Origin of the sequence: Pantoea sp. Seng (assembly GCF_009829935.1) — a bacterium.
In the GTDB taxonomy this organism is placed as follows: domain Bacteria; phylum Pseudomonadota; class Gammaproteobacteria; order Enterobacterales; family Enterobacteriaceae; genus Pantoea; species Pantoea communis.
Genome location: NZ_SZZV01000007.1, coordinates 57,672 through 114,118 on the forward strand (window position 1 = coordinate 57,672; position 56,447 = coordinate 114,118).

Genomic DNA, 56,447 nt, shown 5'->3' on the forward strand with positions numbered 1-56,447 from the left:
AACATGCCGCGCACCTTAGCCGAACACAAGGCGCTGTTTGATGCCATCCGACATCAGGATGGTGATGCGGCGGAGCAGGCGGCAAAAGCGATGATCGCCAGCTCCACCGCCCGACTCAAGGAGATTATGTGACCAGCTATATCGCGATTGATTGGGGTTCAACCAATCTGCGTGCCTGGCATTATCAGCAGGGTAACTGCGTTGATGAGCGCCGGTCAGAAGCGGGCGTCACGCGTCTTGGCGGACGCACGCCTGCAGAGGTCTTTGCCAGTGTGACAGACGGCTGGCCAGTGAATGATGTGCCGGTGGTGATGGCGGGCATGGTCGGTAGCAATGCAGGCTGGCTTACGGTGCCTTATCTGGCCTGTCCTGTGGCACTGGATCAACTCAGCAGCCGCTTGACCCGCGTTGAAGATAAAGCGTGGATCGTGCCGGGATTGAGCGTCGAACGTGCTGACAACTACAACGTGATGCGCGGTGAAGAGACACAGTTGCTAGGTGCCTCCGCGCTGCAACCCGCTATGCAGTATGTGATGCCTGGCACGCATGCCAAATGGGTGCAGGTGGAGCAGCAGCGTGTGCAGGATTTCCGCACGGTGATGACGGGCGAACTGCATCATCTGCTGCTGAAACAGTCGCTAATCGGTGCGGGTTTACCCGAACAGGAAGAGAATGCCGCCGCTTTCCGTGAGGGCTTAGCGGTCGGCAGCCACGACGCATCGATCCTTTCCCGGCTGTTCGAAGTGCGTGCTTCTCATGTATTGGGCGCACGCGATCGCCGCCATATCAGCGATTTCCTATCCGGCCTGCTGATTGGTCATGAAGTGGCGCTGATGACGCAACACGCGGATCGCCGCCAACCGATCATCATTATTGCCGGGAACGCGCTGGCGCAGCGTTATCAGCAGGCGCTGCAATTTATCGGCATGGATTCAGTCACCCTGGAAGGCGACCGCGCGTTCCAGCATGGAATAAGGAGTATTGCAGATGACCTGGCACACTAAATTGCCATTGATCGCCATCCTGCGTGGCATCACGCCAGACGAGGCCGAAGCGCACGTGGGTGCCCTAATCGAAGCGGGTTTCGATGCCATTGAAATCCCGCTGAATTCCCCGAAATGGGCCAAAAGCATCGGCGCGATGGTGCAGACTTTCGGCGATAAAGCGCTGATCGGTGCGGGCACCGTGTTGCATCCGGCGCAGGTCGATGAACTGGCCACGCTTAACAGCAAGCTGGTGGTGACGCCGAATACCGATGCGGCAGTCATCCGTCAGGCCGTGGCGAAAGGGATGATTGTTGCAGCGGGTTGCGCCACCGCCACCGAAGCCTTTACCGCACTGCAAGCGGGCGCCCAGGCGCTGAAAATCTTCCCATCGTCGGCGTTTGGTCCGGGCTACATCAAGGCCTTGAAAGCGGTGCTGCCGCCGGAAGTGCCGGTGTTTGCGGTGGGCGGCGTGACGCCAGAAAACCTGCATGAATTTTTGGCCGCGGGCTGCATTGGCGCAGGTTTGGGCAGCGATCTCTATCGCGCTGGCCAGCCGCTGTCGCGCACTGTGGAGAAAGCTCGCGCATTTATTGCTGCTTATAAGGATGCTGTACGATGAAAATTACCAAACTGACCACTTATCGCCTGCCGCCGCGCTGGATGTTCCTGAAAATCGAAACCGACGAAGGCATCGTTGGCTGGGGCGAACCGGTGATTGAAGGGCGCGCGCGTAGCGTCGAAGCGGCTGTGCATGAGCTGTCGGAATATCTGATTGGTCAGGACCCGGCACGCATCAACGATTTGTGGCAGGTGATGTATCGCGGTGGATTCTATCGCGGTGGTCCGATTTTGATGAGTGCCATCGCCGGTATCGATCAGGCATTGTGGGATATCAAAGGTAAAGCGCTGGGTGTGCCGGTGTATCAACTGCTTGGCGGTCTGGTGCGTGACAGCATCAAGGCTTACAGCTGGGTGGGGGGCGATCGTCCGGAAGAAGTGGTCGACGGCATCAAGAAACTGCGCAAGATTGGCTTCGACACCTTCAAGCTGAATGGATGCGAAGAGATGGGCATTATCGACAACTCGCGCAAAGTGGATGCAGCGGTGAATACCGTGGCACAGATTCGCGAAGCCTTTGGCAAAGAGATTGAGTTCGGCCTCGATTTCCATGGCCGCGTCAGTGCGCCAATGGCGAAAGTGCTGATCAAAGAGCTGGAGCCTTATCGTCCGCTGTTCATTGAAGAGCCGGTGCTGGCGGAACAGGCGGAATATTATCCGCGTCTGGCGGCGCAAACCCATATTCCGATTGCCGCAGGCGAACGTATGTTCTCGCGCTTCGAGTTCAAACGCGTGCTGGAAGCGGGTGGCCTGGCGATTCTGCAACCGGATCTGTCGCATGCGGGCGGTATCACCGAGTGCTACAAAATTGCCGCGATGGCAGAGTCTTACGATGTAGCGCTGGCACCACACTGTCCGCTCGGCCCAATCGCGCTGGCTGCCTGCCTGCATGTCGATTTCGTTTCACGCAACGCGGTGTTCCAGGAGCAGAGCATGGGCATTCACTATAATCAGGGTGCTGAACTGCTGGATTACGTCATCAATAAAGATGATTTCAAAATGGATGATGGTCACTTCTATCCACTGAATAAACCGGGTCTCGGCGTGGAAATTAACGAAGAGCTGGTGATTGAAAGAAGTAAGAATGCACCAGACTGGCGTAATCCATTATGGCGTTTCCCAGACGGAACGGTCGCTGAGTGGTAATACCCGTCATACTTTAAGTTGCAGATGCGTTGGCTGTGCTCATTCATCCCAATAACTGAATTGAGTTAGCTTCAGGGATTCATCTCATTGCTGCCCTACTGCACTTCGAATGATTTAGGGTAAACGAATTTATAAAACATTTTAGATAAAGATATGCCGGTGAAATAAGGCATAGGGCCTCGCTCAGCCTTTTTCCCGGCAAATGACATTTACCGCCTGTGCGGTTTTACCTTCACTATCCTTACCCTGCATTTGTAGCGGCGGGCATCTTCGCGCCTCAACTACAAATATGATTACGGAGACACACCATGGATCTCTCTGCTGTTCAGGCCAAACCCACCCGGCGTCGTTATATTACGCTGCTGATGATCTTTATTACGGTGGTGATTTGCTATGTCGACCGCGCTAATTTAGCGGTGGCCTCTGCGCATATTCAGGAAGAGTTCGGCATCAGTAAAGCGGAGATGGGATATGTCTTCTCTGCCTTTGCCTGGTTATATACGCTATGCCAGATTCCCGGCGGCTGGTTCCTCGATCGCGTCGGTTCCCGCCTGACCTATTTTATTGCCATCTTCGGCTGGTCGGTCGCCACGTTATTCCAGGGTTTTGCCAGCGGATTATTATCGCTGATTGGCTTGCGTGCCATCACCGGCATCTTTGAAGCACCCGCGTTCCCGACCAACAATCGTCTGGTCACCAGCTGGTTCCCGGAGCAGGAGCGTGCCTCTGCCGTGGGCTTTTATACCTCGGGTCAGTTTGTCGGTCTCGCTTTTCTCACACCGTTGCTGATCTGGATTCAGGAACTGTTGAGCTGGCACTGGGTGTTCATCATCACAGGCGGCATCGGCATCATCTGGTCGCTGGTGTGGATCAAGTTCTATCAAGCCCCAAGCCAGAGCAAAGGTATCAACCAGGCGGAACTGGACTATATCCGTGAAGGGGGGGCGATGGTGGACGGCGATGCTCCCGCGGCGAAAAAAACGCGCATCAAACTCACCGCCGCCGACTGGAAACTGGTGTTCCATCGCAAGCTGTGCGGCGTGTACCTTGGCCAGTTCGCTGTTACCTCTACGCTGTGGTTCTTCCTGACCTGGTTCCCGAACTATCTAACGCAGGAAAAACACATCTCCGCGCTGACAGCAGGCTTTATGACCACCGTGCCGTTCCTCGCCGCCTTCTTTGGTGTGATTCTTTCTGGCATCGTGGCCGATCGTCTGGTGCGCAGCGGGCGTTCCCTTGGTTTTGCGCGTAAGACGCCGATTATCTGTGGATTGCTGATCTCTACCTGCATCATGGGTGCCAACTACACCAACGATCCGGTGTGGATTATGACGCTGATGGCCATCGCGTTCTTCGGCAACGGCTTCGCCTCTATTACCTGGTCGCTGGTGTCGTCGCTGGCGCCGGTTCGCCTGATCGGTTTAACCGGTGGAATGTTTAACTTTATCGGTGGATTGGGCGGCATCACGGTACCGCTGGTGGTGGGCTATCTGGCACAGGATTACGGCTTTGCCCCGGCGCTGGTGTATATCTCCGCCGTGGCATTGGTTGGTGCGCTCTCCTATATCCTGCTGGTGGGGGATGTGAAGCGGGTTGGGTGATCGATAACGTGCGATAAATGGCACCGCTACAACGCCCTGCGATGCGTAGCGGCGCCATTCATTGCGTGTCTGTTCACGATTTATCACGCAATCTGTCAGCCATTCATTGCGCGATCTGTTCATGATTTATCGCGCAATCTATCACTCATTCCTGACGTGATCGATTCGTATTGAATTGCGCCAACTGTTCGCAAATTATTGCGCTGTGACTGCTGCACCTCACCCCATAATCGCGTACTTTGTTCGGCAACTGTTGGATGTAAGGTTGCCTCATGTCAGAAAAACAACTCACCTTTGCACAGCGTCATCATCAGCTCACCAATATCAACGTCTGGACCGCAGACAGCCAGTGGCTGGCGTTTGATGTTCGTCCGTCGGGCGCGTCCTTTACCAGCCTGACCATCGAACGCGTCAACGTCGCGAGCGGTGCGGTCGAGGTGCTGTATCAGGCACGCGACGGTGCGCATGTCGGCGTGGTGACCGTCAGCCCGGATCTGCCGCCGCGCTATGTGTGCATTCATGGCCCTGAGCATCCCGATGCACACTGGCATTATGATTTCCATCATCGTCGCGGCGTCATTATGCAGCAGGGCAATGCGGAAAATCTCGATGCCTGTGACATTACCGCACCTTATACGCCCGGCGCATTGCGCGGCGGCTCGCATGTGCATGTATTCAGTCCAGACGGATCGCGCCTCAGCTATACCTATAACGACCATGTGATGCATGAAAAAGATGCGCGTGAGGATCTGCGTAATGTCGGTGTAGCCGTACCGCTGCATCCGGTGTGTCCACCGAAACAGCATCCCCGTGAATACGATGGCAGCCATTACTGCGTGCTGGTGAGCCAAACCACGCGCGATCCCCAGCCGGGCAGCGATCAGATTGACCGCGCTTATGAAGAGGGCTGGATTGGCGAGCGCGGATATCAAAAACCAGATGGCAGCTGGCAGCGTTGGGCGCTGGCGTTTATCGGTGATACGCGTGCTGCCAACGGCGATAAAGTGCCGGAAGTGTTTGTGGTGGATTTGCCCGAGGCGCTGAGTGATTACGCCAAACCCGGTGCATCACCGTTACAGGGCACGGCGGATAAACTGCCTGCACCGCCTGCCGGTGTGCAGCAGCGCCGCATCACGCACAGTAAAGGGTTAGCATTGCAGCCACGTCACTGGCTGCGCGCGTCACCGGACGGCAGCACCATCGCCTTCCTGATGGCGGATGAGCAGGGCGTTGTACAGCTGTGGCGTGTGTCGCCTAACGGTGGTTCACCGCGTCAAATCACGCGGCTCAGCAGCACTATTCAGTCGGCATTCAGCTGGCAGCCGTCAGGCGAGGCGATCGCCTTTATTTGCGATAACAGCGTGATGCGCTGTGATGTGGCGACCGGGCACTGCACGCGCTTAACCAAACGCAGCGAGCAGCCGCCTTCCGGTGATGCGGTAGTGTGGTCACCGGACGGCAAACAGATCGCTTATATGCGGGAAATTGAGGGCTGGCGCCAGCTGTTTTGCGTCAGTGCGACGTCGATGGCATAGCGGCGGCAGTCGCCAGGCTGGCGTCAGTGCCAGCCAATTTTTCGCTTTGCAGCACACGGTCATGCGCCGAATCTTTGTCAGTGCGGAAGTAATCCCACGGCAACAGAATCGTATCCAGTACGGCGGAGAAGGGCAGATCGATCACCGCCAGCGGCTTTATCGCCCAGCTGGTATTGTCATCGGCAATCATATCTGCGCTGGCGCGAGTGCCGGGATAATAACCCTGGCTGGCGCCAGTGTGAGACATGACGCTGGAGCAACCCGAAGTAGTCAAAACGCCGCAGACCAGCAGGCCGGTGAGCGGAAAGCTTTTCATCATTTTCATTTCATCATCCCTACAGCCATCACTTCTGGCTGGAGTGTGTCTCCTGCTGCAGCAAAGCTCTGTGGCGATGTCATGCAATGCAGGCGAAGAATTTCTGAGTGTATGCTATTTCGTCAAAATTGCTGTAAAAAAATACGCATTGCCCTTGAAAGCGATCAAAGCGCACCCATTTTTACTTCACGGTCGCGTTGCTGTTGCCGACAGGGACAGCAGCGGGCCGCACAACCTGTCCATGGTGGAAGGTTGCCAAAACTTGCTGATTTTCAGGAGTCTTTTTATGCGTAACTTTGATCTCACTCCGCTTTATCGTTCTGCTATTGGTTTCGACCGTCTGTTTAGTCTGCTTGAGTCCAATCAGAACCAGGCCAATGGTGGCTATCCTCCGTACAACGTTGAGCTGGTGGATGAAAACCACTATCGCATCACCATTGCCGTTGCGGGCTTTGCCCAGAGCGAGTTAGATATTACCTCACACGACAATGTGCTGATTATTCGCGGTGCGCACCCCGAAGAGCAACCGGAGCGCAAATACCTGTATCAGGGTATCGCCGAACGTAACTTTGAGCGCAAATTCCAGCTGGCCGATCACATCGTGGTGCGCGATGCGCGTCTCGAACTGGGCCTGCTGAGCATCGATCTGGAACGCATTGTTCCTGAAGAAGCGAAACCGCGCCGCATTGAAATCCTGAATTAAGGATATTGTGTTGAGAAGAAAACGCCGCAGAAATGCGGCGTTTTTGTTTCTGCGGATCAGGTGCGCACCCATAATCGCTGACTCACCATCCCGCCGAACACGTTCACCAGCAGGCCGAGAATAATCACTGACGCACCGAGAATTTCCTGCGCTGACAGGGTTTCGTCGAGTACCAGCGCAGCGCTAAGAATGCCCACCACGGGCACCAGCAGTGACAGCGGCGCCACGCGCCAGGTCTCATAGCGTCCGAGCAAATTGCCCCAGATCGCGTAGCCGACAATAGTGGCTATAAACGCGAGGTAAATCAGCGCCAGCACCGTCTGCAACGAGATATTCAGCAGGCTGGTGACGATTGCTGCTTCGCCATCAAACCACCATGAGCAGGCGAAAAACGGCACTACCGGCACCAGTGCACTCCACACCACCAGCGACATCACCGGCACCTTACGATTACGCAAAATGATCTTGTTGGTGATATTGCCCAGTCCCCATGACAGCGCCGCCGCCAGCGTCAGCATCATGGTGGTGAGCGTAATCCCAGCGGTGGTTTGGCCCTGCATGCCCGCCGTTGCCAGCATAAACATGCCAAGTGTCGCCACCAAAATTCCGGCGATGTGGTTCCAGCGCAGTTTTTCCGCCAGCAATAAAGCCCCCAGCAGCAGCGTAAAGAATGCCTGCGCCTGTAACACCAGTGAGGCCAGTCCTGCTGGCATGCCGAGTTTGATCGCCAGAAACAGGAAAGCGAACTGACCAAAGCTGATAGTCATGCCGTACACGATCAGCCAGCGCAAAGGGATCTGCGGCCGTTTCACAAAGAAGATAGCCGGGAACGCCACCAGTGCAAAACGCAATCCCGCCAGCAGAAACGGCGGCATATCGTGCATACCCAGTTTGATCACCACAAAATTCACGCCCCACGCCACCACTACGCACAGGGCTAACATCATATCTTTTACTGACATACTCGTTCCTTACTACAGCCGTTTCAGGCAGTCGCCGTCATCGGAGTGGCAATGTCTGCACAACAGTCATCGCCGATAACACGAAAAAAATCATCCACATTCAGCGCCATGGAACGCTCCAGCGCGCCGGCGTTAAACCACAGCGTGCCGACATCACGCAGGCGCGCATCGACGCGCAGCGCCAGTCGGTCATCAAAACTAAAGGGCGGCACCGCGCCCATCACACACTGCGTCAGTTCCTGTGCTTTCTCTGGCGCGGCAAAGCTCGACTTCTTGCCACCAATGGCGCGTGCGGCACTTTTGAAGTTGATCTTGCAGTCGCCCGGCACTATCGCCAGCAGGTAACGCGCATCGGCACCGTCAGGCATCGTCACTTCCAGCACCATCGCTTTGGCCGCCTGATTGAGATCGTTGCCGCGAATGCCGCTGATCACATCGGTCTGACCGATGGCCTCATGCTCCACCACGCGATAGTCTGCGTGGTGTTGATCCAGCAGGGCGGTGATTTTTTCATAGGTATTCATCTTCATCTCCTCGTCGAAGGCCCGGTATTAACTCCAGGCAATGGCGTGCTTCATTTTTTTGTCGGTCAGGCCAAAGAAAAAGCCCATGGTGATGCGCGTGTCGCCTTCCACGCGATCAATCTCGTGATAAAAAGCCGGATTAAACAGGTAGATGTCGCCGCTGCGTGGGGAGAACTCACACGCCTCGCTTTGCTCAATCACGCCAGTCTGATAGCCGAGTTCACCTGGCGTTTTGAAGCGCTCATCCACCGGATGCCACTTCTTGTTGAATATCCGCAGTTCCCCGCCCGCGTGACACTCCTGCAAACAGACCACACAGCTCAGTTGATGCAGGATGTGGGTGACGGCCAAACCACTGCCCGCGGCATCGCGTACGATGTTGTCGTTATGCAGTGGATTGGCGACGCCATTGGCATGAAAGCGCACAATCGAACCCGCGTAATCGCCCAACTCCGGCTCGCGGGCAGTGTGCAGACTCTCCAGACGCAATGAGTGCTTCACCCAGTTGTAAACCTGATCGCGCAGGCAGTGCAGTGACGCTGGCAGTGCTGGCTGGATGTCGCGCAGCTCGGTGAAGTAATTTTCGGGTGCGCAAGTGTGTTTAGCCAGATAGGGGCCGAGCGTGGTCAGTGCGCCATTTGGATAGCGCGAGACGCGCACCTGATCGCGGCACTGTTGCAGATCGTCCACCACCGCTTCGCGCACTTCAGGCGTCAGGAAATTGCGCAGCACCAACAGCGGTACGCGCGCGGTCACGATGTCATCCAGCCAGGTGCTTTCGACGAACATTTTTGGATGGATAACGCGTATCTGATTGAAAATGGCCATGCTGATCACTCCCCAAGTGGAAATTCATGAAGTTCATGGTTGTTCATGCGACGCCAGTCAGACGCCGTGCCCAGTGCAGCAATAGGTTCAGAAGAGATAAAAGTGGTGCTGTTATTTTGATAATGATGCAACGTGAAATAGTCAGGATAAGGGGTGTCATCGGGATGCCACTGCCACGCCCAGGCTTTATCCCGGGTGACAAAAATCGCATTAGCCGCACTGCCACCCGGTGACACGCGCGCCATCTTGCTGCGCAGGTAGTCACGGGTAAAATCGGCAGGCGTCACCTGATCGACGATATATTCAAGGTATTCGGCGGAGTCAAAGCGCGATTCCGCCATGCCCAGTTGCGCATAGACCGTGGGTAAAAAGCCGTTGTGCATCATGTACCACTGTGTCGCGCCGCTGGTGCGCCACAGCGGATGGGAAAACTCGATGCCGTGATTTTTGCTCAGCGTGGCGTGGCGGACATGTACCGCCAGAAAACGACTGTGACGCAATGCATCAACATCAATACCGGGCAGCGCATCAGCAAAGGTGCCAGTGCCATGCAGGGTGCGAATCTTTCCCTGATCCAGCCACAAACAGCCCCAGCCATTAGGGTGCTGTTTGATCGGGCCGTCATGCGTGGCGGTTTCGCCACAGCTCATGGCGCGTGCGGCGTCCAGTACCGCTGCCGCATCAAACTGACCGCTTGCCAGAATCATTCTGCACATAGAAGATCTCTCCGGGGGGCTAAGGACGGAACGTCGAGAATCTGCTGGAACACCGCTAACACATCGTCACGGCTGTCTGCGGCAAGACGGAAGGTGGCGAGGATACCAGCATGACGGGTGAGGTCGGCGTAGAGCGAGGATCGCGGCGAGACGGCCAGCGCGGGCAGATTGAGCGGTGGCAATAGTTGACCGCGCTGATGTTGGGCGATCCAGCGTTCCGCTGCGTCATATTGCAGGCGCTGACGCAGGCGCAGGCGACCAATGGCCTGGGCTTGCTTAGGGAAGTGCAGCACCGGCAAACCCCGTCCGGCTTCAATCTGAAACGCTACCTCCGCCCAGTTAATGCCGGTGACTTCCTCGACCAGATTCACCACGCCCATGCCCGATAAGCGGAAGCCCATTTCGAGGAAGTGCGGTTCACCGTTCACCATAATAAAATCGATGTGGAAGGCGCCCTGGCGATAGCCAAAGGTCTCACAGCAAAAGCTCATCAAACTGGCAAAGGCCGCAGGCAGCTGTTGTGCAGCCATCGCCACATGGCCGGATTCGTAAAAGCTGATACAGCCTTCTGCATCGATGTGGTGCTCGATCACCTTTTGACAGCAGGTCAGCGCCACCGCGTGTCCGTTATCCACCACACCTTGTAGTGAATACTCGTCGCCCGGCAGCCAGCTTTCGACAATAAAGCCGCTAAAGCCGCGCCCGCCGTAGTTCATGGTCTCCACCAGCTTGCCGATCACCGCATCGAGCTGGCTGGCCTCTTCCACCAGCCAGATCCCTAATCCGCCGCCGCCATCCACCGGTTTGATCACGCAGGGATACAGCAGTGCATCACGCGCGTCACGAATGCTCAGCGGTGAGGCAAAGAAGCGAAACTCCGGCTGTGGAAAGCGTGGCCAGGCTTTACGCAAGGCCATGCGCTGTGCGTACTTATCCGGCGGAATAAAGCAAGGTCCGGCATCCGGCCCGGCCAGCAGTTCGCGTACGCGACCGGCGCTGGCGTTGTAGGCTTCAAAGCCTGCCAGCACTACCTGAGGATGTTCCAGTAAGCCCGCGCGCAGACAGGCCTGTAACACATCCCACGGATTTTCCGGGCGATCGAGACGCACAATCAGATCGAACGGCAGCTGAATGCTCAAGCTTTGATAGTCGACAAAGTCGCCCATCTCCGCCAGCACGGTAAAATAGCCTTCGCGTTTTGCCACTGCGCAGTACGGATTTTGCCCGTCACGCGTGGCGCCAATCTGCAGGAAAATCTTTCTCATCGCGTCGCCTTACCGGGTTAACGCCCGGAGATCACTTCAGTGACGATGTCTTGCAAGGCACCGTTGTTGACCTGAATCACTGCTTTGTGGGGATCGAAACGCAGCACGCGTGAGAGCGCATCGCCGCGCGTGCCATCCAGCAGCGTATTGACCTGTGCACTGCGCCAGCACTGGCGCATCTGTGCAATCGTCAGGCCGGAGAGCTGCTCCAGCTGCTGTGCCAGCAGCAAATCATCGCTATCGCCGCATAGCAGTGCCCGCACCGCCTGTTCATCAGGCGCCTGATCGAGCTGTTGTAGCCAGACATTGAGCTGTTGGCCTTGCGCGATAAACGGCGAATAGATCATGCACACCAGCTGGGTTTCGTTGAGGCCAAACGCCTGTTCGGCAAACTGCGCTGCACGCTGGCGAGCGCGTTCAATCGCCGCATCGTCCTGATAACGCGCCGCCATTTCCGCAATCAGTTGCGGCGGGAAATCTTTCTTCTCCATCAGGCCGAGCGCAAAGCGCACATATTCGCGAATGCCTTCGGCGTAGCTACGCTGCATCAGCGTCTCCGCTCGCAGACCGCGAATATGTGCCATTAACGTCGGGTTGCCGCAGTCCGATTCAGAGAAGCTGAACATCAGCTCATCAAAGCGGAAGTGCATGAACTCGGTGAGTAGCGACCAGTGCGCACCCGCTTCATAGGCGGTGTCCTGATAGATGTTGAAGAACAGCGGATCGCGTGCCAGCTGCCAGGTGATGCGATGGGCCGGGGTAACCTGCTCGGCGCCGTAAATGTCGGCGAAATAGCGTTCTGCCACGCCATCCAGGGTTTGCAGGAAGCCGCTAAAGCCGCGTGATTTGTCGGCAACGGGCGCATCAAACAGGCGTGAAAGATGACGAGCCCAGGCGAGGTAAGCGGTCTGCTCCTGCGGCGAATCACCGGTGATGATCACATCCACGCCGCCCTCGTAGTGCGCGGCAAGGCCAAACGAGTTCACCATGCTGAGGTTGCAGGCGTTACAGAAAGTGGAGCGCGCATCGGCACGAAAGCGATGGCCATTCATCAGCACATCGTTGCGATTCTGCTGGCGCACGCTGTCGGGCATCGGCAGATGACGTTCAAAGTGGCGGATTTGCAAGCCATCAGTCACCAGGCATTCGATAAAGTCATCACCCGGAATGTGCAATGCACGATATACGCGGTCGATATTTTCCATCACGCTGTCGTTCATCGCCGCATGACGATTGGTGCTGATGCGCAGCTGGAAGGTGCTGCCCTGCTGCTGCCAAATCAGCCCCTGAATGTAGCGCACATACGCCACCATGTAGCTGCTGTCTTTCCCGCCGCCATAGGCGAGTAGCACGCGATTGTTAGCGGGATTGTCGCTATCGGGTAGGGCGGCAAGTAAGCGTTGAGAACAGCGTTGAGCAGAATCGATAATCGCGGGCGTGAGATAACCTTCAATTTCTCTCATCATGGTGGACAGATTATTCATTTTTCACTTCATCCTTTGGCTAATAAAATCGCCGTTACCGTGCTGGCGGTAACGGGCAGGAAAAGGGGCCACGAAGTTGCAACGGAATGAATGTCTGAGGCTGAATTAACAGATGCAGCCTAAAGTACTTTGAATGTAATCTGATGGATACGCACAGATCAGCACGATATAGGGTGGAACAGATGGCGGATGGAACGGGTGAACAGGAGAGCCAGAGTAGTCGTTACCGTCAGATTGCAGAGCAGATAAAACAAGCCATTCACAGCGGATCGCTGCCGCCTGATAGCCGTTTACCGTCGGTGCGCACGCTGGCGACGCAGTACAGCGTCAGCATGACCACTGCGCTGAAAACATTACGCACGCTGGAGGATGAGCACTATGCCGTTGCGCGTCCTAAGTCCGGCTTTTTTGTGGCGCCCCGTCAGGTTCCCAGGGGGTTACCCGCTGCCATCCACAGCGAACAGCCGCGTGAAGTCGCCCCGCTGGATGAACAAACCGAGCTGCATCTGGCCATGCTGGGCTCCGATTGTCGTGTGCGGCTGGATCTGGCCAATGGCGATATCTCGCTCTATCCGGTCAAGAAAATTGGATTGCTGATGCGCCAGATGGGCTACAGCAAACAGGCACTGCTCGGCAACACGGTGAAGGGCACCGGCTATGCGCCGCTGAAAGCCGAGATTGCACGCCGCGCGGTGGATTATGGCTGCAATATCAGCGCTGATGACATCCTGATCACCAACGGTTGTATCGAAGCTATCTCACTGGCTTTGCGCGCCACCACCCGCCCCGGCGATATCGTGGCAGTGGAATCGCCGTGCTACTTCGTGCTGTTGCAGATGCTGCATAATCTCAATCTGCGCGTGATTGAAGTGGAAGCCGGGCCGGAAGGTTATGTTAACGTCAGTAAACTTACCGCGCTGTTTCAGCGTAAAGCGGTGCAGGCCTATCTCACCATCAACAACATCAATAATCCGCTGGGGAAAAGCATTCCCAACGAGCAGAAAGCCTATATTGCGCGTCAGGCCGATGAGAATGATGTGGTGATTATTGAGGATGATATTTTCGGTGATACGGCGTTTGGCAATCGCCGTCCGTTCCCGATGCGCGCCTTTAGCCCGAATGCCATTCTTTGCAGCGGCTTCTCGAAAACGGTGGCGCCCGGTATCCGCATTGGCTGGGTGCACAGCAGTAATTACATGCGCAAAATCGCCTCGCTGAAATACACCACCAGCATGGGCACCTCGGTGTTGTCACAGGCAGCGATTGCTGAACTGCTGCGCAGCGGCGGCTACGATGCGCATCTGCGCAAATTGCGTCGTGAGTTGAAGAATCAAATCCACCATATGCGCCAGGCGGTGTTGCGTTATTTCCCTGCGGGCACGCGTGTATCGGATCCTGAAGGCGGCTATGTGTTGTGGGTGGAAATGCCCATTCAGTCGTTAAACGTGCGCGCGCTGTTTCTTAAAGCGCGTAACGCGGGCATCGGTATCGCGCCGGGACATATCTTCGCCACCGATCACCGTTACGATCACTGTTTCCGACTGAACGCCGGTTTTGGCTGGAATGCGGAAGTGGAGGAGGCAATCAAGCAGCTGGCGCAATGGTGCCAGCTATCGCTGGTGGCGGATAAATAGAGATTATTTGGAAGTAGTTCACAAATTTAAATAAACATTGGCTGCTGTGTTTATTATTCACTACCAGTTAATGGAATCACTAATTTATTCTTGTCTGGCTTGGTTTATCATTAAATATATGAAATAGATGACAAGGATAAGTAATGAAAATTTTTGGAAAGGATATCCCTACACGTGGATTCATTATTTTCGCATTGTGGATTTGGACTTTCTTTACCCTATCGCATGAATCCTTACCCTATGTCCCGGTGAATAATCCTGGATGGGTTGGCGTAGTAGCATGGTTATTTATGCTGATCGGAGCCTATGCTTTTTATTCAAGCCTGTTCCGATTTTACGACTGGTACAATAATAAATAATGCATCAACGCCTCCCGATTAATTTCGAGAGGCGTTTTAAAAGATTGGTTTAGCCAATCTTCTCCAGCTCTTCCGCCAGAATCTGCACCGCGCGTTCAATCTTCTCCGCATCCGGTACATAGTTCATGCGCATACATTGATGTGTATGCGGCCATTCCTGTTCCAGACCAGGGAAGAAGAAGTGGCCCGGCACCATCAGCACGCCGCGCGCTTTCAGGCGCTGATACAAGGCTTCGGTGCTGATCGGCAGATCGCGGAACCACAGCCAGAGGAAAATTGCCCCTTCGGGTTTGTGGATCAGGCAGCGATCTTCCGGCAGATAGCGGCGCAGAATGGCAATCGTCTCGCTCACCTTGTCCTGATAGAACGGCTTGATCACCTCTTCCGACAGACGCAGCAAATCGCCACGCACGATCATCTCAGTGGCAATCGCCGGGCCGATACTGCCTGGCGCTAAGCTGATAATCCCATTCATGTTACCAATCGCGCTAATCGTGCTCTCATCGGCGACGATAATGCCGCAACGTGCACCCGGCAGGCCGAGTTTCGACAGGCTCATGCACAGAATGGTATTTGGGTTCCACAGCGGACGGGCTTCGCTGAAGATAATGCCGGGGAAGGGCACACCGTAGGCGTTATCGATCAGTAATGGCACGCCGTGCTGCTGTGCCAGCGCATCCAGCTGCATCAGCTCGTCATCGGTGATCACGTTACCGGTCGGGTTGGTTGGGCGCGACACGCAGATCAGGCCCACGTCCTCATTCAGCGGCAGGTGGTCGAAATCGACGTGATACTTGAACTGACCTTCTGGCAGCAGCTCAATGTTCGGCCTGGCGGAAACAAACAGATCTTCTTCCAGTCCGGCATCGGCGTAACCGAGATACTCCGGTGCCAGCGGGAACAGCACGCGTTTTTTACTGCCGTCGGCGCGACGACCCGCGAACAGGTTAAACAGATAGAAGAACGCGCTCTGGCTGCCGTTGGTCAGCGCAATATTTTGTGCGGTAATCGGCCAGCCCAGCTCTTCACGCAGCATGTTCGCCAGCGCATCCAGCAGCAGCGTTTTACCACGCGGACCGTCGTAATTGCACAGCGCTTCGCTCAGTTTTCCGTCCTGATGCATCTGCAGCAGCAGCTGGTTGAAGTAGTCATTAATGGCCGGGATCTGCGCCGGGTTGCCGCCGCCAAGCATAATGGTGCCGGGCGTGCGCAGGCCTTCACCCATGTCTTCCATCAGACGTGAGATGCCGGAATGTTGAGTAAATTTGTCGCCGAACTGAGAAAAGGACATAGGAAGTTAAAACATTGTAATCGGGAATGGGCAACCACCTTAGCGCCCGCCACGGGCAGGCGCAATGGCTAAAGCAGCAAGCTTAGGCCTGGATTTGCGGGTTAACGCAGTTTTTCTCGACTTTGCCGCTCAGCGCAGCAATCAGGTTATCCACCGCATCACGTGCCATACCGTAACGCGTTTCATGGGTGGCTGAGCCGATGTGCGGCAGCGCTACCACGTTCGGCAACTTAAGGATCTCCGCATCGGCAGGCACCGGCTCCACTTCAAACACATCCAGACCGGCTGCGTGAATCGTGCCGTCCTTCAATGCCGCCGTCAGCGCTTGCTCATCAACCACCGGGCCGCGACCTGCATTTATCAGGATGGCGCTGGGTTTCATCATCTTGAGCTGTGCAGCGCCAATCATATGGTGCGTCTGCTCGGTCAGCGGCAGGCTGATGCAAACAAAATCACTCTCTTTCAGCAGCGTTTCAAGATCACAGGCACGTGCACCGAAGCGGGTTTCCGCCTCTTCATGCTGACGGCGTGCGTTGTAGAGAATGTTCATGCCAAAGCCGAAGTGCGCACGCTGCGCCAGCGCCAGGCCGATACGGCCCATGCCAAGAATCCCCAAGGTTTTGTGATGCACGTCGATGCCGAAATGTTCTGGTCCGATGCTTTTCTTCCATTCACCGGCCTTAACCCATTGATCCAACTCGGTGACGCGACGGGCGGTGCTCAGCACCAGCGCCATCATGGTATCGGCCACGGTTTCGGTCAAAACGGTTGGCGTGTGCATCAGCAGTACATTGCGCTGATTTAAGGCTTCGACATCAAAGTTGTCGTAACCCACAGACACGGTAGAACAAGCGCGTAAGGCGGGCATCTTCGCCAGCAGATCACCATTTACTTTACCGCCTGAGCCGAGCAAACCCTCGGCTTGCGCAAACTGTGCGGCATGCTGTTGCACGGTTTCGGGGGAGACGTCATGCACTTCGGTGACGGTAAAATGGGCATCCAGTTTAGCGCGCAGATCGTCTGGCAGGCTCTTATAAAGAATCACAGCAGGTTTCATCATTTGCTCCCTGTAGAACGTGTGACGGGCGACCTGAGCCGCCCGGAAAAGTCATTTCTTACGCTTTCAGGCGTGCTTCGCCCCATGAATCGGTGCTGTCTTGTTCTCCGCGGGCTTGACGATTAACGTCAGCCACACCGAGACCAGCAGCGCGGCACCCATAAAGATATAAGAGGCAGCAGGACTGCCGGTTGCGCCATTAAGATAGCCTACAATCCACGATCCGATGAAGGAGCCGAGTGCGCCCATGCTGTTAATCAGCGCCATGGCACCGCCAGCAACGTTGCGTGGCAGCATCTCAGTAATCAGGGCAAAGAACGGGCCGTAAGGGGCATACATCGCGCCTCCGGCAATCACCAGCAGCGCATACGACAGCCAGAAGTGGCTGGAACCGACCAGATAGGAGCCAAGGAACGCCAGCGCCCCAATCAGCAGCAGCGGCCAGACAAACAGCTTACGGTTTTGCTTTTTGTCAGACGCCCATGACACCACGACCATCGCAATGGTCGCCACCAGATAAGGCACTGCTGAAAGCCAACCCGCCTCGACCATACCCATCTGTGTGCCGTTACGCAGAATCGAAGGCAGCCACAGTACGAAACCGTACACGCCAATGCTCCAGGCAAAATATTGCATGCACAGAATGATCACATTGCGATTTCGGAAGGCTTCGCCATAGTTACGCACCGCTTTGATGCCTTCCTGCTCTTTCTGCAACTGCGCCTGCAGTGCTGATTTCTCTTCGTCGCTCATCCATTTGGCTTGTGCTGGCTTGTCCTGCACCAGGAACCACCAGGCCACGGCCCAGATCACCGCCGGGATGCCTTCGAAGATAAACATTTCACGCCAGCCGAAAGCATTAATCAGATAGCCGGACACCACCGACATCCACAGCACCGTGACCGGATTGCCGAGGATCAGGAAAGTATTGGCGCGCGAACGTTCCGACTTAGTGAACCAGTTACTGATGTAAATCAGCATCGCCGGCATCACCGCCGCTTCCACCACGCCAAGCACGAAACGAATCGCTGCCAGCATCGGAATGTTGCTTACCACGCCGGTTAATGAGGCACAGCCGCCCCACAGAATCAGGCACCAGAAAATCAGCTTCTTCACGCTGCGGCGTTCGGCATACACCGCGCCGGGGATCTGGAAGAAGAAATAGCCAAGGAAGAACAGGGCACCCAACAGCGATGACATGCCTTTGGTGATGCCGAGATCGTCATTAATCCCTGCGGCAGAGGCGAAGCTAAAGTTCGCCCGGTCCAGATACGCCAGACTGTAGGTGATAAACACGATGGGCATGATAAACCACCAGCGTTTTGGCGCGATTGTCTGCGATTTCATGGGTGACTCCTCTGTTTTGAGGCGGGCACATTCAATGGATGCGCCTCGAAATAATCGGGTTGTGTAGAGACAGACTGTTTCACCAGGTACGCCTGAATGCATACCCTTCATGCCGGGCCACCGATTAAGGCAACCCCTTAATTAAAAATCGCCCAGCGCCGCGCGCGTCGGCAGACCTTCACTGTCGCCCGCGACCTGAATCGCCAGCGAACCAATTTTGTTACCGCGCAGAATCGCCTGTGGCAGCGATTTGCCTTCGAGCAATGCGCTGATCAGGCCCACGGCAAAACCATCGCCCGCGCCGACGGTATCCACCACGTTATCGACGAGAATCGGTGCAACATTGCCCTTTTCACCGTCGGCAGTTTTATACCAGGCACCGTCGCAGCCGGTTTTGATCACCACAGCCCGTACACCTTTATCCAGATAGAAATCGGCGATGGCTTCTGGCTGACGATAGCCGGTCAGAATGAACCCTTCTTTCTCACCCGGCAGCACCCAGTCTGCGTACTCTGCCAGCAGATTCAGCTGCTTACGCATTTCCTCCTCGCTGCGCCATAACACCGGGCGCAAATTCGGATCGAAGGAGATGGTTTTGCCGCGCGAACGCATCTCTTTGGCCGCATGTTTGGTCAACTCAAGCGAGCTGTCAGAGATCGCCGCCGCCACACCGCTCAGGTGCAGGTGACGCGCGCCGCCAAAATAATCCGCATTAAAATCGTCAGGTGACAGATGGCTGGCGGCGGAGCCGGCGCGGAAATATTCCACTTCAGGATCGGAACCGTCATCGACGCGCGACTTGAGCTGGAAACCGGTGCGATAGCGGGTATCGGTGGTCACACAGTGATGATCGACCTTCTCTTTCGCCAGCTGTTGCAGCGTAAAACGGCCGAAACTGTCATCGCCGACGCGGCTAACCCAGCCGACCTGTAAACCAAGGCGCGCCAGGCCGATGGCTACATTCAGTTCGGCACCGGCAATACGTTTGACGAAGCCCTCTGCGGCGGCGAGATCCCCGCTTTGCTGGGCGATAAACATCGCCATCGCTTCGCCAATCGTGACCACATCCAGCTGCTTCATCATCGACTCCTTACAGCGCACGCAGCAATTCAACGTAATGGCGTGTCACGGCCAGCAGATCTTCGCCTTCGAGCGGGAACTCGATGCCGCGCGGCGCATCAGCAGGCAGTGCGTTAAGCAATGTGCGCCAGCTGCCGTCGGTTTCGTCCAGCGCCACCGCACGGAAACTCTCGCCATGTGGCACCGCAGCTTTCACGTGAATGTAGCTGACGTAACGGCTGAGCTGCGCCGCTGCCTGCAAGGCGTCTTCGCCGGTCCACTGCCAGTTGCCCATGTCGAAGGTCATATCCAGCGGCAGGGCGGCATCGCAGGCACGATGGAAGAAGGTCTGCATCGGGGCCAGTTTGCTGTCTGGCGTTTGATCGTTTTCCACCACCACGGTTACTGGCGATGCTGCCAGTACCTCAACCAGCGCAGCGTCGGAGAGATCGACAAAATGGCCGAGGGCGATTTTCAAACGCTTAGCGCCAATCTGTTCGGCTTCCAGCAGGAATTGTCCCAGACGAGGGTTGAGCGAGCCATCTTCCAGCCACAACGCTTCCGGCACCGAGTAGCTGGCACTCAGCTGCTGTTGAGCAATTGCCTCGTTGAGCGAATGCAGTCTCAGTGGATCGTCTTCGCTGAATAGCTCACGACGGATTTCTACGCCATCCGCGCCAGCGGCTTTGATCAGCGGCAGCAGGGCGGTTTGACCACCTAACTCAGCGACTTTGTGCGTGCCGTAGGCGGCGGTGACCACGATGATTTCCGGATGTGCCATGTTGTCTCTCCATTGAACTCGGAAGGATGCGGTCTGAGCCGCCCTTTGTTTTAAATCGATGTCTTAAAAAAAACCTAAATGGAACCGGTTCCAAATGAAAGGAAGAGAGTGTGGAATTATGATCCTGCTCACGAAGTGAGCCAGAGAAAAGGGGATTAGCGCAGCGGCTGGCTGGAGCCGCGCACAATGAGCTCACCGGGGAAAACCTGCTCATTGATCGGCTGCTCATTACCGTCAATGCGTGAGATCACCTGTTCCAGCGCCGCATAGCCAATTTGCCAGGTGGGCTGTTTCAGGGTGGTGATGCCCACGCCCGCCAATGCAGCCCACTCCAGCTCATCAAAACCAAGCAGGCCAATGGTTTCACCCCAGCGCTGTTCGAGACGCTGCAATGCGCGCGCCACCTGTAAGGTCAGCGCACCGTTAGCGGCCATCACCGCGCAGCGTTTGTCACTGTGGCGTTGCTGGAATGTCTGCAGCACCTGCTCCAGCTGTTCTGGCTGATGCAGGGGGACTTCGGCGTTTTCCGCCATCACGCCGGCGTGGGCTTTACAGGTGTCATAGAACGCGCCGAGTCGTTCACGGCGGGTGTTAACGCTACCCAAGGGTTCGCTGAGGAACAGCAGGGCATCGTAACCGTTGTCCAGCAGATGCTGGGTGGCAATTTGCGCGGCTTCGGGGTTATTCAGGCCAACCACATCACAGGCGAAGTCAGGAATTTTACGGTCAATCAGCACCATCGGCAGCATCGACTGCTGCAGGCGCTTCAGCACCTCTTCGTGCATCCCGACCGCGTTCACCACGATGCCCTCAACCTGATAGCTGCTCAGCAGTTGCAGATAATACTGCTCGCGATCGACTTCGTTGTTGGTGTTACACATCAGCAGCGTAAAGCCCTGCGCACGGCAGGCCGCTTCGATACCGCTCAGCACATCCACGGAATAGGGATTGGTAATATCCGCGATAATCAGGCCAATCAGCCGCGTGCGGCCACGCTTCAGGCCGCGTGCCATCTGGCTGGGACGATAATCGAGGTCGGCAATCGCCTGTTCAATACGGGCTTTGAGATCGGGCGAGAGCAGATTCACTTCGCCATTAAGATAGCGGGAAACGCTGGTTTTACCGGTTTTTGCCGTGCGGGCAACGTCACTGATTGTGGCTCGTGGCGGCCTGGTCTTCATCGCGTACACCTGAATAATAAAATCAGGCGAAGACTATCACAGCGCGGCGCGCACGCAATCATTGTGCATCAGAAGTGAGGCGCAACATCGGTTGCCACAGCGTCTGGAGCTCCTCAAGCGGTGCACCTTCCAGCAGTTGCAGCACCATTTCGGCCACGCGTTCGCCAATGCGCTGCTGCGATAGCTGCAAAATCGCGTTCACCGGATGATCGATAATGGAGTCATGCGGCAAGCCATCGTAGACATAGAGGGGGATCGCCCGCGCGCCGCTTAAACGGTCGGCCTGCTGCAACGCGATGGCCGCGCCTTCACCCAGCGGCGCACAATCCGTGATGATGGCTTGAGGCGCGATATCCTGCGCCAGCCAGCGCTGTGTTTGCTGGTAACCGGCACGACGTGTTACCGGCAGCGCGGCCAGCATCGTTGGCGCGATAGGTGGTTGATGCTGTGTGAGGGCATCGATAAAGCCGTGGCGACGATCGAGGATATACGTGCAGGGCTCGTTGCCGCCAAGATAGGCAAGCCTTGTCAGCCCTTGTTGCAGGCAGTGTTCAGCGGCCAGCAAGGTGCCTGCATGATTATCGTAATCAAACCAGGCATAAGGTTGCGGCAGCTGGCTGCGGCCCAGCGTGAGAAAGCGATAGCCTTTCTGCTGCAAACGCTGCAGACGGATATCATGCGGTTGGGTATGGGTGAGAATCAACGCATCCAGCGCGCCACTGCGCAGCAAGCGCATCAGCGTGCGGTGCTTATCCTGTGGTTTATCCGGCAGGATCATCAGATCAATGTCATGCTGAGCAAGGCGTTGATCCAGCGTCAACAGCATTTCACTGTAATAGCTGTCATTCAAAGAGGCGGTGCTGACCGGGAAAACCAGCCCGACGGCATTGGCGCGCCCGGTCTTCAGACGGCGCGCGGCATCATTCGGACGATAGCCGCGTGAAGTGGCTTCTTCTTCAATACGTTTACGCGTGGCGGCCGCAACATCGTCATAGCCATTTAGCGCACGACTCACGGTGGTAACAGAGAGGCCGAGGGCAGCGGCAATGGCTTTGAGCGACATGATGACGTTTTCCACCGATCAAATTTTGATCACGCTAGCATAAAGTATTTCACGGCTCTATTGGTTGACGATTATAGAGCGTTATCTGATACAAAAAGCGTCAATTGCGGTGTAAAAACGTGCGGAAAAGCCGATCTGCAGAAACAGATCGGCGAGCGGGATTAACCCAGTGGACTCAGCGTGATCTCGACGCGGCGGTTTTGTGCTTTACCCGCTTCGGTGCTGTTGCTGGCCACCGGATTATCCGGGCCCATGCCCTGCGTGCGCAGACGGTTCTGGGCTACGCCTTGCAGAATCAGGCCGCTGGCCACGCTATCCGCACGCTGTTGCGACAGGCGCATATTCAGCGCGCGCGTACCGGTGCTGTCGGTGAAGCCCACCACATTGACGGCGGTTTTAGGATACTCTTTCAGCACCATCGCGACACCTGTTAAGGTGTTAGCACCTGCGGGTTTCAGGTTGCTGCTGTTAGAGTCAAAGGTGACGTTATTCGGCATATTCAGCACGATGTTATCGCCCTGACGCGTCACGCTGACGCCAGTACCGCGCATTTTGTCGCGCAGCTTCGCTTCCTGCACATCCATGTAATAGCCGACGCCACCGCCCAGCGCCGCACCGGATGCGGCACCAATCAGCGCGCCTTTGCCGCGATCTTTCTTCGACGATGACAACACGCCAACGCCTGCACCCAGCACGGCACCTAAGCCCGCGCCGATGCCGGATTTCCCGGCCTGCGATTCGCCGGTATAAGGATTGGTGGTACAACCGGACAGCACAACGCTGCCGCTGAGTAACAAGGCCAGCGTCAAACTACGCTTTTTCATTGAAAATCCCTCACAAAGTCACACGGGGAAAATGCCCCAAAACGGCACTATTATGCCGTTCAATAATGGGGAAATGCGTGAGGGTCAGTCTTAAAGTGTAAAGTTTTGCGTTAAAGATTATCGGGATGGCAGAAACAGCTGGTTTGATGATCGTTAATCAGCCCACACGCCTGTAAAAATGAATGGCAGGTTGTGGGACCGACGAATTTAAAACCACGCTTCTTTAACGCCTTAGAGAGCGCAATGGCAGGCTCGGAGGTGGTGGGCGCCAGCTTGTAATCGGCGAAACGGTGCAAAATCGGCTGATTATCGACGAATGACCAGACAAAGCGTGAAAAGTCTTCGCCTTCCGCTTCCAGCGCCAGCATGGCTTTGGCGTTATTGATGATCGCCTCCAGCTTGCCGCGATGACGAATTAATCCGCTGTCTTGCAGCAAGCGCAGCATGTCTGCCTCATCCATCAACGCCACGGCCTGAGGATCAAATTCGTGGAACGCGCGACGATAGTTCTCACGTTTCTTGAGCACGGTGATCCACGACAAACCCGCCTGTTGTCCCTCAAGGCAGATCATTTCAAATAAGGCCCGCTTATCAGTTTGCGGCACACCCCACTCATTATCGTGGTACGCCAGATAGAGTGGATCCTGTGTTACCCAGCCACAACGTTGCATATTACTCTCCCTAAGCATGAGGAAAATACAGTTAATCCCTTGACGTATTACAGAATCGATTAATAGTTAATCAATGGGTGCCGATAATCAATAAACCTGAATCTTAACGCCCGTTTCCTTTCTGGCTCGGCAGGAGTCTTTCATGTTGCAGAAAAGTGAGTGGACAGGCCAGCACAATCTCATGCTGGCTTTTGGCAGTGTGTGGCTGTTATTTGCGGCGCTGCCGGCTTACGCCTGGGATGAATCGGGCGCGGATTATGTGCCCGATTACAATGCGATACTTGCTGAAAAGATTTCCAGTCATCACCTGATGTTGACAGAAAACCGTGATGTCAGTCTGATGGATGCCGCGCTTAATTCACCGGATGAGAGCGCGATGGTGCTGCACAGTGAAAAAGCCAGCGTGGGGAATGCCCCCTTTGCTAACCGCTATTCGGCAGGCTGGCAGATGCCGATGAGTGCGACGCTGCGCACCGGTCCGGTGGCGCAATTTGCGATGGATGATTCCCGTTTGAGCTGCCCGAAGTGTGAATTTGTCGATGGAAACCATGCCGGGCATATTGCCTCACTGGGCTGGCGTCTTGATTCCACTCTTGACTGGATTTTACCCTGGGCACAGGTTAGCTACAGCCATCAATTGAGTGATGAAAATGCGTCATCGCTGCGCGATCGCCCCGAGGAGATCGGCCATGAAAGCAACTGGGTGGATGTCAGCGTGGGGGCCAATGTGCCGTTTGGGCAAAATATGGCGGCTTTCGCCTCCTTCTCGCAAACCGGGGCGGTGGTCAGCGGTGAGCAGTTTATTTACAGCCTTGGCGTCAGCGCCAGCTTCTAAATCCTGCGCGATCCATCGCGTTAAAACAGGTACACTGACCACTTAGCGCTAAACCTATCGGCGCTCCGGGTTGGTCAACGTCAGGTTTCTTCATGTCAGTTAAAATCTTATCTTCAACGCTGGTGGGGCTGGATGGCTTTTGCCAGGATCCGCTTGCCGTGTTGCAGCAGGCCGATAACGGCGTGCTGGCGGTGCTGCACAACAATGCGCCCGCTTTTTATGCGCTGACACCGCAGCGTCTGGCACAGTTGCTGGCGCTGGAAGCCGCAGCGCAGCAGCCAAATGATGTCACGCTGGATGACAGCCTGTTCCATACCGATGCGGCACCGATTGCCACACCGGTAGGCAAGTTTGCCATGTACGCGGGCTGGCAGCCGGATCACGATTTTCAGCGGCAGGCCGCCATCTGGGGTGTGGCGCTGAGTGAACCGGTCACTGCAGCCGAACTGGCTACCTTTGTGGCTTACTGGCAGGCCGAAGGCCGACTGTTCCATCATGTGCAGTGGCAGCAGAAACTGGCGCGCAGCGTACAAATGAACCGCGCTGCTAATGGCGGTCAGCCCAAGCGCGATGTCACCCAGATCAGCAATACTCAATATGATATTCCCGATGGATTCCGAGGTGAGTGATGAAAACGCCGAACGATCTTTTCAGTCGCCTGAAAAAATTTATGCCTGCGGATGTGCAGCCGAAATTTAAAAACGGTGAAGAGCTGCTGGCGTGGAATCAGGAGCAGGGCCGTCTGCGCTCTGAAGCCATCGTGCGCGAAAACCGCGCCATGAAAATGCAGCGTATCATGGGGCGTTCCGGTATCCGTGAGCTGCACATGAACTGCTCGTTTGATAACTATCGTGTCGAGAATGATGGTCAGCGCAAAGCACTCGCGCTGGCGCGGGAGTATGCCGCTGGGTTCGACAACAGCATCGCCAGCTTCGTGTTTTCTGGCCGCCCTGGCACCGGAAAAAACCATCTGGCCGCCGCCATCGGTAACGACCTCATTCTGCGTGGCAAAAGCGTATTGATTGTCACCGTGGCCGATTTGATGTCGAGCATGAAAGGCACCTTCAGCGGTGGCAGCGACATCACCGAAGAGCGCTTGCTGCAGGATCTTAGCCATGTGGATCTGCTGGTGATCGATGAGATCGGCATGCAGAGCGAATCCCGCTACGAAAAAGTGATCATCAATCAGATTGTCGATCGTCGCTCATCGTCAAAACGCCCAACCGGCATGTTGTCGAATCTGGACCCGGCGGGAATGAACGGCTTATTAGGTGAGCGCGTGATGGATCGTATGCGTCTCGGCACCAGTTTGTGGGTGCGTTTCGATTGGGAAAGCTATCGCAGCCGTGTACGCGGTGATGAGTATTGAGTCAGGTGGGCGCGCGATGAAAGTAGCCGGTAAAGGCCCCGCATTACTTCGATTAAACAACCTTAAGCGCGTGATGACGCAACTGCGTAGCACACGTATTACTTCCCGCCAGGATATCGCGCTGGCGCTGCAGCTGAGTAAAAACACCGTATCCCTGATTGTGGATGATTTGCTGGCGCAGGGCCTGATTCACGAACTCGGCCCGGTGAGCGTGGCAGCGGCTGGACGCCCAAAAATCGAAATTTCGCTACGCGCGGAAAAGCTAAAAAGCGCCGGCATCATGGTGGAGCGCAACGCCATTCACTGGCGCGTCTGTGATTATTTCTCGCAGGTGATTGCGGAACAGACCTGGCAAACGGCGACCGCCGATCCTGAGCAGCTGCTGCGTGAGCTGGAGGAAGTGTGCCAGACCTTGCACGCCGCGCATCCTGAACTGCTGGGCATCGCCGTAGGCTTTCCCGGCATTATCGATCCACAGCGCGGCAGGGTGCACTTTTCCGCCCATCTTGGCTGGCAGGATGTCGATGTTTTGACGCCGCTGGTCAGCGCCTGCCGTTTGCCGCTGCGCATTATGCATAACGTCAAAGCCGCTGCGCTGCTCTCGGTGGAGCAACTCGATCTGGATAGAGCACAAAGCCATTTTTATCTGCGTATCGGTGAAGGGGTTGGCGGTGCGCTGGTGGAACAGGGCGAAGTGTTTGTCGGCAGCAGCTGGACCGCCGGGGAGATTGGTCATTTGCAGGTGCAACCGAAAGGGTTGCGTTGTAGCTGTGGACGTTCAGGCTGCCTGGAAACGCTGATCAGTCAGCCCGCGATTCAACAACAGTTGGGGCAGCGTAAAGCAGGACTGCGCTGGCAGAATGCCGCCAGTGAACCGCAGATCGTGAGTGAAGTGATGGCGTTAACCGGTCAACATTTGGGCCACGCCCTGAGCCATGTGATGCAGCTGGTGAACCCGGCGAGCATCATTATTGATGGGCCGTGGAATACGCATCCTGCCTTTATCCAGGCGGTTGAAGAAACGGCGCAGGCCAGCACGCTGGCCTTCACCTTCTCCCACACGCAGCTGCATTTCCTGCCGCAGCGTATTGATCCTGCCAACGGTTTGGCGCTGGCGGTGATTGAGCAATATGAGCGCGCCATCTCTTAGGCGCGCTTCATCACATTAATGCCGTGGAATATCAAATGACTCGCTGGATTTGGTCGTTGAGGTGCTCTGTGGCAAATCAGCCTCAACGTTAAACTTCTCCAGCACCAACCCATGAATTTTCTCCAGCGACACGCCCGCGGTCTCTGGCAGGTAGCGGAAGGTAAAGAAGTACATTCCCAGAGAGAAAATCGCGAACAGCAGCAGAGGGAAACCACCGTGGAACAGATCCAGCAGCATCGGGCTGCTGTTCATGATCGGGAAAGTACTGCTGATCACAAAGTTCGCCAGCGACATGGCACAGATGGAAATCCCGACGCAGATCGAACGAATTTCGGTAGGGAAGATTTCGCCCAGCACGGTCCAGACAATCTGGCCCCAGGTCATGCCAAAGAAAATCATATAGGCAAACAGACCCACCACCGCCAGCATACCCGGCAGGTGATAATAGAACGCGATGAACGAGTAAGCGAGGCAGATGCAGGAGGTGATGGCCCCCAGCAGCAGCAGCTTACGGCGGCCAATTTTATCAATCACCATCATGCCCGCCAGCACGCCAATAAACTGACAAATCGACAGCCAGAAGGTCTGCAGCAACGCCGAATCGGTGCTGCCCGCCACGTTCTTCAGCAGCGTCGGACCGAAGTACTGAATGACGTTAATGCCGCTGATCTGGTTACCGACCGCCAGACCGATACCGATGATCAGCAACGGAATGGTGGTTTTATCCAGGCGCAGGCGCGATTTATGTTGGTGTGCGGTTTTGTCTGAGAATGAGTGTTTGATTTCATTGAACACGCTCTCGGCATGCTCGCGGTTGGAAATTTTGGTCAGCGTATCCAGCGCTTCATCGTATTTGCCCTTGAGCACATTCCAGCGCGGAGATTCCGGGATAAAGGCGATGAAGAAGATGAACAGTGCACAAGGCACCAGTGCAGTAGCCAGAATATAACGCCAGCCCATGTTAATCATCACCTCGGGCAGCGTCGATTTGGTGATGAAGTAGTTGGTCAGTAACACCACCGATTGTCCACCGACACAGCATACCGCATAGAGTGCAGTGGTACGGCCGCGAAACTTCGAGGGCGACAGTTCCGCGAGGTAAATCGGCGAAATCACCGAGGCGAGGCCAATCGCCAGCCCACCAATGATGCGGAACAGCACAAACACCGTGAAGTTGTGGGCGATGGCGGTGCCGATCACCGAAACGGTGAACAGCAACGCGGTAATGGCGAGCGATTTTTTGCGTCCGAGTTTGTCGCTCAGTCGCGGGGCAATAAAGCAGCCCACTAAGCTACCCAGCAGAATGTTGGAAACGGCCCAGCCGGTTTCTGCGGGGGTTAACTGGAAATATTCACTTAAAGGTTCGATTGCACCGGAGATAATTGAAGAGTCATAGCCCATTAGCAGTCCGCCAAATGCCGCGACGGTACAGCAGAGTATGACGTACTTCATGTTGTAGCGTTTTTGCCTGGTATCCATTGTTATAGCCCCTTGTCTCTACGGCCTGAACGTTACGTGTTCAGAAAGAGGAGTGGTGTAGGTTATCGATGTTCAGCGTTTTTCACTCAAGGTCATCGCGTTGGAATATATGTTCTAAATGATGGTTTTTGGATCATTTTTTCCAGAAAGTGTGAACGACGTTGCGAAAATTGCTGATGGCAATATTCACGGTAGGGCCATATTTGGCTGAAATGATAGGTTTTTTATCAGAGGCGAGAGGCGTGATATGACTATTCTTGTTTTTTCTTGCAACGGTGTGAAATTTTTATTCTGTAATGTGACGCTGATTTCTCTCTCTGAGGGAGGTTAAGCGTAGGTTTCATTTTTTTCCGGGCAACGGGCATAATACGTTGATTGACAGGCCATCTTTGCGGACGTCGCAATGAAAACGCAGCGCATCACTCTGGACGATATTGCTACCCTGGCGGGCGTCACCAAAATGACGGTAAGCCGTTATTTACGTACCCCGGAAAAGGTTAAAACGGAAACGGCGGAGAAAATCGCCAGCGTCATGGCTGAAATCGGCTACGTCCCCGATAGCGACAACACCACCGCAACCAAACAGAGTCAGCCACGCATCGGCGTGCTGGTTCCTTCGTTTAACAACCAAATCTTTGCCGATCTGCTGGCGGGCATTGAGTCGGTCACCAGTGCGCACGGCTATCAGACGCTGGTGGTCAATTACGACTACAACGCCCAGCGTGAAGAGGAGCAGATCGCTACCGTGCTGGCGTTTAACATCAAAGGGCTGATCCTCACCGAATCCGTGCACACGGTGCGCGCCGAGAAATACCTCAATGCCGCCAATATTCCGGTGGCGGAAGTGATGGGGCTGACGGAAGCCAGCGGGCGGATAAACGTCGGTTTTGATAACTATCGCGCCGGTTACGATATGACCTCGATGCTGCTGGCCAGCGGCAAACAGCGCGTCATCTATTTTGGTTCGATGTCCGATCGCCGCGATGAGCAGCGCTATGCGGGTTATCGTGATGCGGTAGAAGCGGCGGGCTTCCCGGCGGGAAGAATTGTGCCGAACAAGGTCTCTTCAGTATCGATTGGTACGGGCATGATGACGCTGGCACGCCAGCTCTATCCGGAAATGGACGCGATTCTCTGCACCAATGATGATTTAGCTGTCGGCGTATTGCAGGAGTGTCAGGCAGCCGGAATTGCCGTGCCGCAGACGATGGCGATTGCCGGTTTTCACGGGCTGGAGATTGGCCAGGCCACCACGCCGCGTTTAGCCAGCGTGATCACGCCACGTTTTGAGATGGGTAAAGTCGCCACCGAGATTGTGCTGAAGAAGATTAACCAGCAGCCGACTATTGAACAGGTCAATCTGCATTATCGACTCTCGATGGGAGCGACTATCTAAATACGACAAACCCCCTTCAGGTTACCCGGATGGGGGTTTTTTAATGGCCTGACTATTCAGTCAAACGGGTCAATCACGCGCGGTGGTGGTTGGTGGCGTAATCGATGGCTGAGCGTGATGCGCTCGTTTCAGGAAACGACTCTCCAGCAAATTCCACGAGGTGTAAGCCAGCGCGAGCGTAATCACGATGGTCAATCCCAGCCCCAGGAAGGCATTGGTATCGAACACGCCGAAATGTTGCAGGACCTGAATGATCGGCCAGTGGTAAAGATACATGCCATAGGAAAGATCGCCGTACTGACTGATTTTGATCTCTTTGCACAGATTGGTGCAGAACAGAATCACCACGGAAGAGAACGCTACTGGCTCGACAATAAAGGCATAATCGGTCGACTTAAACAGCAGGAACACCACCAGAGAAATAATCGTAATCTCTTTCAGGCGATCAAAGGTCGGTTGGTGCACCGCCAACAGGCTACCAAAGAAGAAGTAAGATGAGAGTGCGACAAACTGCTTCGCTAAAGTATCGGCTTTCGGACCGGTGTACACCGAAGTGAAGTAGAAGAACCAGGCGCATGAGATAACGAAGATCGCGCCCCACACTTTAAGAGGGTTTTTCTTCATCATTGGAACAATCAATGGCAGCAGGACATACAGCGTCAACTCAGCTTTGATGGTCCACAGCGATCCATCCATCGGCTGATTCGGGTTGTTGGTGAACACGCCGGGCAACGACGCCTGAATGAAGTTTAGGAAAGAGAAGTTAGCGACGAGATACTTGATAGTTTCTTTATTTTTCAGGAAATCCATCAGCGGTAGCGTCGTAAGGCACATCCCAATCACAAAGCACAGAATGATGACAAATATATAAGCCGGCAAGATACGTTGCGCACGCTTAATAAAATAGGACGTGAGTGATTTGCTTCTTAAGTAACTTTTTGCAATAAGAAAACCACTTATTGCGAAAAAACCTTTTACTGCAAAGTCACTATTTAGGAAGTGATCGAGAAAACGAATGTCGACGTTTCTGGTTACTTCTGCGCTATGCACCAGCATCACGATAAAAGCGAGAGAGAATCGGACGATGTCAAAATTGTTTTTTTCGTTCATATTTGCGTTCTTTCATTGAGTGACGTCGCGCCAGAAAAATCAGGGGAAAACAGGTATCGCTCTAATAAGAAAACTCCGAACTCTGCTGGCGCAGATATGAGCCTATTAGAGGTTTAAAAAAATCAAAAAGCAAGCAATGACCAGGGCCATAAAAACATTCAGACTTTCCTTATGCGTCCATCAGTTTTATCTGAGATTAAAAGAAAAAACGCTAACCAGAGGTTAGCGTTTTGGCGGCTTAGCGGAATATCTTAAAGGTATGCGAAACTTCATAACCGGTAATCGACTGTTTGCTTGAAATGGTATTGTAGTATAGATAATAGAGCACCATTAACACCGTCACGCCAACAGCGAGCAGTTTTTTCAATTTTTTGGTTTCCCAGATACACAGGGAAATAAGCACCGGTTCAACTTGCAGCAGGAAGTTCGCTAAACGACCGCCTGATGCATAATCCTGCAGCGCCATCCTCAGTCCCGCACCAAGCGCGAAGGTAATGACCAGGATGTAATAAGTATTAAACTTTACCGGATCGAAGTTTTTGATTCGGTCACTCAGCAGCATAAAGCTGAAGATAAACACAAAGCCAATATTCTTCAGGTTTGATAGGGTAAAAATCCCCTGATCCTGCGTTGATTCCTGATTAGCGTAGCCCATGGCCCTGTCACCTAATCCGCCCAGATGACTGGATAGCAGTGCGATCAGCGCTGAACTCCCCATAAAGGCGAGAGGTAAACTGGCGACGACAATGATAATAGGAATGTATTTGTTTTTCCTGACAATCATCGCCATCGGAATCAGGAGAGCAACAATCCCTGTGGCGTGACTGATGAAGGAAAGAATAAAGGTGGTTATTATCCCGGATTTACTACGACGGGACATGTGATAAACAAAGCCCATTAAGAAGGCGGAACATAAGCCAAATCGAATCTGGTTCATGTCTTTGTTGATAAATAAGTGCGCGGAGTAGACTGCTAAGGCGACAATTGGCAACGGTGTCAGTTTACGGAAATACCATGCGTTAACGCACACGGCAATCACAGTAAAGACATACATAAAGATATCGGGGTTAGCAGTAAATATACGCGTTAATCCCGCAATCGCATATATCGCCGGTTCGTAACGGAATTCATCCGCGGTGCGCCAGAATCCTTCAATAGTAATTTTATCGACGAAATGAACAAAGAAATCACGATACTGGAAATCATCGAGTCCCGTACCCAGACCACGAATGCCGCCGAAAGTAAAAAGCACTACAACGGCAACAAAATAAACGTATGATCTGATTTGTGCTGTGTTTTCATTTTTACTTAACATGACTTCGACGAGAGCGACAAAAGTCAGGCTAAGACTTATGATCCAGTAAATTCCCATGGTCACAGATTCTTATAGTTTAAAATTTACTTATAACATATGGCCTTGTTGCCGTAAACATGAGAAAAGTCTAATTTTTTCTGGCCCGGTATTATACTGAATGCAGGCAGGGGATATTATTTGTTACTTTACTCAGGCTATTCATTTAATTTGGTTCTCTCTGGGGTAAGTGTTGCGCTGCAAAGCTTGAGGTTTTCAATCGGCTTTGCCATTTGTCACTGTTTTTATTCAGGATTTGGAGCCATCGAGATGAAGTTACCTCAATCAACTGCTCTTCTTTTTCTTCTGTATCTTCCAGCTGCGTTTGCCAATAAGGAAATTCCTATCTGGCCAAATGAAGTGTCAGTAAATAATAAATTTATTAATTTCAGTAAAAACCCGGACATCAATAATCGTGCTGTCACAAATGTCGATTCTCCAGAAATGATTTATGTTCCTCCAGCGGGAAAGAATAATCACTCTGCTGTGCTAATCATTCCTGGTGGGGGTTTTTCTTATATAATGCAGGACGCTGAAGGGCTGGATGTCGCAAAAGTGTTGAGCCAGAAAGGTTATTCCTCATTTGTTTTAATTTATCGAATGCCGCACGGTGGTTCAGAGGTTAACCGTAATAATGCATTTTCTGATGCACAACGAGCCATGCGCATGATTCGCGGCAATGCGGCGAATTATCATATCGCTGGCGACCAGATTGGCGTGATGGGCTTTTCAGCTGGTGCCTTCCTTGCTGCCAACCTAAGCAACAATGCGGATGCCACCAATTATTCCGCAGTAGATAAGCTGGATCAGATTCCGGCACGACCAGATTTTAGCGCCCTGATCTATCCGGTGCTGTCGTTAAAAGATGGCGTGACGCATGTCGGTACCCGCACGGCGATGTACGGCAAGGATATCAGCGAGGCGGTGATCGATCAGAATTCACAGGAAAACCGCGTCAGCGACAAAACTCCCCCGACCTTCCTGGCACAGGCGCTGGATGATGGCACCGCCTCCCCCAGAAACTCCTTACTGATGTTCGACGCGCTACGTAAAAACAAGGTGAAGGTCGAGATGCATCTTTTCCAGCAGGGCGGCCATGGTTTTGGTACCGGCGAGAAAAAGAATATCCCCGCCAAAAACTGGCTGACCCTGTTTAGTGACTGGCAGGCGACTCTGGTGAAGCCATAGCGAAAAGGCGGGATAAATTGTTGCTGCCGGGCGGCTTTGGTAAAGTGTCGTGAACTTTAGAGGAATGATCCATGCCCCGCGACAACCGAATGTCCCGCTCACTGCACGCCTTAATTCATCTTGATCGGCACGTTAAACGCGCCACTTCGGAAGCGATGGCGAAGATGTTGGGCACCAATCCGGTGGTGGTACGCCGCATGATGTCTGGCCTGCGCGAAAAAGGCTATGTGGTCTCGGAGAAGGGGCACGGCGGCGGTTGGGAGCTGCGGGTGGAACTCAGCGCGATTACGCTACTGGATGTGTATCAGGCGATTGGGTCGCCAGCGCTGTTCAGTATCGGGCCTGCTGCCGATCCTTCGCCGTGTTTAGTTGAACATGCGGTCGATGAGCGTCTGGATCAGGCGCTCCATGAAGCGGAAGTGCTGCTGCTTCAACGCTTTAGCCACATCACCGTGGCTGATATTGCCGATGATTACCTCAAGAAAATGGCAAAACTGGGGCTGGAATCTGAGCCCCATCCGCTGTGCAGTGAATAACCTCAATCCTGCTTCTGCAAAGTGATCTGCGCATTGTGCTTCATCACATGCGTGGTGACCGCTGCCTGGAACACTTTGAACATCAAACCGTTGATAAAGGTGGTCAGGGTTATGGTAATGAACGCTGTCATCACCCAATCAATGAGTGCCATATCGCTGTGCAATAGCGCAGGGCGATAAATCACCATGCCCGCGAGCACCGTCCAATGGCTCATGCAGTAAAAGCAGTGGAACAGATGGCCGAGCTGCGCGTGCTTTTTGGCGGTCCACGCGCGTAAGCCAGCAAACAACTCGGTTTGCGTGAGGGTCATCGCGATACTGGCCGCTGCCAGAGCTATCGCGACACAAGTTCCCACGTCTGAAGTCATCCAACTATTCATACATCCTCCTGGCAGGCATTTTTCATGTAACTTACAATATTACATGATGATGTAAGCTGCAAGCGTCGGGTCAGAACGACAGCCATTAAAGTTTGGCGAGATATCGTTATTTATTGGCTTTAACGCTAAACATAGCCAGCTGAGGCTTTTTTATAATGTTGCTGACTTTTTAATCCGCCATCAGGAGGAAAGATGGATATTCAGGCAGCTTGTATGCATCAACTGATGCTCTGGATCGAAGACAATATTGAACAGCGACTGACGCTGGAGACGGTGGCGCGGCGTGCGGGCTATTCGCAGTGGCATCTGCAACGCATGTTCCGCCACCATAATGGTATCGCGCTGGGCAGCTATATTCGCGAGCGTAAACTCACGGCATCGGCGATTGCGCTGATGAACGGTCACATGCCGTTGATGGAGATTGCGATTAAGTATGGCTTTGAGTCGCAGCAGACATGGTGCCGCACCTTCCGCCGCATGTACGATATGCCGCCCGGCGCGTTTCGGCGCAAATATCATCACAGCCTGCCAGCGATCGATGGGCCTACGAGTCTTCTGATACTGCAACCGCAGACGCGTCAGGCGGCGTAAAGTATTTGCCGGGCGTGGAACCAAAGGCGCTGCGGAAGGCGCTGATGTAACTGCTCACGCTATCAAAACCGACCTGCCACGCTACCTGCTGCACACTTTTGCCGTCGGCCAGTCCTTCCAGTGATTTCAACAGTCGCGACACCTGGCGATAGCGCGAGAGGCTCATGCCCACTGCGCTGGCCCAATGACGGCTAAGGCTACGTGGACTCAACCCCGCCCACTGTGCCAGCTCGGGGCCAGTGCGGGTATCCGCCGGATTATCCATCAACAAGCGCGCAATCTGCCGCAGACGCGGCTCTTCGGGGAGTGGCAGCGTCAGCGCATGCTCGGTGGACTCATACAGCTCATCAAGAAACACATCGCATAACCGATTGTAACGATCGCTGCCCCAGCTATCCGGCGACAAATTTGCCAGCCGCTCAGCCAGCGGTTCCAGCACCGAAGGGCAGGAGAGTAGCACCGGATGTTTTGGCAGCGGTGCCGTCAGCGCTTCATCCACCAACACCGTCCAGCCGAGCACGCGACCTGGCCCGATAATCGCGTGTTCGAAGTGTGGCGGAATCCACCCCACCAGGCGCGGCGGATTGGCGAAGATGCCCGAGGGCGTGTTGACCGTCATCATCCCTTGCTTCAGACAGTAAAGTTGTCCGGCGGCATGTCTATGGGTGCGGCTTTCGCGATCAAGCTGTTTCGATAATGACGCCGCAATCACTTTGGGTGCATTGGGTTGCAGCAGTTTTTTGCGCAGCTCATCCGCACGCGGATCGCCGGAGAAGGTCAGGTTGTCGGTGGGATGGATGAGCATGGGTGATTCCGCAATAGCCAGCGTGAAAGACAGTATAGAATCATGAACAAGCTGATTTTTAAACAGAGCTCAGTTGTTCGGTTTTACCGAATAAATGCATTGTGCAGGTGAGGTAAAGAGATTGGAACAAGTGGCGGAGAAGAGTGCAGAAGTAAAGTGCCAACCTTGCTCTACATCCTCAGGCTGAAATTTTCCAACTTGTAATGATGACTTACAGGTTGCCTAAGCCAATCATTTAGAAATGAGTAACAGTAAGAGGAAGGTGGCGGAAGATCACAGGAGTCGAACCTGCCCGGGACCGCTGGCGGCCCCAACCGGATTTGAAATCCGGCCGCCTCACCGGAGACGACGATCTTCCTTTGAAGATGCCGCGCAATTATAGCGACAACCCAGCGCAAAATCTTGATCTTAGCCGTGCGCTACAGCACGTTCTCACGCTCTGATATGAAGCGTCGCCGCGCAGAGGTGATTAAATTCTCCACCTAAGGCTACAGTTATGATTTCTCACTGCATCAGGAGCTGAACATGGTTATCGGGATCGATTTAGGCACCTCTGGCGTCAAAGTGGTGTTGCTGGATGCGCAAGGGCAGGTTGTCGCGGTGGAGAGCGCGCCATTGCAGGTATCGCGTCCGCAGCCGTTGTGGAGTGAGCAGGATCCCGAAAGCTGGTGGAGTGCCACGGACAAGGCGATGCAGGCGCTGGCGCAGCAGCACGATCTCAGCGGCGTGAAGGCCATTGGTCTGAGCGGTCAGATGCACGGCGCCACGCTATTGGACGCTGAGCACCAGATACTGCGTCCGGCGATTCTGTGGAACGACGGGCGCAGCAGTGAGCAGTGTCGGGAACTGGAGCAGCGCGTACCGGATTCGCGCCAGATTACCGGCAACCTGATGATGCCCGGTTTCACTGCACCCAAATTGTTATGGGTGCAGCAGCACGAACCCGGTGTGTTTAAACGAGTGGCGAAAGTCCTGCTGCCCAAAGATTACCTGCGCTGGCGGATGAGCGGTGACTTCGCCAGCGACATGTCCGATGCAGCCGGCACGATGTGGCTGGATGTGGCGAAGCGTGACTGGAGTGATGCCCTGCTCAGCGCTTGCGATCTCAACCGCAGCCAGATGCCTGCGCTTTATGAAGGCAATCAGATCACTGGCACTTTGTCGCCTGAAGTCGCCGCACGCTGGAAGATGAATGCCGTGCCGATCGTCGCGGGCGGCGGCGATAACGCCGCGGGCGCGGTGGGTGTCGGCATGGTGGCGCCGGGTCAGGGCATGTTGTCGCTTGGCACATCCGGCGTCTACTTCCTGGTCAGCGACGGCTATCTCAGCAATCCGCAGCAAGCGGTGCACAGTTTTTGCCATGCGTTACCCAACCGCTGGCATTTGATGTCGGTGATGCTGAGTGCCGCATCCTGCCTTGACTGGGCAGCCACATTAACCGGCTGTAAAGACGTGCCTGAGCTGCTGGCGGAAGCGGAAAAAGCCAGCAGTGAAGCCGCACCGATTTTATTTTTGCCATATCTGTCCGGTGAGCGCACCCCGCACAACAATCCACAGGCACAAGGCGTATTTTTTGGTTTGACCCATCAGCATGGCCGTCCTGAACTGGCGCGCGCGGTGCTGGAAGGCGTGGGCTTTGCGCTGGCAGAAGGCATGGACGCGGTGCATAAGTGCGGGGTGCAGCCGCAAACCGTGATGCTGATCGGCGGCGGCGCGCGCAGTGCGCACTGGCGGCAAATGCTGGCGGATATCAGTGGATTAACGCTGGATTATTGCCACGGCGGTGAGGTAGGGCCAGCTCTTGGTGCTGCACGTCTGGCGCAATGGGCGATTGATCCGCAGAGCGAGTGGCCCGCGCCAGAGTTGGTGCAGCGGCATCAGCCCGATGCGGCTCATCATCAGGCTTATCAGCCGCAGCGTGAGAAGTTTGCGCAGTTGTATCAGCATCTCAAACCGCTGATGTCCTGATTCGGTTAAGTGATGGCCGGATTGGGTCGTGGTTTTTATATTTATTCCGCTATGATGGGCGAATCAGGTTAGTTCCTTATGGCCTGAATTGTCCTTAGCACGCTCCCTTCACCGGAGGGAAAGACATCCAGAGAGGCTGAGGCAGCAGCAATGTTACGTTAACCCTCGAACAGTTCTCTGCCACGCAGAGGCTGAGGGAAACACATCACCTACCCTGGAGCCTTTAATGCCGCAGCCCGTCTATTTTCTGGTTCTTCCTGGCGTGATGGCGCTCGATCTCACTGGTCCGGCGGAAACGCTGCAACTGGCGGATGGCTTTTTTGCTCTGCACTACATTGGCCCGCAAGCCAGCGTGCGCTGCTCCACCAGCATGACGATCGCGGATATTGCGCCACTTCCCGAGCAGCTACCCGATAACAGCCTGCTGGTGGTGCCCGGCGTGTATGACTCCAAAGTCTGGTTCGATACGGCACCTGCCGCCGCCGCGCGCGACTGGCTCCGCTCGCAGCAGTCCGCCATCCAGTCTAAACGCATCACATTAGTCTGCATCTGTTCCGGTGCACTGCTCTCGGCGCAGGCCGGATTGCTAAATGGTGTGCAATGCACCACTCACCACGATGTGTTACCGCGCCTGAAAGCCGCCGCACCGGAAGCGTTAGTGAAGGATAACCGCGTGTTTGTGGAAGATCATGGCATATGGACCAGCGCGGGTATCACGGCGGGCATCGATCTGGCGCTGCATTTGATCAACCGGCTTTGCGGCGCACCGCAGGCGCTGAAGGTGGCGCGGGAAATGGTGGTGTGGTTCCGGCGTTCGGGTGACGATCCCCAGCTCTCGCCGTGGCTGCGCTATCGCAATCACCTGCATCCGGCGATTCACCGGGCGCAGGACGTGATGATCGCCCATCCCGAGCATGACTGGTCACTGACCGCGCTGGCCGAGCGCGCGCATGTCAGCGAGCGTCATCTCACGCGCCTGTTCCGCCAGCATCTCGGCATCAGCGTGCGGGAATACCATGAACAGCTGCGTTTGGTAATTGCGCGCCAGCGCCAGCAACAGGGCGAAGCGGCGGAGAAAGCTGCTCTGGCGGCCGGGTTCTCCTCGGCACGCCAGTTGCGTCGCGCGCATCAGCGCTGGGACGATCAGCTCACCAGATGATGTTTATCTACGCGTTTGAGCAGCATCGCTAGCAGCAAACTGCCGATCAGCGTGATGCCAAATACCCACGGCAGATCGAGCCACGGACGTGACATATCGTCGTAATGTTTGGTGCGCAGATAGTGGATAAACAGCGCGTGAAAGCCATATATCGGCAGTGAATAGCGCGAAATCGTCGCCAGTATCGGCAGTGTGCGGCTGCTCAGCACATTCTTGAACAGCACCAGCAAGCTGATGGCGGCGATAAACACCAGCGGACCGCAGTAAAGATACCAGGTGTCGTTGAATGCGCCGTTGATTTTTAGCATCTGTTTGGTGCCGAGCGTAATGCCAATCCAGCAGGCGATAAAGCCCAATCCCGCCAGCCAGCTGATGCCGCGCTTATCGGTGTCCATGCAACCAATCGCCCGCCCCAGCAGCGCGTACAGCAGGTAGTAAATGCTGTCGCCGCTGACGTAAAGATTCACCGGCAACCAATGAAACGGCCCCAGCGACTGGCTCACGGTGTTGGGATTGGCCAGCACCGCCAGCACCACGACCAGCAATGCGACGTAGCGCGGCTGCACGCTTTTCACCTGAATCAATGGCGACAGCAGGTAGATGCCGATAATGGCGAAGAAAAACCACAGGTGATAGAACACCGGTTTTTGCAGCAGTTTTAGCAGCGAACGACCTTCGCTAATCGGCGTCAGCCAGGTGATGTAGGCCAGCGCCACCGCGCTGTAGAACAATAAACACAGTACGATGCGCAGCAGATGTCGCCCTTGCGCGCTGCGTTCGCCAAAGAACAGATAGCCTGAAATCATAAAGAACAGCGGCACACAGACGCGCGACGCGGAGTTGAGCAGGTTCGCCACATCCCAGCTAATACCCGTGACGGCCATCGGGCCGGTGATATACCAGGTGGTGGTGTGAATGACGATCACCATCAGGCAGGCAACCGCACGTAAGTTGTCGATCCAGTGTATTTTTTGCGACATGGCTTCCTCGTCGGCAATACGTCCGTGCGAAGAAGGGTAGTCACAGCGTGATGCGTCAACAACCTTTGGGACTGAAATTCGGATCACTCTGTTACGGGTGACACTGCCTGGTCGCAGCGTGAGGACAGCCCGGCAATAGCCGTGGTGCTTTGGCTTGCACGCCAGCATGCTCATTCAAATGAAAAATGCGGCCACGTTTAACCGTGGCCGCTTTGGCGAATAAAACGGATGAACCTCAGGCGATAAATCGCGTCGCGACCAAGAGTGTGCTGAACAATGGATTAATCACGCATCCGGTGTTTGCCTGGCGGTGGCTTAATCGCGGACGAGGAACTTCTCGATTACCGCTTCGTTCGGCTCTACGCCCAGACCTGGCTCACTCGGTAACCAGGCGTAACCGTCGGCGATGCGCACCGGTTTTTTCGCCAGCGAGCGACTGATCTCACCTGGCTCCACGCAATACTCCATCACCAGCGCGTTCTCAATCGCACACAGGAAATGCAGCGAGGCGGCGGTGTTGATGTCGGTGGTGAAGTTGTGGTTACACACTTTTCGACCACGGCTGTGCGCGTAGCTGGCGATCTCCATCGCCTGGGTAAAGCCGGTGCGTGTCAGATCGATCTGCACGATGTCGATACCGCCTTCATCAATCAGGCGCTGGAAGCCAACCACCGAACACTCTTGCTCACCGGCGGCGATGTGCTGCTGGCAGGCGGCAGACACCTGGCCGTAACCGGCGTAGTTATCCGGGTGCAGCGGCTCTTCGATCCAGAACAGGTTGAGATGTTCATAACGCTGGCTGCGGCGCACGGTGGTCTTCGCATCCCAGACGTGGCCGACATCCAGCATCAGATCCACGCTGTCGCCCATCGCGGTGCGCAGCGCTTCCAGATAGCGCAGATCCAGCGCTTCATCGGTGCCAAACGGCTCCCAGCCAAACTTCACGCCAGTGTGGCCAGTATCGATGGCGTGCTGCGCGCGCGCCACCGTCTCTTCGACGCTGTACTGGAACATGTTGGAGGAGTAAACGCGCATCTTGTCGCGCATCGCACCGCCCAGCAGTTCAACAATCGGTTTGCCCAGCGCTTTGCCTTTGATGTCCCACAGGGCGATATCAATGCCCGCCATCGCCTGCAGCACGGCACCGTTGCGTCCGTAATAGATGGTGGCTTTGTGCATCTTCTTCCACAAACGGCCGGTCTCCAGCGGGTTCTCGCCGATCAGCAGCGATTTCAGTCCGGTGACCATGGTGTGCGAATAGGGTGCTTCGATAATGGCTTTGGTGACATACGGGCTGCCATCCACTTCACCCCAACCGGTGATGCCCGCATCGGTGGTGATTTTGATAAGCAGTGCATCCTGCGAGCTATCGGTGCGCTGCTCAATAACCGGCAGACGCAGATAAAACGCTTCAACGTTGGTGATCTTCATCGTGGTTTTCCTGGTGTAAAGGCAATCAATAAAGCATCAGCCCACAGCGGAACGCTGCTGTCGGCGCTGCGTAATCAAGGTCTCGTAATCCACATCCAGTGCCTGAATGCGGATGTGGTTTTCAATTTCATCGGTCATCTGCGCGATATCGCCCTCGGCGAACACGTTGATCAGTCGCTGGTGCTCTTCAATGATGTCGCTCATCGATTTGCCCATGGTGGAGAGGCCAAAAATCACCGTCAGCTGGCGCGCAATTGACTCCCACAAATTGCTCAATACCGGGTTGTGGGCGAAGCTGCACAGCGTGCGATGGAAATCGGTGTCCGCCGAGGCAAAGCCATACACATCATCGTTTTGCATCATGGTTTGCATCTGTGCCACGCCCTGATACAGCAGAGTGAGCTGTTCAGCGCCGTTGCGTCCGGCTTCAATCGCACGGCGACAGGCCAATGTTTCCAGTGGGATGCGCACATCAATAATCTGCTCCAGCCGCTGATGGGAAATCTCCATCAAACGGATGCCTTTATACGGCTCGCTGGTGACGATGCCCTGGCTTTCAAGAATGCGCAGCGCTTCACGGATCGGCACGCGGCTCATGCCGAGTTTTGCCACCAGATCCGGTTCGGCAATACGGTCGCCGGGTAAAATCAATCCGCGCGAGGCGGCGCTGAGAATCGCATCGACGGCGTGATCGACCAGCGTGCGCGGACGCGCAGCTTGCCAGTTGCCGTCTGAAGCGGCTTCCTGCGCCAGCGGTGCGCTGCTTTTACGGCTTGGGGTGGATGATTTTCCTGCCATGGTGATTGTCCTGTTTATACCTGCCGGGTCACGAACTGACCAAAGCCGGGTTCAACCTGCATCTGGTCATCCTGGAATACCGTGACACCACGAATAAGTGTGCGCACCACTTTACCCTGACAGCGGATGCCTTCAAATGCGCTCCACTTGCCGAGTCCCTGGAATTTTTCCCCCTCCACGATCCAGCTCTGCTGCGCATCGATAAACACCAAGTCGGCATCGAAGCCGGGTGCAATAGCGCCTTTTTTGCCCCACAGCTGGAAGGCTTTAGCCGGGCCGCTGGCGGTCATGCGGGCAAATTCCGTAAGGGCCAGACCACGATCGATATGCGACGCGCTGAAGAACATCGGGCTTAATGTCTCAACACCGGTTAGCCCCATACCGGCGTCCCAGATGCTGGCTTCACCGGCTTGTTTCTGTGCCGGGGTGTAGGGGCAGTGGTCAGAGGCGATCATGTCGACGTCGCCGCGCAGCAGCACCTGCCAGAGCGCATCCACCACCGGACGTGGGCGGATCGGCGGGCCACAGCGCGCATTCGGTCCAATGCGCACCAGATCGTCTTCATCCAGAATCAGATAGTGCGGACAGGTTTCGAAACTGGCGCGCACCTTACTTTTGGCGGCGACGATGGTTTCGGCGGCACGCGCGGAGCTGACGTGCACGATGTGGCAGCGCGCGCCGGTCTCTTCCGCCACCGCCAAAACGCGACCCACGGCTTCGATTTCGGCGATTTCTGGCCCGGCCAGCGCATGCGCGCGGGTATCTTTGCGTCCAGCGCGGCGCAGTTCGCTGCCGGCACCGATCAGAATGTCGTGGTTCTCAGCGTGGACGCCAATCAAACCGTCAAAGGTGGCCAGTTCACGCATCGCACGCAGCAAGCCATCATCGTCGAGGCGCGGTAAGCCTTTCTCGTCAGTGGCTTCACCATTGGGCGCGCCGCTACACAGGAACGCTTTGAACGCCAGTGCGCCCGCCTGATCCAGCGCCGCTAACTCGTGCACATTGCGGCCATCCAGTCCGGCCCACATGGCGTAATCCACCGAGCAGTTGTCCGCCAGCCAGCGCTGCTTGGCGGTGAAGTTAGCGAGGCTGGTGGCGGGCGGCAGTGAGTGCGGCATCTCAACGATGGTGGTGACGCCGTGCGCAGCCGCACCACGCGTGCCTTGGCGCAGCTCCTGTTCAGGGAAATCGTGCGAGCCGGTGAAATGGGTATGCACATCAATCGCGCCGGGTACGATGATTAGCCCCTGCGCATCAATGATCTCATCGACGCCGTCAGCGAGGGCACCCGGCATCAGCAGGCCGCTGATTTTGCCATTCTCAATCAGCACATCGGCGGGCGCGGCGCGGGTTTCGGTCACTACCAGGCCGTTGATAATTAATTGTTTCATCACTCTGCTCCTGCTTGCGTCACCAGTGCGCGATAGGGCACTGGCTGAGAAGGATCCAGCCAGCCGATGTCGCTCAGCAGTTGGCTGAAGTGGTTAAATTCATCGGCTGGAATCAGGCCGCTGGGCGCGAAGACGTGCGCTTGCTGATACGCGGCTAAACCGGTGATCAGCGCATCAAGCGGATAATCGGGATAACAGTGCTGCACCTGTGCGGCCAGTGTTTCGGCATCATGCGTGGCGATCCACGCCAGTGCCTGTTCGATGGCGCGCGAGAAGGCCGCAAACGCAGCGGCTTTCTCCGTGAGGACATCGGTCCGGGCAATATAGGCGCTCCACGGCACCTTGCCGCACAGCAAAGCGAGGCTGCTGATGCTGCTTAATTGCCCGGCGGCAATCGCCGGTGCCAGCATATGCATGGCGTGCAGCGCGTAATCAGCTTCACCGCTAGCCACAGCCGCGAAATCGCGGGCCTGATCGCCACTACCGGCAATCAGCTCCACCTGATCCAACAAACCATGCTGGGACAGCAGCCAGCGGAAGGTCAGCGTAGCGGTGCCGACATTACCGACATCTAGCACGCGTTTACCGCGCAAATCACTGAGCTGAAAATCGGGCTGAGCCTGCACTGCCGCCAGAAACCACGGATTAGCGGCGACCGAGGCGCAAAAGCACTGCAACTCAGCGCCGTGCTGCTGGTATTGCTTCATCACCACCATCGGTCCGCCCAGCGTGAGATCCGCTTCGCGGTTGAGCACCGCAGGCACTTGTCCGCCCTGCACGGTGTGCCCGCCCGATGCGCTGGTGGTGAAGGTGACCTGCAACTGCTCGGCGGCGAACAAGCCGAGGCTGTCGGCCAAATAGTGGGCGCAGTAATAGATGCGGGATTCGCTGGCATCGCCCTGATTGAAGATTAACGTCTGCATCAGCCACGCACCTCCGTAACAAAACTGCCGTTGAGCGCAGCCATGTCGCTGACGCCGCACCAGTGGCTAATGGCGGTGATTTCATTGATCCAGCCGGAGAGCAGATCGAACACCGCGCTTTCGCCACCTGCTACCAGGGCGCTGATGATCGGTCGCACGCTGAGTGACAGCGAGGCGCCGAGGCAACGTGCCACCACAGCATCGCTGCCGCAGCGCACGCCGCCATCCAGCAGCAGCGGCAGACGAGTGACCGCCTGTAAATCGGCGAGCTGATCGACCGGTGTAGCCCAGCGCGCGCTTTGGCGCAGGCCAATATTCGAGGCGATGATGCCGCTCACACCGAGCTGTGCCGCCGGTGCCGCATCGTCATGATGCAAAATGCCTTTTAGCCACAGCGGCAGTTGACGCGCAGCGCAGTGTGCGGCCACCTCGTCAATTTCCTGCCAGCGCCACACCGGAAAGGCCGGCAAGGGTTCAACGCCCGGTTGCGTGCCGCCGACGGTGTGCCAGCCGCGCTGTTTGAGCGCTTCACCAATTGAGAAGCCGCCTGGCTGTAATCCCGGTACCGGATGCACCGGTGCCAGCACGGTGAGAACGATATTTTTGAATCCGGCTTGTGCAGCCTGATCGATCAAATCTTTGATACGCCCAACATCACCTGCCGCGCGTAGCTGAAGCCAGCAGCGGTCGTACTCCGCGCCAATCTGTTCCAGCGGCGTGACCGTCTCTTCGGAGATCACCAGCGGCAGTTGCAGACGTTTGCAGGCGCGGGCAATCGGCAGCAATCCCTCTTCATGGAAGATGCGATCACCCGCAAAGGCACCGACGCCGAGCGGAGCAGACCAGCTTTGATTGAGGATGGTGATCTGGGTGCTGATCGCCTTATTGCCCTGCAGTACACGCGGCAGCAAGCGAAAACGGCGCAGCGCCTGCTGGTTAGCATCCGGTTCGTCAGCGATCGCATCGGCGGGCTGCCCCTGCATATAGCGGAACAGCGCATCGCCAAGACGTTCACGCGCCGCAAGATCATGCATTGGCATGCTGGGCCTCCGTGGCATTTTCATGTTCGAGGAAGGTGGCAAAAGCCGGCGTTTTGGGATTCTGCAAAATCGCCGGTGGCCCTTCTTCAATCAACGCCCCGTTCTGCAGGAACACCACGCGATCGGCCACGCCCGCCGCGAAGGCAATGTCATGGGTACTGATAATCATGGTGATGCCGGTTTGCGCCAGGCTGCGCATGGTCTGGTTCACTTCACGCACCAGCTCAGGGTCGAGCGCCGAGGTCGGCTCATCGAACAGCAGGATTTGCGGTTCTGCTGCCAGCGCACGGGCGATGCCGACACGCTGTTTCTGCCCGCCGGACAGCTCATGCGGCAGCGAGGCGGCGAAATCCTGCAATCCCACCATCTTCAGGGCACGCATTGCTTTAGCGCGGGCGATTTCGGGTTGGGCACCCTGCACGCGCAGCAGAATACTCATCACGTTTTCCAGCGCGGTAAGGTGATCAAACAGCGCGAAGTGCTGGAACACGATACCAATGCCGGATTTGGCGCGGTTAGCCGGCAGATGGCGGGCAGCCAGTGGGCGGCCGTTTTCATCGCTGCCCATAAAGTGGCCTTCGGTCTGAATGGTGCCGCTGCTGCGTGGCGTCAGCGCCAGAATCGATTTCAACAGGGTACTTTTACCGGAGCCGGAACGACCGAGCAGCACCACGACTTCGCCACGGCGTACAGTCAGCGACAGGGATTTCAGTACCGCTTTACCGGCGTATTCGACGCACAGGTTGTCCACTTCCAGCACCGGCGCGGCCGTTTGCGTATCCCAGCGACGTTTCGGCAACTGCATCGACATCACGTCCGCTTCTGGCGGCAGTTTTGCCATGCGCGCACGGGCACGGCGGGCACGTTCGTCGAGATTATAGAACTTCTCCAGCCACCACTGACCACCCGCCAGCAGCGTAGAGAGAATCAGGTAAATGCCGCCCGAGGCCACCAGTACCGGAATGAACAGGAAGTTCTGCGACACGATGGCCTGGCCGCGCATTGTTAGCTCATTCACGCCTACGACCGATGCCAGCGAGGTAGATTTCAGCAGGCCGACGGTTTCATTGCCCATGGTCGGCAGAATGGCGCGCAGTGCCTGCGGAATCACCACGTGGTTCATCTCTTTGGTGCGCGAATAGCCAAAGGCCTGCGCTGCCATGCTCTGATCGCGATCGGTGGCCATAATGCCGCCGCGAATAATCTCGGCGCAGAAGGCGGTTTCATTAATCATCAACGCCAACAGGGCGCTGGTGAACGGGCTGAAACGCAGGCCGAACTCCGGCAGTACGTTGTAGAGCAGAATCAGTTGCAGCAGCACCGGCGTGCCGCGCAGCAGATAGATGTACGTTTTCACCGGCACACGGATAAACCAGTGCTTTGAGGTGCTGGCCAACGCCAGGAAAAAGCCAATCAGGATGCCGCCCGCTAATGCGCCTACCAGCAGCTGAACAGCGATGACGGCCCCTTCCCACAGGTAAGGGAAGGTCAGGTACTTAAGAAAATCATCCAAGGCGTTATCTCCCTCAATGCGATCGCTTGGGTTGCCCGTGAAGCAGCAACCCAATTGATCCGACTGAGTTTATGCATTAACCACGTGCAACAACCGGGCGTTCAGCCGCGCTGCCCTGACCCCAGTAATCCAGCAATTTCTTCTGCGCACCGCTCTCCTGAATCACCTTCATTGCATCCATCACTGCACTGCGCAGCGTGGTGTTGTCTTTGGCGATGGGGAAGCCAACCATGATCGGCAGGTCAACGGTAAAGCCGCTTTCCAGCGTTTTGTCAGCTTTGGCGATGGCGATGGCGGATCCGGCTTCAGTCAGATAGATGTCGGCGCGACCGCTTTTCACCGCCTGAATACTGTTGTCAGTGTTCTGCACCATCAGCATGCTGACTTCTGGCTTACCCGCGGCGGTGCATTTGGCGCTCTGCTCGGGCACCAACTTGTTGGCTTCGTAAGAACCGGCAGCGGCGGCCACGGTTTTGCCGCACAGGTCATCCACGGTGGTGATTTTCTTTGGATTGCCCTTCGCCAGAATCGAGCCATCCTGCACCTGCATGGAGGCGACAAAAGCGATCTGCTTCAGACGTTCATCGGTGACATACAGCATCGGACCGATATCGGCACGACCGCTGGAGATGGAGGTCAGCAGCACGTTGAACGAACCGGTCTGATAACTGTGTTTTGCCCCAAGGCAGCTGCTGATACGTTCGAACAGCGAAGGATCGAGACCTTCAATAATGCTTGGGTCTTTTTCGGAAGGGGCTTCGAAGCCTTTGGTGTAGCCACCCAGGCCTACCACCAGATCTTTGCCTTTGAGTGACGGGTATTTGGTCTGCAGCGCCTTGCACTGCGCCATCGCCGCAAAATCGCTGGCGGTTGGCGTAATCGGGTCGGTGCTGGCGGCATGGGCGCTGGAAAGGCCTGCTAACAGCGTGCCGGTGATGCCAGAGATCAGTAATGCGATGCGTGCAAATTTCATAATAAGGTTCCCCTGGTGCTGGTGAATGTGTAAGCGATGACCTTGTGTTTTATGAACGTCTTACGGCTTTTATCGGTACTGCGACTTCAATAACCTCTTGCAACATCAACCTGGTTGCGCAGCGGATGGCCACTGCGGAAACGCACCAGGTTATCGATAAACACCTCAAGGCAGCCCTCAAGGTAGGCACTGTGATCGTCCAGACTGCAGTGCGGTGTCATCACCACGCCCGGCGTGCTCCACAGCGCATCGTCTACTGGCAGCGGCTCTTGCGGATAAACATCCAGAACCGCACCGGCCAGTTCACCGGCGCACAGTTTTTCGCGCATCGCGGTGTAGTCGAACACGGCGGCACGGCCGACAATCACGATGCCGGCGCGGGCAGGCAGCAGATCGAGACGGCGACGGTCAAACAACTTGTCTGTCTGGGGCGTGAGCGGCAGCGTTGAGACCAGGACATCCACCTGCGGCAGAACATCGTCCATCGCATCAATGCGAATACAACGCGCTACGTCGGCATCACACTGGCCGCTGCGCGTCACACCAATCACACGGTAGCCCTGCGCGGTCAGCCGTTTCGCCGCTGCGGCACCGATACCGCCGACGCCGAGCAGCAAGACCGTTTTGCCACGCGCGCAGCCGCCGAAGGTGGGGCGCCACAGGCGCTGAGCCTGATCCTGCAGAAAACCCGGAATGCCAAAGTTGAACATCAACGCCGCCATCAGAATGAACTCGGCGCCTTTATCGCCGTGCACGCCGGACGCATTGGTCAGCGTCACGCCCTCCGGCAGATGTGCCAGCCACTGCTCAACGCCGGCGGACATCACCTGCACCCAGCCGAGACGTGGTGCGCTGAAGGTATCGAGCGCCAGCTTGCGTCCGCTCCACAAAATGTCGCTGGTGGCGAGGAAATCTGCGGTATGCGCGGCCTGGCTGTTTTCGCTCAGGGTAAAGTGACCGCGCAGTTGCGCATGGGCATCCAACAGCTGTTGCAGGTGCTGCGGGGTCAGATGTAATGCCTGCGGGGCGCTGGCGTCGTTTTCGATATGAATATGCATCAGCGCATCGCCGTGACTTCCATCTCGACCAGCAGGTCAGGATGGTTGAGTTGAATACCGACGGTGGCGCGCGCCGGGAAGGGGAACTGGAAGAACTCGCTATACGCCGCGTTCATCTCACTGAAGGTGCTGAGGTCGGTGAGATAGATCGTCACGCGCACCACGTTATCGAAGGTCATCTGCGCTTCGCTCAACAGATCGCCGACGTTTTTCAACACCTGACGCGTCTGGCTGGCGATGTCATTGCCCTTGATCTCACCGCTGTAGGGGTCAATCGCCACCTGGCCGGAGATAAACAGCATTGGTTCGTGCAGTACGGCGGCGGAAAGCGGAGCCGGGCCCATTGGGCGGTCACTGGCGTTCATTCCTGGATAAGCAATCGCGGTCTTCATGGTGAAATTCCAAGCAAAACTGTTTCACCGCAATTTCGTATACGATTATACAAGTGTCAATGCGCGATTTTTGACCATCGGGTCGAAAAGGTGATGTCTGTCACGTAATAGGATTTGATTATAGCGTGGTTAATTTTATGAAAAATAAGGGTTAATTGAGGGTGTGACGCACTCGCGGAGGTGTTGGGTTGAATCGTATACGATTTTCTTATCTCAAGGTTTTAATGGCTTAAACCGCGTCAAAATCACCCACTGTCACGCCAGGATTTCCGGCTGCACAATCCGCGGTCAAAGGGGTATACTGTCGCACTCTTTTTTAATCGACCCTTATCGCGTACTCAACATGCAAAAGTTTGATACCAAGACCTTTCAGGGCCTGATCCTGACCTTGCAGGATTACTGGGCGCGTCAGGGCTGCACCATCGTCCAGCCGCTGGACATGGAAGTGGGCGCTGGCACTTCACACCCAATGACCTGCCTGCGCGCCATTGGCCCAGAGCCGATGGCTACCGCCTATGTGCAGCCTTCACGCCGTCCTACCGATGGTCGCTACGGTGAAAACCCGAACCGTTTACAGCACTACTATCAGTTCCAGGTGATGATCAAACCTAACCCGGACAATCTGCAGGAGCTGTACCTGGGTTCACTGCAAGAGCTGGGCCTGGATCCGACCGTACACGATATTCGCTTCGTGGAAGATAACTGGGAAAACCCTACGCTGGGTGCCTGGGGACTGGGTTGGGAAGTGTGGCTCAACGGCATGGAAGTGACGCAGTTCACTTACTTCCAGCAGGTGGGCGGCATGGAGTGTAAGCCAGTGACGGGTGAGATCACTTATGGACTTGAGCGCCTGGCGATGTATATCCAGGGCGTCGACAGTGTTTACGATCTGGTGTGGAGCGACGGCCCATTTGGCCAAACCACCTACGGTGAAGTGTTCCATCAGAACGAAGTCGAACAGTCGACCTACAACTTTGAATACGCGGATGTGGACTTCCTGTTCTCCTGCTTCGAGCAGTACGAGAAAGAAGCGCAGCAGTTGCTGGCGCTGGAAAAACCCCTGCCGTTGCCAGCTTATGAGCGCATCCTGAAAGCGGCACACAGCTTTAACCTGCTGGATGCACGCAAGGCGATCTCGGTAACCGAGCGTCAGCGCTATATCCTGCGTATCCGCACCCTGACGAAAGCCGTGGCAGAAGCCTATTACGCGTCTCGTGAGGCGCTCGGTTTCCCCATGTGCAATAAAAACAAGTAAGAGGCAGCCATGACCGATAAAACTTTCCTGGTGGAAATTGGCACCGAAGAGTTGCCTCCGAAAGCCCTGCGTAGCCTGGCAGAAGCCTTTGCTGCGCACTTTACCGCAGAACTGGACAGCGCCGGTTTAGCACATGGCGAGGTGAGCTGGTTTGCCTCTCCACGCCGTCTGGCGCTGAAGGTGGCCCAATTGGCCACAGCGCAGGCCGATCGTGAAGTGGAAAAACGTGGCCCAGCGATTGCTGCTGCGTTTGATGCCGATGGCAATGCCACCAAAGCAGCCGAAGGTTGGGCGCGCGGTAACGGCATCACCGTGGATCAGGCTGAGCGTCTGAGCACGGATAAAGGCGAATGGCTGGTGCATCGCGCTTCAGTGAAAGGCGAGAGTGCTCAGGCACTGCTGCCCGCGATGGTGGCAACCGCACTAAGCAAGCTGCCGATTCCAAAACTGATGCGCTGGGGCGCAAGCGACGTGCAGTTTGTCCGTCCGGTACATACTGTGACGCTGCTGTTGGGCGATGAGCTGATCCCGGCGACGATTCTCGGTATTCAGTCCGATCGCGTGATTCGCGGCCACCGCTTTATGGGCGAGTCAGAGTTCACACTCGACAACGCCGATCAGTATCCGCAATTGCTGCTGGAGCGCGGCAAAGTGGTGGCTGATTTTGCGACCCGTAAAGCCAAAATCAAAGCGGATGCGGAAGCGGCGGCGCAGCAGTTGGGCGGTATCGCCGATCTGAGCGACAGCTTGCTGGAAGAAGTGGCCTCGCTGGTGGAGTGGCCAGTGGTGCTCACCGCGAAATTCGAAGAGAAGTTCCTCGCGGTGCCTGCTGAAGCGCTGGTTTACACCATGAAGGGTGACCAGAAGTACTTCCCGGTGTACTCCGCTGACGGTAAATTGCTGCCAAACTTTATCTTCGTCACCAACATCGAATCTAAAGACCCGCAGCAAATCATCTCCGGTAACGAGAAGGTGGTACGTCCGCGTCTGGCCGATGCCGAGTTCTTCTTCAACACTGACCGTAAAAAGCGTCTTGAAGATAACCTGCCGCGTCTGGAAACCGTATTGTTCCAGAAAGAGCTGGGTACACTGCGTGACAAAACGGACCGTATTCAGGCGCTGGCCGGCTGGATTGCGGCTCAGATTGGTGCCGATGTGAACCACGCCACCCGCGCGGGCCTGCTGTCGAAGTGTGACCTGATGACCAACATGGTCTTCGAGTTCACCGATACGCAGGGCGTGATGGGCATGCACTATGCACGTCATGATGGCGAAGCTGAAGATGTCGCGGTGGCGCTGAACGAGCAGTATCAGCCGCGCTTTGCCGGTGATGCACTGCCATCGAACCTCGTGGCTTGCGCTGTCGCAATCGCTGACAAGATGGATACCCTTGCGGGCATCTTCGGTATTGGTCAGCATCCGAAAGGCGATAAAGATCCGTTCGCACTGCGCCGTGCTGCACTGGGCGTACTGCGTATTATCGTCGAGAAGAACCTGCCACTCGATCTGCAAACGCTGACCGAAGAAGCGGTGCGTTTGTACGGTAGCAAGCTGAGCAACGGTAAAGTGGTAGATGAAGTCATCGACTTCATGCTGGGCCGTTTCCGTACCTGGTATCAGGAAGAGGGCCACAGCGTCGACACCATTCAGGCCGTGCTGGCACGTCGTCCAACCCGCCCGGCGGACTTCGATGCGCGCATGAAAGCGGTTTCCCATTTCCGTACGCTGGAAGCGGCATCGTCGCTGGCTGCGGCCAACAAGCGTGTGTCCAACATCCTGGCGAAAGCCACCGAAACCCTCAACGACAGCGTGCAGGCATCGTTGCTGAAAGAGAACGCCGAGATCCAGCTGGCGACTTTCGTGACGGCGCTGGGTGACAAGTTGCAGCCGTACTTCGCGGAAGGCCGTTATCAGGATGCGCTGGTGGAACTGGCGCAGCTGCGCGAAGCGGTCGATAACTTCTTCGACAACGTGATGGTTAACGCCGATGAAGCGGAAGTGCGTATTAACCGCCTGACGCTGCTGGCGCAACTGCGCGCACTGTTCCTGCAGGTCGCGGATATCTCTCTGCTGCAGTAAGCGATGTGTTGAAGTGAACCGAAGGGACGAGAAATCGTCCCTTTTTGTTTTTAAAATTCGGCGCTGACTTCCTGGGAGTGGTGCAAGATGCGCCCAATAAAGATCTCATCAACCTCAGCACGGTAAATCACAATGTGCTGACCGAAGGAAAGTGAATAGATTTGATAACCTAAATCAGGCCGTTTTCGCCCTAAATCGAACAGGGCAATTTTATCGAAGAGCTGGGAAAATTTAAGGTTGTAAGCGTCTGCGAGTTGCTCCCCAAAATTCCAGTATCCGTAAATCCAGATTTTCATCAAATCGGCATCAGCTTCCGGTTTTATCGTGATCTTCCTTTTCATAAATGCCCACCCTGGCTTTTGCTCGTCTCAGAAAATCTTCATGGTCCCACTCTTTACCAGGACCGCTCTCGAATCCTTGTCTTACCAATTCTTTTAGCGCCTCCAGCTTCGACGCCGCCTGCTTCTCACGCAGTAAACGCAGCGAGTCGCGCACCACCTCGCTTTGAGTACGGTAATCACCGGAAGCCACCAGAGATTCAACAAACTCGCGCAGTTCATCACCTAAATCGATTGTCATGGTACGTGCCATCATCGTGCCCCAATGTAAGAAATATTCTTACATCCTGGCACATTTTTGAGCAATGCGGAATCGGCGTTGCAGCGCAGTTACAGCGACAACTGCGAAGCAACGCGAAGGATTAAGTGCTGGTGTCGAACAGGCGGGCATCGCGCAGCAGGTGATCGTTGCCACGACGGCGGGTGAAACCGCTGCGGTCGAAGAATTCCAGAATCTGTACCGCGATTTTACGCCCGGTACCGAGCTGATTGCGGAAATCGGCGGCGCTGGTGCTGCCACCGTTGGCGTCACGCTGGCGAATCAGATCGGCGAAGATCTGGATCTGGTCGCTGCGGTAATAGCGATCGCGCACGATCGCCGTGATATGACCGAGACGCGCGGCGGAGAGCAGCAGGCTGCGAATGGTTTCTTCATCTTGCTGGGTGGCCAGTGCGATATCGCGCACCCATAGCGGCTGGTCACCAAACAGCGGACCAACCTGCTGCCACAGTGCTTCTTCCTGGTGATTGAAGCGCGGTTCGAAATCCGGCAAATGCAACCAGCCTTGCCGGTGCTGCAACTGGCCTTGTGAAAGCAGCCGATCGATCAATGCGATAACCTGTTCCGGCGGCTGGTGGGGGAGAGCCACGCGACGCAAGCGATCGCGACCAATGCCCGGCACTTCAGGGTGCTGCTGATGAAACGCGGTGAGCGCTTCCAGCAGTCGCTGCTGCCAGTCATTGGCCTGTTCCACAGCCATGATGGCGCTGCCGAGTCGCACGGGCGCCACCTTGTCCAGCAGGTTGTTGAGTGCATCGTCACTCAGCTGGCGTGCCCAACTCAGCTCGGCCATGTCAACGGGTTGCTGAGCCAGGTGCGACTGCAGACTCTCTTCATCGGCTTCCGCCGCCGCCAGCTGTTGCAGCCAGTCAAGATAATCAGGATGGCGCTTGCCGCGTTTCTTGCTGCTCAGCAGCAGCACCCGTCCGCCACCGAGCGTGAGTTGTGCATTGCTGTCGCGGATAATCAGCCGATCGTTTTCCGCCAGCCACAGCGGCTCGTTGAGCACCAGCTCCGCCAGTTCGCCCGCAATCAGGTTAAGTCGGCCAGTCACATGACTGGCGGCATGGTGAAGATGTACCGGCTGCGAGGGATTTCTTAACGGCTGTAGCAAACGCAGCGCCACGATCAGTCGCTGGGTGCCCGAAGGTTGCGGTTGTGCCAGCAGCCAGTCACCGCGCGCAATCTGGTCTTTCTCCACATCGCCGACGATATTCAGCGCGATACGTTCTCCAGCCTGCGCACGCGTTACCGACTGATTCTGCGCATGCAGCGAACGCACGCGCACGGGCAAATTGAGGCGGCTGAGCCACAACGCATCACCCACGCTGACTTCACCCGCCAGGGCGGTGCCGGTGACCACTAATCCGCTGCCTTTGAGGGTAAACGCGCGGTCAATGGCGAGGCGGAAGCGGCGACCCATATCGACATCCGGTGCGCGTAGTTCACTCAAGTGCTGGCGCAGCGCGTCGATGCCTTGCTGGGTGGTACTGCTGGTGACAAATTGCGGTACTGCCAGCCAGCCCAGCTGCTGCGTCAACTCCGCCACCTGATGCTGCACTTCAGCGATACGGACGGCGTCGACGCGATCCGCTTTGGTCAACGCCACGCTAAGCGGGGGTTGCCCGACCAGGCTTAGCAGTTGCAGATGCTCACGCGTTTGCGGCATCACACCGTCGTCGCACGCTACCACCAGCAGTGCATGATGAATACCGCCGATGCCCGCCAGCATATTGGCGAGGAATTTCTCGTGTCCTGGCACATCGATAAAGCCCACAACGCGGCCATCCGGTTGCGGCCAGTAGGCATAGCCAAGATCGATGGTCATGCCGCGCCGTTTCTCCTCAGGCAGGCGATCGGCATCGACACCGGTTAACGCCTGTAGCAGTGCGGTTTTACCGTGATCGACGTGTCCAGCGGTGGCGATAATCATGTGGTTAAGGTCCGTATCAGCGCCGCTTCATCTTCAAGGCAGCGTAAATCCAGCCACAGTCTTCCTTCCTGGATGCGGCCAATCACCGGTTGTGATAATGCACGCCAGCGCTGCGCCAGTGCATCCAGCGAGCTGCCGTGAGATTCACGTGGGCTAAACGTGATGGCAAAACTCGGTAAGCGTTCAACGGGTAATGAACCGCTGCCGATTTGCGACGAGCAGGCGGCGATATTAAGGGAAAAATCAGCGCCATAGGCGTGTTCCAGCGCAGGCATCAGCCGTTCGGCCTGCTGCAAAATCTCGTGTGACGATCGCGTCAACAAGCGCAGGGTGGGCAGCGCTTCGCGCAATGTTTCCGGCTGGCGATAAAGCTGCAAAGTGGCTTCCAGCGCAGCCAGCGTCATTTTATCCACGCGCAAAGCACGCTTGAGCGGATGCTGTTGCAGCCGATCGATAAGCGCCTGTTTGCCGACGATAATCCCCGCTTGCGGGCCGCCCAGCAGTTTATCGCCGGAAAAACTCACCAGATCCACACCGGCGGCAATCAGCTGTTGCGGCATCGGCTCGGCGGGCAAATTAAAAGCGGTCATGTCGATGAGCGAACCGCTGCCTAAATCAGTGATCACCGGCAGCTGATGTTGCGCCGCCAACGCCACCAGCTCGGCTTCCGCTACCGCATGGGTGAAGCCCTGAATCTGGTAGTTGCTGGTATGCACCTTCATCAACAAACCGGTGTTGTCGCTGATGCCAGCACGATAATCTTTCAGATGGGTACGATTAGTGGTGCCGACTTCA

Annotated in this window: 56 protein-coding genes and 1 tRNA gene (2 of these 57 cut by a window edge); 21 read left to right on the top strand and 36 right to left on the bottom strand. The window is 55.8% G+C overall.

From position 1 onward, the window contains the following. From FD737_RS08960 to FD737_RS08985, 6 genes are all read left to right on the top strand, one after another. Positions 1 to 132 carry the 3' end of a FadR/GntR family transcriptional regulator gene (locus FD737_RS08960; protein ID WP_034829999.1) on the top strand. It extends 567 nt beyond the left edge of the window, so only the last 132 of its 699 coding nucleotides appear in the window; its start codon lies off the left edge, out of view; the stop codon is at positions 130 to 132. After that, positions 129 to 1,004, top strand: coding sequence for a 2-dehydro-3-deoxygalactonokinase (locus tag FD737_RS08965; protein ID WP_097118429.1), 876 nt, complete (start codon positions 129 to 131; stop codon positions 1,002 to 1,004). The genes FD737_RS08960 and FD737_RS08965 overlap by 4 nt, the downstream gene beginning before the upstream one ends. Then, entirely contained in the window at positions 988 to 1,605 is a 618-nt protein-coding gene (locus FD737_RS08970) for a 2-dehydro-3-deoxy-6-phosphogalactonate aldolase (protein WP_160833307.1), read from the top strand. Before FD737_RS08965 ends, FD737_RS08970 begins: the two co-directional genes overlap by 17 nt. After that, positions 1,602 to 2,750 carry a galactonate dehydratase gene (gene dgoD, locus FD737_RS08975; RefSeq protein WP_034829995.1) on the top strand — a complete coding sequence of 383 codons (1,149 nt, stop codon included), beginning with the start codon at positions 1,602 to 1,604 and terminating at the stop codon, positions 2,748 to 2,750. Before FD737_RS08970 ends, dgoD begins: the two co-directional genes overlap by 4 nt. Before the next feature lie 308 nt (positions 2,751 to 3,058). Beyond that, complete coding sequence (locus tag FD737_RS08980; RefSeq protein WP_160833308.1) at positions 3,059 to 4,351, top strand: MFS transporter; 1,293 nt, start codon at positions 3,059 to 3,061, stop codon at positions 4,349 to 4,351. Positions 4,352 to 4,623: 272 nt separating this feature from the next. Then, complete coding sequence (locus FD737_RS08985) at positions 4,624 to 5,886, top strand: DUF3748 domain-containing protein (RefSeq protein WP_160833309.1); 1,263 nt, start codon at positions 4,624 to 4,626, stop codon at positions 5,884 to 5,886. Here FD737_RS08985 and FD737_RS08990 read toward each other — a convergent pair. Continuing rightward, a complete protein-coding gene (locus tag FD737_RS08990; RefSeq protein WP_034829992.1) occupies positions 5,864 to 6,211 on the bottom strand; it encodes a YceK/YidQ family lipoprotein in 348 nt (115 codons plus the stop codon). The genes FD737_RS08985 and FD737_RS08990 overlap by 23 nt on opposite strands. Positions 6,212 to 6,488: 277 nt before the next feature. Between FD737_RS08990 and ibpA the strand changes: the two genes are divergently transcribed. Next, a complete protein-coding gene (ibpA, locus tag FD737_RS08995) occupies positions 6,489 to 6,905 on the top strand; it encodes a small heat shock chaperone IbpA (RefSeq protein WP_034830093.1) in 417 nt (138 codons plus the stop codon). Positions 6,906 to 6,961: 56 nt separating this feature from the next. Here the strand turns inward: ibpA and FD737_RS09000 are convergent, their stop codons facing one another. From FD737_RS09000 to FD737_RS09025, 6 genes are read right to left on the bottom strand one after another with little or no spacing between them, the layout of a single operon-like run. Then, positions 6,962 to 7,867 carry an EamA family transporter gene (locus tag FD737_RS09000; RefSeq protein ID WP_097118433.1) on the bottom strand — a complete coding sequence of 302 codons (906 nt, stop codon included), beginning with the start codon at positions 7,865 to 7,867 and terminating at the stop codon, positions 6,962 to 6,964. A gap of 23 nt (positions 7,868 to 7,890) precedes the next feature. Further along, positions 7,891 to 8,391: a YbaK/EbsC family protein gene (locus FD737_RS09005; RefSeq protein ID WP_160833310.1), complete on the bottom strand. Its 501-nt coding sequence runs from the start codon at positions 8,389 to 8,391 to the stop codon at positions 7,891 to 7,893. A gap of 27 nt (positions 8,392 to 8,418) precedes the next feature. Next, a complete protein-coding gene (locus FD737_RS09010; protein WP_160833311.1) occupies positions 8,419 to 9,219 on the bottom strand; it encodes a 2OG-Fe(II) oxygenase in 801 nt (266 codons plus the stop codon). A gap of 5 nt (positions 9,220 to 9,224) precedes the next feature. After that, a complete protein-coding gene (locus FD737_RS09015; RefSeq protein ID WP_160833312.1) occupies positions 9,225 to 9,935 on the bottom strand; it encodes a class II glutamine amidotransferase in 711 nt (236 codons plus the stop codon). Beyond that, a complete protein-coding gene (locus tag FD737_RS09020) occupies positions 9,923 to 11,200 on the bottom strand; it encodes an acetyl-CoA carboxylase biotin carboxylase subunit family protein (protein WP_097118437.1) in 1,278 nt (425 codons plus the stop codon). Before FD737_RS09020 ends, FD737_RS09015 begins: the two co-directional genes overlap by 13 nt. 17 nt (positions 11,201 to 11,217) lie before the next feature. After that, positions 11,218 to 12,684, bottom strand: a complete 1,467-nt coding sequence (locus FD737_RS09025; RefSeq protein WP_160833313.1) for a hypothetical protein — start codon at positions 12,682 to 12,684, stop codon at positions 11,218 to 11,220. Positions 12,685 to 12,866: 182 nt separating this feature from the next. Here FD737_RS09025 and FD737_RS09030 point away from each other — a divergent pair, with 182 nt between their 5' ends. Next, entirely contained in the window at positions 12,867 to 14,318 is a 1,452-nt protein-coding gene (locus FD737_RS09030) for a PLP-dependent aminotransferase family protein (protein ID WP_160833314.1), read from the top strand. Between the two features lie 143 nt (positions 14,319 to 14,461). Continuing rightward, positions 14,462 to 14,677, top strand: coding sequence for a hypothetical protein (locus tag FD737_RS09035; protein ID WP_058961171.1), 216 nt, complete (start codon positions 14,462 to 14,464; stop codon positions 14,675 to 14,677). A gap of 49 nt (positions 14,678 to 14,726) precedes the next feature. On the opposite strand, the gene FD737_RS09040 is transcribed toward FD737_RS09035, so the two are convergent. From FD737_RS09040 to FD737_RS09080, 9 genes are all read right to left on the bottom strand, one after another. Next, positions 14,727 to 15,968: a valine--pyruvate transaminase gene (locus FD737_RS09040; RefSeq protein ID WP_097118439.1), complete on the bottom strand. Its 1,242-nt coding sequence runs from the start codon at positions 15,966 to 15,968 to the stop codon at positions 14,727 to 14,729. Between the two features lie 82 nt (positions 15,969 to 16,050). Continuing rightward, the gene (gene ghrB, locus FD737_RS09045) at positions 16,051 to 17,025 is read right to left on the bottom strand and encodes a glyoxylate/hydroxypyruvate reductase GhrB (protein WP_160833315.1); all 975 of its coding nucleotides are present in this window, start codon (positions 17,023 to 17,025) and stop codon (positions 16,051 to 16,053) included. 66 nt (positions 17,026 to 17,091) lie between these two features. Next, entirely contained in the window at positions 17,092 to 18,372 is a 1,281-nt protein-coding gene (locus tag FD737_RS09050) for an MFS transporter (RefSeq protein WP_160833316.1), read from the bottom strand. Between the two features lie 141 nt (positions 18,373 to 18,513). Further along, positions 18,514 to 19,455, bottom strand: a complete 942-nt coding sequence (locus FD737_RS09055) for a sugar kinase (RefSeq protein ID WP_034829978.1) — start codon at positions 19,453 to 19,455, stop codon at positions 18,514 to 18,516. Positions 19,456 to 19,462: 7 nt separating this feature from the next. Continuing rightward, complete coding sequence (locus FD737_RS09060) at positions 19,463 to 20,212, bottom strand: sugar phosphate isomerase/epimerase (protein WP_160833317.1); 750 nt, start codon at positions 20,210 to 20,212, stop codon at positions 19,463 to 19,465. 155 nt (positions 20,213 to 20,367) lie between these two features. Then, positions 20,368 to 21,393, bottom strand: a complete 1,026-nt coding sequence (locus tag FD737_RS09065) for a LacI family DNA-binding transcriptional regulator (RefSeq protein ID WP_160833318.1) — start codon at positions 21,391 to 21,393, stop codon at positions 20,368 to 20,370. Between the two features lie 58 nt (positions 21,394 to 21,451). Further along, the gene (locus FD737_RS09070; RefSeq protein WP_160833319.1) at positions 21,452 to 22,456 is read right to left on the bottom strand and encodes a LacI family DNA-binding transcriptional regulator; all 1,005 of its coding nucleotides are present in this window, start codon (positions 22,454 to 22,456) and stop codon (positions 21,452 to 21,454) included. Positions 22,457 to 22,617: 161 nt separating this feature from the next. Continuing rightward, a complete protein-coding gene (locus tag FD737_RS09075; protein WP_045815063.1) occupies positions 22,618 to 23,280 on the bottom strand; it encodes an OmpA family lipoprotein in 663 nt (220 codons plus the stop codon). A 110-nt stretch (positions 23,281 to 23,390) separates the two neighbouring features. After that, complete coding sequence (locus FD737_RS09080) at positions 23,391 to 23,951, bottom strand: DNA-3-methyladenine glycosylase I (protein ID WP_034829972.1); 561 nt, start codon at positions 23,949 to 23,951, stop codon at positions 23,391 to 23,393. Positions 23,952 to 24,093: 142 nt separating this feature from the next. Between FD737_RS09080 and FD737_RS09085 the strand changes: the two genes are divergently transcribed. The 4 genes from FD737_RS09085 to FD737_RS09100 all read left to right on the top strand — a co-directional run bounded on the left by FD737_RS09085 (position 24,094) and on the right by FD737_RS09100 (position 27,305). Continuing rightward, positions 24,094 to 24,786, top strand: coding sequence for an autotransporter domain-containing protein (locus FD737_RS09085; RefSeq protein ID WP_160833320.1), 693 nt, complete (start codon positions 24,094 to 24,096; stop codon positions 24,784 to 24,786). A gap of 92 nt (positions 24,787 to 24,878) precedes the next feature. Next, entirely contained in the window at positions 24,879 to 25,415 is a 537-nt protein-coding gene (gene dnaT / locus FD737_RS09090) for a primosomal protein DnaT (protein WP_160833321.1), read from the top strand. Continuing rightward, positions 25,415 to 26,155 (top strand): DNA replication protein DnaC, encoded by a 741-nt coding sequence (gene dnaC / locus FD737_RS09095; RefSeq protein WP_034829969.1) that lies wholly within the window; start codon positions 25,415 to 25,417, stop codon positions 26,153 to 26,155. The genes dnaT and dnaC overlap by 1 nt, the downstream gene beginning before the upstream one ends. Before the next feature lie 16 nt (positions 26,156 to 26,171). After that, positions 26,172 to 27,305 carry an ROK family protein gene (locus tag FD737_RS09100; RefSeq protein ID WP_160833322.1) on the top strand — a complete coding sequence of 378 codons (1,134 nt, stop codon included), beginning with the start codon at positions 26,172 to 26,174 and terminating at the stop codon, positions 27,303 to 27,305. A gap of 15 nt (positions 27,306 to 27,320) precedes the next feature. On the opposite strand, the gene FD737_RS09105 is transcribed toward FD737_RS09100, so the two are convergent. Further along, positions 27,321 to 28,784, bottom strand: coding sequence for a sugar porter family MFS transporter (locus FD737_RS09105; protein ID WP_097118449.1), 1,464 nt, complete (start codon positions 28,782 to 28,784; stop codon positions 27,321 to 27,323). A gap of 403 nt (positions 28,785 to 29,187) precedes the next feature. On the opposite strand from FD737_RS09105, the gene FD737_RS09110 reads away from it, so the two are divergent. Further along, positions 29,188 to 30,180, top strand: a complete 993-nt coding sequence (locus FD737_RS09110; protein ID WP_034829964.1) for a LacI family DNA-binding transcriptional regulator — start codon at positions 29,188 to 29,190, stop codon at positions 30,178 to 30,180. A 69-nt stretch (positions 30,181 to 30,249) separates the two neighbouring features. On the opposite strand, the gene FD737_RS09115 is transcribed toward FD737_RS09110, so the two are convergent. Then, complete coding sequence (locus FD737_RS09115; protein ID WP_160833323.1) at positions 30,250 to 31,290, bottom strand: acyltransferase; 1,041 nt, start codon at positions 31,288 to 31,290, stop codon at positions 30,250 to 30,252. A gap of 238 nt (positions 31,291 to 31,528) precedes the next feature. Continuing rightward, positions 31,529 to 32,662 carry an EpsG family protein gene (locus tag FD737_RS09120; protein WP_160833324.1) on the bottom strand — a complete coding sequence of 378 codons (1,134 nt, stop codon included), beginning with the start codon at positions 32,660 to 32,662 and terminating at the stop codon, positions 31,529 to 31,531. A gap of 120 nt (positions 32,663 to 32,782) precedes the next feature. Between FD737_RS09120 and FD737_RS09125 the strand changes: the two genes are divergently transcribed. Both FD737_RS09125 and FD737_RS09130 read left to right on the top strand, forming a co-directional pair. Beyond that, positions 32,783 to 33,829 carry an alpha/beta hydrolase gene (locus FD737_RS09125; RefSeq protein WP_237448774.1) on the top strand — a complete coding sequence of 349 codons (1,047 nt, stop codon included), beginning with the start codon at positions 32,783 to 32,785 and terminating at the stop codon, positions 33,827 to 33,829. A 71-nt stretch (positions 33,830 to 33,900) separates the two neighbouring features. Further along, positions 33,901 to 34,365 (top strand): Rrf2 family transcriptional regulator, encoded by a 465-nt coding sequence (locus FD737_RS09130; RefSeq protein WP_034829963.1) that lies wholly within the window; start codon positions 33,901 to 33,903, stop codon positions 34,363 to 34,365. Positions 34,366 to 34,367: 2 nt separating this feature from the next. Here the strand turns inward: FD737_RS09130 and FD737_RS09135 are convergent, their stop codons facing one another. Then, positions 34,368 to 34,745, bottom strand: a complete 378-nt coding sequence (locus FD737_RS09135; RefSeq protein ID WP_202404507.1) for a DUF1360 domain-containing protein — start codon at positions 34,743 to 34,745, stop codon at positions 34,368 to 34,370. A gap of 192 nt (positions 34,746 to 34,937) precedes the next feature. Between FD737_RS09135 and FD737_RS09140 the strand changes: the two genes are divergently transcribed. Continuing rightward, positions 34,938 to 35,336, top strand: coding sequence for a helix-turn-helix domain-containing protein (locus FD737_RS09140; RefSeq protein ID WP_160833325.1), 399 nt, complete (start codon positions 34,938 to 34,940; stop codon positions 35,334 to 35,336). Here the strand turns inward: FD737_RS09140 and FD737_RS09145 are convergent. After that, positions 35,290 to 36,141, bottom strand: a complete 852-nt coding sequence (locus FD737_RS09145; protein ID WP_160833326.1) for an AraC family transcriptional regulator — start codon at positions 36,139 to 36,141, stop codon at positions 35,290 to 35,292. The two genes, FD737_RS09140 and FD737_RS09145, sit on opposite strands and share 47 nt — an antisense overlap. A 263-nt stretch (positions 36,142 to 36,404) precedes the next feature. Further along, positions 36,405 to 36,499 (bottom strand) — tRNA-Sec (locus tag FD737_RS09150). 167 nt (positions 36,500 to 36,666) lie between these two features. Between FD737_RS09150 and xylB the strand changes: the two genes are divergently transcribed. Next, positions 36,667 to 38,109 carry a xylulokinase gene (gene xylB, locus FD737_RS09155; RefSeq protein ID WP_160833327.1) on the top strand — a complete coding sequence of 481 codons (1,443 nt, stop codon included), beginning with the start codon at positions 36,667 to 36,669 and terminating at the stop codon, positions 38,107 to 38,109. Between the two features lie 226 nt (positions 38,110 to 38,335). Beyond that, a complete protein-coding gene (locus FD737_RS09160; RefSeq protein ID WP_160833328.1) occupies positions 38,336 to 39,268 on the top strand; it encodes a GlxA family transcriptional regulator in 933 nt (310 codons plus the stop codon). On the opposite strand, the gene FD737_RS09165 is transcribed toward FD737_RS09160, so the two are convergent. The 10 genes from FD737_RS09165 to FD737_RS09210 form a co-directional block, all read right to left on the bottom strand. Continuing rightward, the gene (locus FD737_RS09165; RefSeq protein ID WP_160833329.1) at positions 39,253 to 40,248 is read right to left on the bottom strand and encodes an acyltransferase; all 996 of its coding nucleotides are present in this window, start codon (positions 40,246 to 40,248) and stop codon (positions 39,253 to 39,255) included. The genes FD737_RS09160 and FD737_RS09165 overlap by 16 nt on opposite strands. A gap of 315 nt (positions 40,249 to 40,563) precedes the next feature. Then, complete coding sequence (locus tag FD737_RS09170; RefSeq protein ID WP_160833330.1) at positions 40,564 to 41,679, bottom strand: mandelate racemase/muconate lactonizing enzyme family protein; 1,116 nt, start codon at positions 41,677 to 41,679, stop codon at positions 40,564 to 40,566. 36 nt (positions 41,680 to 41,715) lie between these two features. Continuing rightward, the gene (locus FD737_RS09175) at positions 41,716 to 42,477 is read right to left on the bottom strand and encodes a GntR family transcriptional regulator (protein WP_034829940.1); all 762 of its coding nucleotides are present in this window, start codon (positions 42,475 to 42,477) and stop codon (positions 41,716 to 41,718) included. Between the two features lie 14 nt (positions 42,478 to 42,491). Continuing rightward, positions 42,492 to 43,868 carry a dihydroorotase family protein gene (locus tag FD737_RS09180; protein ID WP_160833331.1) on the bottom strand — a complete coding sequence of 459 codons (1,377 nt, stop codon included), beginning with the start codon at positions 43,866 to 43,868 and terminating at the stop codon, positions 42,492 to 42,494. Further along, complete coding sequence (locus FD737_RS09185) at positions 43,868 to 44,791, bottom strand: ABC transporter substrate-binding protein (RefSeq protein WP_160833332.1); 924 nt, start codon at positions 44,789 to 44,791, stop codon at positions 43,868 to 43,870. The genes FD737_RS09180 and FD737_RS09185 overlap by 1 nt, the downstream gene beginning before the upstream one ends. Then, positions 44,791 to 45,831: an alpha-hydroxy acid oxidase gene (locus tag FD737_RS09190; protein WP_160833333.1), complete on the bottom strand. Its 1,041-nt coding sequence runs from the start codon at positions 45,829 to 45,831 to the stop codon at positions 44,791 to 44,793. The genes FD737_RS09185 and FD737_RS09190 overlap by 1 nt, the downstream gene beginning before the upstream one ends. Further along, positions 45,818 to 47,344 (bottom strand): amino acid ABC transporter permease/ATP-binding protein, encoded by a 1,527-nt coding sequence (locus tag FD737_RS09195; protein ID WP_160833334.1) that lies wholly within the window; start codon positions 47,342 to 47,344, stop codon positions 45,818 to 45,820. The genes FD737_RS09190 and FD737_RS09195 overlap by 14 nt, the downstream gene beginning before the upstream one ends. A gap of 76 nt (positions 47,345 to 47,420) precedes the next feature. Continuing rightward, entirely contained in the window at positions 47,421 to 48,317 is an 897-nt protein-coding gene (locus FD737_RS09200) for a transporter substrate-binding domain-containing protein (RefSeq protein WP_034827693.1), read from the bottom strand. An 86-nt stretch (positions 48,318 to 48,403) separates the two neighbouring features. After that, on the bottom strand, positions 48,404 to 49,375 hold the full coding sequence (locus FD737_RS09205; RefSeq protein ID WP_160833335.1) for a D-2-hydroxyacid dehydrogenase: 972 nt from the start codon (positions 49,373 to 49,375) through the stop codon (positions 48,404 to 48,406). Beyond that, positions 49,375 to 49,767, bottom strand: coding sequence for a RidA family protein (locus FD737_RS09210; RefSeq protein WP_038643895.1), 393 nt, complete (start codon positions 49,765 to 49,767; stop codon positions 49,375 to 49,377). The genes FD737_RS09205 and FD737_RS09210 overlap by 1 nt, the downstream gene beginning before the upstream one ends. 343 nt (positions 49,768 to 50,110) lie before the next feature. Between FD737_RS09210 and glyQ the strand changes: the two genes are divergently transcribed. Both glyQ and glyS read left to right on the top strand, forming a co-directional pair. Next, positions 50,111 to 51,022 carry a glycine--tRNA ligase subunit alpha gene (glyQ, locus tag FD737_RS09215; RefSeq protein WP_034827699.1) on the top strand — a complete coding sequence of 304 codons (912 nt, stop codon included), beginning with the start codon at positions 50,111 to 50,113 and terminating at the stop codon, positions 51,020 to 51,022. A 9-nt stretch (positions 51,023 to 51,031) separates the two neighbouring features. Next, on the top strand, positions 51,032 to 53,101 hold the full coding sequence (gene glyS, locus FD737_RS09220) for a glycine--tRNA ligase subunit beta (protein ID WP_097118460.1): 2,070 nt from the start codon (positions 51,032 to 51,034) through the stop codon (positions 53,099 to 53,101). Positions 53,102 to 53,151: 50 nt separating this feature from the next. Here glyS and FD737_RS09225 read toward each other — a convergent pair whose 3' ends face one another. From FD737_RS09225 to selA, 4 genes are all read right to left on the bottom strand, one after another. Further along, positions 53,152 to 53,442, bottom strand: coding sequence for a type II toxin-antitoxin system RelE/ParE family toxin (locus tag FD737_RS09225; protein WP_160833336.1), 291 nt, complete (start codon positions 53,440 to 53,442; stop codon positions 53,152 to 53,154). Next, positions 53,408 to 53,692 carry a type II toxin-antitoxin system ParD family antitoxin gene (locus tag FD737_RS09230; RefSeq protein WP_058961180.1) on the bottom strand — a complete coding sequence of 95 codons (285 nt, stop codon included), beginning with the start codon at positions 53,690 to 53,692 and terminating at the stop codon, positions 53,408 to 53,410. The genes FD737_RS09225 and FD737_RS09230 overlap by 35 nt, the downstream gene beginning before the upstream one ends. Positions 53,693 to 53,801: 109 nt before the next feature. Continuing rightward, complete coding sequence (gene selB, locus FD737_RS09235) at positions 53,802 to 55,652, bottom strand: selenocysteine-specific translation elongation factor (protein WP_160833337.1); 1,851 nt, start codon at positions 55,650 to 55,652, stop codon at positions 53,802 to 53,804. Continuing rightward, positions 55,649 to 56,447 carry the 3' portion of an L-seryl-tRNA(Sec) selenium transferase gene (selA, locus tag FD737_RS09240; protein WP_097118463.1) on the bottom strand. Its footprint extends 581 nt past the window's final position, so the window shows 799 of its 1,380 coding nt (coding positions 582-1,380); its start codon lies beyond the right edge, outside the window; the stop codon is at positions 55,649 to 55,651. The genes selB and selA overlap by 4 nt, the downstream gene beginning before the upstream one ends.

Excerpts from the sequence above, each read along its gene's own strand:
- glyQ (WP_034827699.1), top strand. The coding sequence starts at position 50,111 with ATGCAAAAGTTTGATACCAAGACCTTTCAGGGCCTGATCCTGACCTTG.
- FD737_RS09130 (WP_034829963.1), top strand. The coding sequence starts at position 33,901 with ATGCCCCGCGACAACCGAATGTCCCGCTCACTGCACGCCTTAATTCAT.
- FD737_RS08985 (WP_160833309.1), top strand. The coding sequence starts at position 4,624 with ATGTCAGAAAAACAACTCACCTTTGCACAGCGTCATCATCAGCTCACC.
- FD737_RS09105 (WP_097118449.1), bottom strand. The coding sequence starts at position 28,784 with ATGGATACCAGGCAAAAACGCTACAACATGAAGTACGTCATACTCTGC.
- ibpA (WP_034830093.1), top strand. The coding sequence starts at position 6,489 with ATGCGTAACTTTGATCTCACTCCGCTTTATCGTTCTGCTATTGGTTTC.
- FD737_RS09210 (WP_038643895.1), bottom strand. The coding sequence starts at position 49,767 with ATGAAGACCGCGATTGCTTATCCAGGAATGAACGCCAGTGACCGCCCA.
- FD737_RS09120 (WP_160833324.1), bottom strand. The coding sequence starts at position 32,662 with ATGGGAATTTACTGGATCATAAGTCTTAGCCTGACTTTTGTCGCTCTC.
- FD737_RS09060 (WP_160833317.1), bottom strand. The coding sequence starts at position 20,212 with ATGGCACATCCGGAAATCATCGTGGTCACCGCCGCCTACGGCACGCAC.
- dgoD (WP_034829995.1), top strand. The coding sequence starts at position 1,602 with ATGAAAATTACCAAACTGACCACTTATCGCCTGCCGCCGCGCTGGATG.
- FD737_RS09135 (WP_202404507.1), bottom strand. The coding sequence starts at position 34,745 with ATGAATAGTTGGATGACTTCAGACGTGGGAACTTGTGTCGCGATAGCT.
- FD737_RS09100 (WP_160833322.1), top strand. The coding sequence starts at position 26,172 with ATGAAAGTAGCCGGTAAAGGCCCCGCATTACTTCGATTAAACAACCTT.
- glyS (WP_097118460.1), top strand. The coding sequence starts at position 51,032 with ATGACCGATAAAACTTTCCTGGTGGAAATTGGCACCGAAGAGTTGCCT.
- FD737_RS09225 (WP_160833336.1), bottom strand. The coding sequence starts at position 53,442 with ATGAAAAGGAAGATCACGATAAAACCGGAAGCTGATGCCGATTTGATG.
- FD737_RS09180 (WP_160833331.1), bottom strand. The coding sequence starts at position 43,868 with ATGAAACAATTAATTATCAACGGCCTGGTAGTGACCGAAACCCGCGCC.
- FD737_RS09170 (WP_160833330.1), bottom strand. The coding sequence starts at position 41,679 with ATGAAGATCACCAACGTTGAAGCGTTTTATCTGCGTCTGCCGGTTATT.
- selB (WP_160833337.1), bottom strand. The coding sequence starts at position 55,652 with ATGATTATCGCCACCGCTGGACACGTCGATCACGGTAAAACCGCACTG.
- ghrB (WP_160833315.1), bottom strand. The coding sequence starts at position 17,025 with ATGAAACCTGCTGTGATTCTTTATAAGAGCCTGCCAGACGATCTGCGC.
- FD737_RS09190 (WP_160833333.1), bottom strand. The coding sequence starts at position 45,831 with ATGCCAATGCATGATCTTGCGGCGCGTGAACGTCTTGGCGATGCGCTG.
- FD737_RS09085 (WP_160833320.1), top strand. The coding sequence starts at position 24,094 with ATGTTGCAGAAAAGTGAGTGGACAGGCCAGCACAATCTCATGCTGGCT.
- FD737_RS09175 (WP_034829940.1), bottom strand. The coding sequence starts at position 42,477 with ATGGCAGGAAAATCATCCACCCCAAGCCGTAAAAGCAGCGCACCGCTG.
- FD737_RS09040 (WP_097118439.1), bottom strand. The coding sequence starts at position 15,968 with ATGTCCTTTTCTCAGTTCGGCGACAAATTTACTCAACATTCCGGCATC.
- FD737_RS09115 (WP_160833323.1), bottom strand. The coding sequence starts at position 31,290 with ATGAACGAAAAAAACAATTTTGACATCGTCCGATTCTCTCTCGCTTTT.
- xylB (WP_160833327.1), top strand. The coding sequence starts at position 36,667 with ATGGTTATCGGGATCGATTTAGGCACCTCTGGCGTCAAAGTGGTGTTG.
- FD737_RS09200 (WP_034827693.1), bottom strand. The coding sequence starts at position 48,317 with ATGAAATTTGCACGCATCGCATTACTGATCTCTGGCATCACCGGCACG.
- FD737_RS09030 (WP_160833314.1), top strand. The coding sequence starts at position 12,867 with ATGGCGGATGGAACGGGTGAACAGGAGAGCCAGAGTAGTCGTTACCGT.
- FD737_RS09035 (WP_058961171.1), top strand. The coding sequence starts at position 14,462 with ATGAAAATTTTTGGAAAGGATATCCCTACACGTGGATTCATTATTTTC.
- FD737_RS09145 (WP_160833326.1), bottom strand. The coding sequence starts at position 36,141 with ATGCTCATCCATCCCACCGACAACCTGACCTTCTCCGGCGATCCGCGT.
- FD737_RS08990 (WP_034829992.1), bottom strand. The coding sequence starts at position 6,211 with ATGAAAATGATGAAAAGCTTTCCGCTCACCGGCCTGCTGGTCTGCGGC.
- FD737_RS09055 (WP_034829978.1), bottom strand. The coding sequence starts at position 19,455 with ATGATGAAGCAGCTGGATGTGGTCACGATTGGCGAAGCGATGGCGATG.
- FD737_RS09230 (WP_058961180.1), bottom strand. The coding sequence starts at position 53,692 with ATGGCACGTACCATGACAATCGATTTAGGTGATGAACTGCGCGAGTTT.
- FD737_RS09140 (WP_160833325.1), top strand. The coding sequence starts at position 34,938 with ATGGATATTCAGGCAGCTTGTATGCATCAACTGATGCTCTGGATCGAA.
- FD737_RS09010 (WP_160833311.1), bottom strand. The coding sequence starts at position 9,219 with ATGGCCATTTTCAATCAGATACGCGTTATCCATCCAAAAATGTTCGTC.
- FD737_RS09000 (WP_097118433.1), bottom strand. The coding sequence starts at position 7,867 with ATGTCAGTAAAAGATATGATGTTAGCCCTGTGCGTAGTGGTGGCGTGG.
- FD737_RS09185 (WP_160833332.1), bottom strand. The coding sequence starts at position 44,791 with ATGCAGACGTTAATCTTCAATCAGGGCGATGCCAGCGAATCCCGCATC.
- FD737_RS09070 (WP_160833319.1), bottom strand. The coding sequence starts at position 22,456 with ATGTCGCTCAAAGCCATTGCCGCTGCCCTCGGCCTCTCTGTTACCACC.
- FD737_RS08970 (WP_160833307.1), top strand. The coding sequence starts at position 988 with ATGACCTGGCACACTAAATTGCCATTGATCGCCATCCTGCGTGGCATC.
- FD737_RS09025 (WP_160833313.1), bottom strand. The coding sequence starts at position 12,684 with ATGAATAATCTGTCCACCATGATGAGAGAAATTGAAGGTTATCTCACG.
- FD737_RS09165 (WP_160833329.1), bottom strand. The coding sequence starts at position 40,248 with ATGTCGCAAAAAATACACTGGATCGACAACTTACGTGCGGTTGCCTGC.
- FD737_RS09160 (WP_160833328.1), top strand. The coding sequence starts at position 38,336 with ATGCCGCAGCCCGTCTATTTTCTGGTTCTTCCTGGCGTGATGGCGCTC.
- dnaC (WP_034829969.1), top strand. The coding sequence starts at position 25,415 with ATGAAAACGCCGAACGATCTTTTCAGTCGCCTGAAAAAATTTATGCCT.
- FD737_RS09015 (WP_160833312.1), bottom strand. The coding sequence starts at position 9,935 with ATGTGCAGAATGATTCTGGCAAGCGGTCAGTTTGATGCGGCAGCGGTA.
- FD737_RS09075 (WP_045815063.1), bottom strand. The coding sequence starts at position 23,280 with ATGAAAAAGCGTAGTTTGACGCTGGCCTTGTTACTCAGCGGCAGCGTT.
- FD737_RS09080 (WP_034829972.1), bottom strand. The coding sequence starts at position 23,951 with ATGCAACGTTGTGGCTGGGTAACACAGGATCCACTCTATCTGGCGTAC.
- dnaT (WP_160833321.1), top strand. The coding sequence starts at position 24,879 with ATGTCAGTTAAAATCTTATCTTCAACGCTGGTGGGGCTGGATGGCTTT.
- FD737_RS09110 (WP_034829964.1), top strand. The coding sequence starts at position 29,188 with ATGAAAACGCAGCGCATCACTCTGGACGATATTGCTACCCTGGCGGGC.
- FD737_RS09065 (WP_160833318.1), bottom strand. The coding sequence starts at position 21,393 with ATGAAGACCAGGCCGCCACGAGCCACAATCAGTGACGTTGCCCGCACG.
- FD737_RS09005 (WP_160833310.1), bottom strand. The coding sequence starts at position 8,391 with ATGAATACCTATGAAAAAATCACCGCCCTGCTGGATCAACACCACGCA.
- FD737_RS08980 (WP_160833308.1), top strand. The coding sequence starts at position 3,059 with ATGGATCTCTCTGCTGTTCAGGCCAAACCCACCCGGCGTCGTTATATT.
- FD737_RS09020 (WP_097118437.1), bottom strand. The coding sequence starts at position 11,200 with ATGAGAAAGATTTTCCTGCAGATTGGCGCCACGCGTGACGGGCAAAAT.
- FD737_RS09205 (WP_160833335.1), bottom strand. The coding sequence starts at position 49,375 with ATGCATATTCATATCGAAAACGACGCCAGCGCCCCGCAGGCATTACAT.
- FD737_RS09050 (WP_160833316.1), bottom strand. The coding sequence starts at position 18,372 with ATGAAATCGCAGACAATCGCGCCAAAACGCTGGTGGTTTATCATGCCC.